The sequence below is a fragment of the Aneurinibacillus sp. REN35 genome, assembly GCF_041379945.2.
In the GTDB taxonomy this organism is placed as follows: domain Bacteria; phylum Bacillota; class Bacilli; order Aneurinibacillales; family Aneurinibacillaceae; genus Aneurinibacillus.
Window position 1 is genome coordinate 57,672 of sequence record NZ_JBFTXJ020000013.1, and the last position, 57,671, is coordinate 115,342.

Below are 57,671 nucleotides of genomic sequence, written 5' to 3' on the forward strand. Positions count from 1 at the left end.
ATCCTCTACGCCGAATACCTTCCGAAAAAACTGCGGATAAAAAGGAGACAGAAGCACCTCCGTAAACATAAACAAAAACACGCAAGTGAATAGGACAGGAAAAACTATGCGTTGATGAGTGCGCATTCCTTCGCTAACCCGAACGTCTGGAAGACGTTACGTTGATGAATCGGATATACCTCTCTCCCCGCCAGAGTGTTGATAATAACAGCATTTCGATACGCCCCCAGTCCAAGGTCGGGTGCGCCCACACCATGGGTATGCAATTCACCGTTTTGTACGAAGATTTCACTTGGTGTATCGATTCGCCTCTTCATTTTGTAATCTCTCGTCACTCTGTACCGCCCCTTCTCATCCCACTCAATCAAGTGGGCAATGTCTGAAAGAAAGCTTGGCACTGTCGGTGTATATCCTGTTCCTAGAATGACAATCTCCGAATCGTGATCAAACATCTCCTCCTTCACCCACTGCGTGCAGCGCAGCGTCCACCCATCAGTACGCCTGTCTATGTCGCCTACCTCTGTCATGGATTGAAGGCGGATCGCAGGTGTTTCGTTTGCGATGGAACGGTGGTACAACAGGTCATAAATCTCGCCAATCGTTTCTGCGCTAATGCCTTTATAGAGCAGATCCTGCTGCGGAAGCAGCGCATCCTTCTTGCTCTGAGATAAGCTGTAGAAGAAATCAATATAATCCGGAGAGAAGTATTCCAGCCCTAGCTTCGAATATTCCATTGGGAAGAAACCCTTCGATCTTGTAAACCAGCTCAATTCAAAATTGTGATCGGCCTGCTCTTTTGCCAAATCATAAAAAATCTCGGCCGCGCTTTGCCCCGATCCGATGACCGTGATGGATTTGGCTTGTAGAGCGCGATTCTTTTGGCTCAAATACTGAGAGGAATGAAAGAGCGTATCCCCTATCTTACTCTGCAAACCCTCCGGGACGGCAGGGCTTGTTCCGATGCCGAGCACCAGATGTCTACTGACGAAGCTTGAGGTTGATTGTGTCCGCATGTCTCGTACATGTACCTCATAAAGCGCCTCGCCACCTGCTTCAATTGGTGTCACCTTTATCACTTCTTTTCCGAAGCGGCAGGAAGCAAGCTGTTCGGCTGTCCATCGACAATAATGATTGTATTCCTGTCTTGGAACTTTGAACTTCTCTAGAAAATAGTAATGATACAGTCTGTTGTGACGCTGCAAATAATGAAGAAAACTGTATTTACTCGTTACATCCGCCATGCTGACAAGGTCAGCCAGAAACGGGACCTGCAGCGTAGTACCCTCGATAAGCATGCCCGGATGCCAATCAAATGCCTCCTTCTTCTCAAAGAACAGAGCATCAATCTCAGGTACTTTATCGAGCAAAGCGGCCAATCCCAAGTTAAACGGACCGATACCAATCCCAATTATATCTACTACTCTATCAGGCTCTCTGCTTGTCACTGACATGCTGCCACTTCCTTTCAAAATTCTCCCGATGACAAAACATAAGCAGTCCGGTTTTGTCGGGAAGCTCTACCGGCTTTACAGGCTCAAATCCGCATGTTTCAAATACATGAATCATTTTTTCGTTACGGATATCAGGTTCTGCGATTACTTTTTTTGTCCGTAACGTCGTGAATTGAAACCGAACCATCGCACGCAGCAGCGGAAGAGCATAGCCCCGTCCTAAAAATTCCGGTTCGCCGATTAATAGATGAATGCCCTGATCATACGGTTCATGCGCATAACACGTCTCTATTACGTCTCCCTTCACCCAATACGACTCCCAATAACTCATCGCAACACCCTCAATGAAGCCTAGATACAGCGTCTGATGCGGATCATTCAACGCTTTGTGCAGGTGCTCACTGAACCGATCAAGCGGCATATTAAGGTTCCAGAACGGAATCACATGCGCCTGCTGCATCCAGCGATGAATAAGAGGTAGGTCCTGTTCATACTGTACTTGCGCAAAAGAAATAGACTGCCCAATTTCTTCATCGAACTGCACGTACCTACTTTTCATGCATAACACCAACCTTCTGCAGCAAAGGATTTTGAACGAACGTATATACAGACTGCGATTCAAGCGAACCTACCAACTCATCCATATCATGAAACCTTGTCAGAAGATTCGCTTTGCACGGCAGCTTCTCCTCATGCAGTAAGCTGTGCAGCAGGGTAGAGGCATCTCCATTTTGCTGGTTATGATGCATAAGCCTTTCTTTTAATGCGTCAAGCAGCTTCTCTTCGTTAATCAATCCCGCTGTGCCAAAACCATTTATCAGTCCAAATAAATGATTAAAGAAGAAATAATAGCGCAGCCGCTCTTCTGCTACGTCATCAGCACAAATGGTACTGCTCTTTTGATTCAATCCCGGCAATAATTCGGCCAGCCTATCCGCTTTCGATTCACAGTAATAATAGCCCTGGTTATCCCGATAATAGAATCTATCCGGATAGCCGTCTTTTAGCGTGATAATGGAATTCTGCTGATGCGCTTCTAGTGCAATCGCATATTCTTCGTACAGCCAGAGGATCGGATCAAGCGTAACGGACAAGTATTTTTCAAACCACGCTAGGCTTACTTCTTCTGTCGTTCGTCCTTCTCTTGCGGCAATATTTTTAACAATGGAGCCTAACCGGGAGTCTCCTCCATAGGCATGATCTTGAACTAACCCTGCAATCAAGCTTGCATTTTCCGTATTTTCATAGAATGGATTCTCCCGTATTACTACTTCGAATCCCGATTCTTCTCCCTCTAGGTCAAGATTGACATAAGCAGGATCTTGAATGATGCGGAAGTTCTTGTGTACCTCCTCCATTCGACTGCCAATTTCAGTTCCGAGGAGACGTGAGACTTCTACACCCCGGTCGAGTTCCTTGCGCTTATTTATCCGCAGGGAGTTGGTAATTTTAATCGGGATGGAGAACTTATACATATATCTCGCATGATTGCCGTATACCGTACGCATGGAAGACGTTGCCGTAAACGGGCTGCCTACCGGACCAAGATATTCAAGCATTCCCTTGGTCAAGAGTTCTTGTACATCCTCTCTCTCAAGTACTATGCTCACTTGAAGAGGATGCACTGGAAGAAGGACGAACGTATCGGGCTGACAATACGATGCTATGAATGCAGGCCCCGTTGCAGGGTCGTTTTGCAACTCTTCCTTTATTATGCGGGCGGCCGTTCTCGCTTCGCTCGAATCCTGCAGCACGATGGATGTATGCGCCCGGAAATAATGCAACTGGAATTCCCCTTGTAACTCCGGAGAGAACATCCCCTCCTCTTCTTCCGTAATCCCCTGCTTGCTTTTCGGTGTGGGGTGCAGCAGATGGCCAAGAAGCAGCGATTGCTCTGCTTCAATGAATGTGAAATCGGGCCTTGCAAGAGCGGCCGCATCTCCCGCTCTGTCTTCCATATAGCGCCGTATATTCCGGCAGCTTAAGATAACACGTAGCATGAATTCATCTTCAGCATCCTGTCGCCCCTGTGCAAGTAAAAGCTCTTTTGCGATAAGTGAGACAAGCGTAACGTAATCAGCCTGCTGTGGAACGGGCATCTCTTTCGTCTGATAATAGATGGGGAATGAAAACAGGTGCCTGCCTGTCATCGACCAATACCGCACGGGCAGGATGACTTCTAATCGCTGTGCAGACAGCGGGCAAACGAGCACCGCTTCGATCGGGTCAATATGATTCTCCATTAGCGCAGCGTCTAATCTTTCGAGCGGATGCTTTGTATACCTGGCTGTCTCGCGTATATAGCAGTTCATAAAACTTTGCATGGTCGCCTTCTCTGCGATTTCCTTCATATGCTTCAATGGTTTACCCCCCATTTACGGTATGTGTGTCACCAAGCCTTTGAATTTCTTGGAGAATGAGCTCGATGTCTTCGATTGTCGTTCTTGGATTCAACAGTGTGAATTTCAAGTATGCAAGCCCATCTATACTTGTTCTTGCGATGATGGCCACGCCGCTTTGAAGCAGAGCTTGATAAATCTGACGGTTTACCTGATTTCCGTCTACGCCACGACCCGAAGCCGGTTCATAGCGGAAGACAACCGCATTCAGTTCAGGATGAGCATGGGGCATATACAAGTTTTTCATCTCTGCTATTTTCTTCGCCGTCTCTTGCGCAAGCTGTATCGTATAGTCGATCATCTCACCAAACCGCTTCACTCCGACCACTCTTAGTGAAACGACAAGCTTTAGCGCATCAAAACGCCGCGTCGTCTGTGTCGATTTATTCACCAAATTTAGCGTACCCGCTTCTTCATCCTCAACCGGATTCAAGTAATTAGCGTGATGGCTGAGAAAACGAAAACTCGTCCTATCCTTGACCAGAAAGGCACCACAACTGATTGGTTGATAGAAAAGCTTATGAAAATCAACCGTCACCGAATCGGCCAACTCAATGCCGGAGAGCTTCTTTCGAAAGCGCTGGCTCAGCACCAACGCTCCTCCGTAGGCGGCATCCACATGCAGCCAGAGATTGTGCCGAGCAGAGATTTGAGCTAACTCCCGCATAGGATCAATACTGCCAAAATCTGTTGTGCCGCATGTAGCTACCATCGCAAACGGTATCAGCTGCTTTTGCTGCATCTGCCTAATCTTCTCCTCAGCGTCTCGAATGCATAGACGGCGGTTCTGATCGGTTTTGATCACGACGACAGCCTTCTCGCCTAACCCGAGCTGGGACGCCGATTTTTTCACTGTAAAATGGGCATCTTCCGAGCATAGAATCCGTAAGCGTCCTGCTTCTTGCGGCAGTCCATTCTGCTGCACATCCCAGTCCCAGTGCCGTTTGCAGAAAGCATCACGCGCGAGAAGCAGACCCGTATAATTCGACTGCGTTCCTCCGCTAGTGAATGTCCCATCCGCCTCTTGCGAAAATCCGAACTGTGCGCAAAGCCAGCGAATCAACTCTGCTTCTATGTAAGTAGCTGCCGCACTCTGGTCCCATGAATCCATGGATTGATTCAATGCACTGATAACCGCTTCAGCAGCAAGCGCGGGAATGAGCGGGGGGCAATGAAGGTGCGCAATACTTCTTGGATGCGTGACATGTATGCTATCGCGAAGAAGAGCGGAAGGAAGTTCACTCACTACAACCCCAAGGTCTTCCCCATCCTCTGAAGCAAGCGCCAGCTTCTTCATGGCGCGTTCAATCTCCTTTGGTGCTTTGCCGCTATAAGGCACTTCGTTATCGCTATAGAACGTGGCAAGCATCTCTTTAACCATATCCATCGCTTGCCTGTATGCTCGCTGTCCCTCTTCTCCTTCATTCAGGAAGAGGGACTCGACTCCATCCGGTTTTGCTATACGGGCTATCGTTTCTATAGAGCTTGGATTCACTGCAATCTCACCTCATGTCGGATTGCTTCTTGAGTAGCCTCTGCAAAAATCGCCACTACTTCATCCATCTGCTCTTCTGTAATAACGAGCGGCGGCAGGAAACGTACAACACTGCCATGTCTTCCGCCCACTTCAAGAATAAGCCCTCGATCGAAGCACTCTCGCTGAATGCGACTTGCAAGGAGCGGATGTGCCGGATGACTGCCGTTTGGAGCTGCTTGCTGCGCCGAATCTACGATCTCAACTCCGACCATTAATCCTCGACCTCTTACATCACCGATCTGAGGTACCTTTTGCTGAAGCTCTTGCAGGGAGTGGGTCAACTTCTCGCCCATACGCGCTGCATGAGCGGCAAGATTTTGTTCCTTGATAAATTTCAATGTCGCCGTCCCTGCCGCCATAGCCATCTGATTTCCACGGAACGTTCCAATATGGGCGCCCGGCGACCATTGATCCAGATCTTTATCGTAAATGACAACCGATAGTGGCAGACTGCCACCGATTGCTTTGGAAAGAACGATCACATCCGGTATGATGCCAGCATGCTCAAAGGCAAATAATTTTCCTGTGCGTCCGATACCGGTCTGCACTTCGTCAATGATGAGAGGAATATTGCGCTCTTTTGTTATCCGCCGCATTTCCCGAATCCATTCCAGCGGTGCAGGAATAGATCCCCCTTCGCCTTGCACCACCTCAAAAATCATCCCAGCCGGTGGAAGCACACCGCTTTCTGGATCATCCAGCAGATTTTCGATGTAGCTGCTGCTAATACGATGACTCGCTTCTCCGCCTACACCAAATGGGCAGCGATATGTATACGGATAAGGCAAGAAGTGAACATCCGGCATAAGTCCTTGTACTTTTTCTTTTGGCCCTAGCGTACCGCTGAGCGACATCGTACCGTGTGTAGCTCCATGATACCCGCCTTGAAAGGAGAGGATGCTGCGCTTTCCTGTCGCTGTCTTTACCAGTTTAATCGCAGCTTCGATTGCATCACCGCCTGTAGGCCCACAAAATTGAATTTTTGCACGCTTGACAAATTCCTCAGGTAAGCTGGCAAATACCTCATTAACAAACTCCTCTTTTATCGGCGTTGTTAAATCGAGTGTATGCAGTGGACGCTTATCCCGAATTACCTGCTCCATGGCTTCGACAACGACCGGATGATTATGCCCCAGAGCCAGTGTCCCCGCTCCGGCGAGACAATCATAATACTGCTTCCCATCAACATCCTGAACGAAAATACCCTCCGCCTTGTCTATGGCGATTGGAATTCTTCTCGGGTAGGAGCGGGCATTCGACTCACGTTGTTCCTGCTGTTCGAGAAGCATTTTATTTCTTGAAACCTGTTGGATTGTCATGGCTAACTCCCTCTCTAACTGAAAATATTTTTCAATTGCATCTGCCCCAAGGTTAAGTGATAAAGATTATCATTGTCAAATATATTTGAGAGTTGTTATCAATTATGCTTCTTTCTTCACACTTTTTAGGTAAAATGATTGAACTTCTATAAATGACATAGCGTGTGATTAAATACGCAATGGGATCTATAAAACGACATATAGGAGGATAAATTCACCACATCAATTCTCCTGCCAAAAAAATAAAAGAGCGGAAGCGAGTTCTTTTATCGAACTCGCTTCCGCTCTTCGTTATATATCTATACCCAGCCAAAATAACGAACCGTTTGCGCGACAATAAAGCATACACCGATTGCGATCGAGAGCGGCAAAAGTACGGAAACAACTGTCCACTTTGCGCTTTTCGTCTCCTTAGCAATCGTATAAATCGTTGTACCGCATGGATAATGGAGAAGCGAAAACAGCATCATATTCAGCGCGGTCAGCCACGTCCAGCCATGCGTCAGAAAGAGCTGCTTCAGTGCATTCATATCATCAAGCTCAATCATCGCACCGGATGCCATATACCCCATAATCAGAATCGGGACAACAATCTCATTTGCCGGAAGCCCCAGCAGAAATGCCATCAGAATATAGCCATCAAGCCCAATCGCATGAGCAAACGGATCAAACCAGCTTGCAACATGGGCAAGCACGCTCTTGTCTCCAACAATAATGTTGGCAAGCACCCAGGTAATTACTCCGGCTGGCGCTGCCGTAATAACCGCACGTTTAAGCACAAACAATGTTTTATCATACACAGATCGAACGATTGTACGGCCAAGCTGCGGCGCACGGTACGGCGGAAGCTCCAGCGTGAAGTGGGAAGGAACGCCGCGCAGCATCGTCTTCGATAGCGTCCATGAGACAAATAGCGTCATCATAATACCGAAGAGAACCATGCCGACAACAATCAATGCCGCAACGGTTACGCTTGCGCCCATTCCTACGGCTCCTGCCATAAACAAAGACGATAAGAGAATAAGCGTCGGCCATCGACCGTTGCATGGAACAAAATTATTCGTCAGAATAGCAATCATGCGTTCACGAGGCGACTCGATAATGCGGCAAGAGATAATGCCTGCTGCATTACAGCCAAATCCCATTGCCATCGTCAACGATTGTTTCCCGTGTCCACCGGCCTTCTTGAACAGCCGATCCAAGTTAAATGCCACACGCGGCAAATAACCAAAGTCCTCCAACAGCGCAAAAAGAGGAAAGAAGATCGCCATTGGCGGCAGCATTACTGAAATGACCCAACCTACGCCCCGAAATAAACCGAGTACAAGTACGCCATGCAGCCATGCCGGAGATCCTGCCCACATGAACAAGGCAGTCAACTTGCCCTCAAGCCAGCCAAATCCGTCTGCCAGAAGGCTTGAGGGAACATTAGCTCCAGCAATAGTAACCCAGAATACCGCACCTAATAAAGCCAGCATAATGGGAAATCCAAGATAGCGAGACGTCAGAATGGAATCGAGCCGCCCCTCCCAATCACTCTTTTTATCCTCAGAACGGCTTGTAACCTCATCGGCAATTGCCTGTGAATGCTGATAAATTTTTTCTACAATCCCATCACGGACTGGTTCCGTCTGCTCTCTTTGCACTTGAGATGCAATCGCCTGGAGACGATAGATATCGTTTTTTTCTATGCTTGCGGCCATGAGGGTGATACCTCCCTGCTTACCGGATGTTCTGGCAATGCAGCATCAGTCATATATCTCTCAATATCTTGCAGGAGGGTCGTATCTCCATCAAGCATTCGAAGCGCTACCCAGCGCGGCTTTAGCAACCCTTTGAGCAGGGGAGCCAGCTTGACTTCTAGCTCACAAATGGCCTGCTCAACCTCCTCACTATAGTGAAGAAGAAGCGGAGAGGGCCGGATGGCTCCTGTCACGACATTGAACAGTTGATCCTTCAGCTCTTGCAGTCCTTGTTTCTGGCGGGCGGCTGTCGCTACAACCGGCACACCTAATTTTTTGGAAAGACCTTCTATATCTACCTGTACGCCTTTCCGTTTCGCTTCATCCATCAAATTCACGCACAGCACAACCTGATCGGTAATCTCCATCACCTGAAGCGCAAGATTTAAATTCCGCTCTAATGCGGTCGCATCAACTACGACAAGCGTCACATCCGGTCGACCGAAACAGATGAAATCTCGGGCCACCTGCTCATCAACCGAATTGGGCAAAAGGGAATACGTACCAGGCAAATCGACGAGAAGAAAGGATTGATTGTTATGGGTAAACGAGCCTTGCGCGTTTCCAACCGTCTTGCCAGGCCAGTTGCCTGTATGTTGGTTAAGCCCTGTCAGTGCGTTGAACACTGTGCTTTTTCCCGTATTCGGATTTCCCGCAAGCGCAATCACTTTCTGATCCGCTTCAGCTGTAATGCCGAATGCTCTGTGCAGAAGTTCCATTCTTTTCTCTACGGACAAGCTATTCATCGATCTCACTCCTTATTTGCCAAGCGTCTCTACCAGAATCTGCTTTGCATCTTCCTTTCGCAGCCCTATTGTTGTACCACGTACCCTGTAGGCCGTCGGATCTCCAATCGGACTGCGCCGCACGACTTCCACTATCGTCTGCGGCACCATTCCCAAATCCAGCAAACGCCGTCGAACTAATCCTTCAGCCTGAAGCGATACTACCCTTGCACGGCTGCCAGGTACAAGCTCTGATAAAGGAATCGCTGCTGTTTTTTTCTCAGCCATCTGCTCACCTCGGAACCCCTATTTATAATTAGCCAAGCGCTACATAATTTACCCAACGCAACTTTCAACGTAAAAAAACATCACTTTCCTTATATAAATTATTTTGCATAGAGGCAAAAAACGCAAGAAGTTTTTTCTTTGGTATATTCTTACTCTATTTTTTCTCCGCGCAATTTGTGCTATCTTGTTAAGTGAAAATCTATATTTTCTTTAGCCAGGAGGCTCCAATGAATGAGAAGCAGACCGAATATAAGCCGCTTCATGAACAAGAAGCCATCCTTGTAACGGATGTCTATACCATCAATGTTGTACACGCTATCGAAAACCTGGAGACGATATGGCGCAAGCGTTTAGAAGACGGATTGGTTCGACTCGATTTTGCAGTCGAAATCGGCAAAAAGCTTCGGGCCAAATTGCAGCTACAGTTGTATGACTTCCTCCGTGACCATCCGGTACCCAAAAAATACGAAGGAAAAACATTGCTCGCCTTTTCTTATGAAATGCCCGAATGGGCTATACTCGAAGTGCTTCGTTTATATAAACAGGCAGACAGCATACGAGATTCTATCGTTAGATATAACGATTTGATGGATGAATATGAAGCGATTTTTTATGAACAATTCGAATACCAATTTCTTGAGAATGAGCTGCCAACCGAAGAGAGTGAACTTGCAGACACGCTATCTGAGTACCGTAACCGCCTGCAAGCATTGTATGAGAAGTCGGCTCGCTTTCGTGACAAACAAGCATACAGCCGGATGTACAGTGAACGTTCGTCATCTTCTCACGTCTCCGCGTCAGACCCCGTCCATGCGCAAGGGCTGCACCAATTGCTTGGAATTGATGAGAGTGCTTCCGGTGACGAAGTAAAGCAGCAGTACCGCCACCTGATGAAGATACTTCATCCGGACCATGGCGGCAGCGCCTATTTATTCAACCTTGTAAAACAAGCGTACGAAGCCGAAAAATAAAAGGGCTACAGCACTCTAGCTTAGCCCCCTTATCTATCACCATTACCTTCGGATAATCAGCCCCTTTACATAACATTCGTCTCGTAAGCATCTCTCTTCCGCAAATCCACATTTTCTGTACAGCCGAATGGCTCCCTTTTTAACTTTCTCGTAATTTATTTTTCTTATAAACACGCTACACTAGAATAGAGTTTACATATGAGGAGGGCTATCGGTGGAAAGCCATTCGGCCAAAATTTTAATTATAGAGGATGAGAGTTCAATCCGCCGCTTTATTACGATCAATCTATTACGTGAGAATTTCTGCGTTATCGAAGCTGAAAATGGTGAAGAAGGGTTACAAAAAGTGATGCAGGAGCGTCCGGACTTAGCTGTGCTTGATGTCATGCTTCCAGGCATAGATGGATATGAAGTATGTCGGAGAATGCGAGAAGACTTTCCGGAAATCGCTGTGATCATGCTGACAGCTCGCGGTCAAGATATGGATAAGTTAATGGGACTTGAGCTAGGTGCGGATGATTATATCATTAAGCCCTTCAATCCGCTCGAATTATCGGCTCGAATCCGTGCCGTTCTAAGACGGATGCATTTTCGTCCAACTGCTGCGAAGAAGGAGCATGAACTGCAATCCGGCCCTTTCCGCTTGGATTCACAAGCACATCGCCTATTCAAAAACAACCGTGAGATTGATCTGACACCGCGCGAATACGATTTATTTATTACTTTTATGCAGAATATTGATAAAGCATTAACAAGGGATGAAATTCTGGACTTAACTTGGGGAGAAGATTTCATTGGCGATCCCAAAACGGTGGACGTTCATATCAGGCGTCTCCGCGAGAAGGTCGAAGAGCACCCTTCTAAGCCCGTGCATATTGAAACCATTTGGGGATATGGATATTGCTTCCGAAGAGGTGCAGACGTTGTACGGAATTAAAAAACGGCTCGTAGGCAGCTATCTTATCATCATCGTAATTACTGTGCTTCTTTTTGAATTGTGCATGCTGATCGCCGTCCAGCAGTATTATATTGGTCATATTCGCGACACGCTGCAGAATAAAGCGGAGGCCTCTGCTTCTTTTTATAACCAGTATTTATCGGAACATAGCTTGCAGGAGCAAGCCAACCATCTCGTTAATAGTTTTGCGGAAACAACAAGTGCACAAGTACAGATTATCGGGGTTACTGGTATCGTGTTAGGTGACTCTACAGGCATGACTTACGGAAAAACCATTACAAAGCCGGATGTGCGAGCCGCGCTCGACGGAACGTTTGGTGAATGGCGGGGAACTATGCCTGACACCGGAGAGCGGGTACTTTCCGTATCCGTGCCATTACAGAATACCGGAAATACAATCGGAGTTCTGCGCTTAACAACCTCACTTGTCGAAACATATGCAATCATCCAAAGGATTACATGGCTACTCGCCTTTACCGGTATTACCATTATTACAATCTCCATTGTGATCAGCCTCTTTCTCTCTGCTTCGATTACAAGACCCATTAAGGAATTGATTAAAGGAGCCGAAGAGATGGCAGCAGGAAAGTTCACCGTGCGCATTCCAAAGCAGCAAGATGATGAATTAGGGAAATTGATTGATACCATGCATTATATGGCCGCAGAAATTACCCGACATGAACAGCTAAAAACCGCATTCATCGCCTCCATATCCCATGAATTGCGTACTCCGCTCACTTCTATTAAGGGATGGGTTATTACGCTCCTATCAGATCCTGAGCAGCGCAATCCATTAGTGCAAGAAGGACTTGAGATTATTGATACAGAAACAGAACGACTGACACTGCTTGTAGAAGACCTATTGGACTTCTCAAGACTGGCAGAAGGAAAAACTACTCTTTATGTTACATCCATTCAAGTAGCTGAATGGGTGCAACAGGTTATCAAGCTACTTGCGCCGAGGGCAGAGCGGCAGAGTGTTACTTTTCTTGTCGACGTCGCCCCCGATCTCCCTATCATCGCCGGCGATGTAAACCGTTTAAAGCAGGTGCTGCTCAATCTAGTAGATAATGCCTTGAAATTTACACCTTCCGGCGGTGAGATCACCATTTGCGCACAGGCAGTGGAGAAGCAGATACAGGTCAGCGTAAAAGATAACGGGACGGGCATTGCAGAAGAAAAACTGCCCCATATCAAAAAGCGATTTTATCAAGCGAGTGAATCTGTGCCTGGAAACGGATTGGGTCTTGCCATCTGTGATGAGATTATGATGCTGCATGGCGGAAAAATCGAGATTCACAGCAGACTTGGAGACGGAACCCAGGTCGATCTCTTCTTCCCGCTTACCCATCCGCCGCGAAAGGAGGAACAAATCATTTGACTAAAGAGATACGCACGCACATCCCTGTACTACTCATCTGTATGTTCGTGCTGGGGGGATGCAGTCTGCTGCCCTCCCCTGCCAGCACCATTACCGCCCCACAACCAGCAGCAGCCCAATCGGTCGGCACAACCAGCACCGCTAATTTTATTCAGACGTTCCTTCCCCCCGGTTCCAAGCTTCTAGCTCCAGACCGGCCAAAGGGCATTCCTGCGATTCAAAAGGTCGATATAAATGGGGATGGTGCAGACGAAGTACTTGTGACATATCGTACCAACGGGAAGGAACAGAATCCTTCCATCATGCTGCTGCAAAAGCAACACGATAGCTGGAAAACCATATGGACCTATAAAGGGCAGGGCTATGATATTGATACCATGCGCCTCACCGATCTGACAGGGGATGGGAAGATTGAATTGCTTGTCGGTTGGAAAATGGGTATCTCTGCCGGAAGCGGCCTTGATATTTTTACGTGGGATGAACAGATGATACGCAAGCTTGATAGTAAAGGCTACCATGAGCTTGAGCTTATACGGTATAATGCCGACATACTGCTTGCAATCTGGCAAAAAGATACGGGGGAAGCATATATGATCGATGTATTACAGTGGAAGGAGGGTAGGCTCAGTTCAGCGCCGGAAGCGTATCCGACTTACTTCACCAAAGTCATGACTTATTATGAGCAAAAAATAAAGGAAAGACCCGATGCCGCATACTATTGGTACTACTTAGCGGATGCACAGCAAAAAGCACAGAAGCCAGAGCAGGCACTGCAATCGGCGGAAAAAGGACTTTCCCTACTACACAAGGACGCATATCCTTCCCCGATGCAATTCAAAGAAATCATTGCAAAAGCCATGAAGGATTTAGGGATGAACACAGCAAATAAACAAAAGACACTGTAATTTTTCGGTAACTATTTTTTTACTCTCTGTTAAATACTTTCTTCTTTGTATCTTTTATACTTCGCTATATAATGAAAATTTCATGGAAAGAGGTCGAATCCCTTTATGAAACGTCCGTTACTCTCCCTAATGGCAACCGCCGTGCTGCTTTCACCTGCTGTCACAATGCTCGATTCCAAAGCAATGGCAGCCGCTAGCAGCAGTACTGTGGCATCCAAGCAGACAGAGAAATCTGTAAAACAGCGACTGCTCCAAGAGCGTATTCAACTGCTAGAGAAAGCCATAGGTTCCTCCATCACCAAGAAAGCAAACGGAATGAGTCCGACAAAACGGCTTGCTTATCTTGAATCGATCTTAGCGCCTGCTGTGCCTGAGAAGGCTGCAGATATCTGGGCAAAGGGGCTCAAACTCAGAAACGGTGCACTGCAATATGCCGTCCTCTCTCCTCAACTTAAGAAAAGCCGTCTGTCTGAATTTGAAAAGCAGAACTGGATTACAGGTGTTTCTAGTCCATGGATTGAGGCCTATCAAATTATCAAAACAAAAAAGGTAAATGCAACGACCTTCACTTATGACATCCGCTTTACACTGGCTACATCCACAGGCACAGCCGGCTCTGAAGACTTCAGGCTTACTGTGCAGCAGTACAAAAAGAATTGGTATGTCTCGCAAATTAGCTTGGTTACAAAAAACACCGTTCCCGCAATAAAACCTCTGGATGTAAAATCAGCGGCGCTGCTTGCAGCCCAGGCAACCATTCAGTACTGGTATGTAGCATCAGGCGGCAGCGGAAACGAAAAACTAAAAACATTTACCGTGAACGGCTTAGAATACCGCTATATGAGCAGCGATTTGGATACGAAAAAAGAATTCATCAATTATCTGCGCAAAACATATACTGCCGAGGCAATCGCTACCTACATGAAACAAGCAAAAATTATCGAGCACAACGGTCGATTGGCACAGCCAAACGCGGATGGTGGCAGCTTGCTGCAATGGGATAAGGCGCAGGCAACTCTTATCCGCTATGCAAATGGTATCGCTGAATACGAACTAAAAGTCCCGTATGGAGAAGAAGGAGCGATTGAGTTTGATATTTGCCGTATTCAATTGAAGTATGAAAAAGACGGCTGGAAGGTCAACACACCGCCCGGGGCTCGCGGATAAAAATGACGGCAGGTTCAAGCACACCCACAGATAACGACTGCAGCTGTCTTGAACCTGCTCGCTTTTCCATGATACCTAAAAAAGTTATACCATATCTCGTCTTTTGAATTCTTGAAGCCCAAGTAAAATAACAACAGAAAAAATGACAAGCGCTCCGCCATACAGTAACGTACCCTTCTTAAACTCTTCCATCGCAGGCCCAAAGTATACCATAACCGGATAAGTCCATGGATCGTACATCCAAAAGCGCTCAGAATTGGCGACAAAAATCGTCGGGGCAGCAAGTCCGGTACCTAACGCGAGCGGAATCCCGACATGCGAGAAACGAAAGCTAAGCACGAACTGTATCGCCACAACTGGCAGCACGGCGATAAAAGCAAGCCCTCCCCTGCTTACAAGCAGCGCATACGGCGGCTCACCTTCCACACCAATCACCATTCCCCCAACTAACGTGCTCATGCTCAGCACAAATAAGTTGATTAACACTACAATACAGGCCATAATCAGCTTCGCGCTGTATACTTGTGTACGCGATACCGGAAGCGCAAGGAGTTGCTTCCATCCATTCTGGTTGTGTTCGATACGTGCCATTAATGCAATAAGTACCGTGATAACTAAGGGCAGCAGAAGAGACGGATACATAATGATACATTGTTCATATAAAATCTCCCACTCCGTCCGGGTGCTCTTGGCAAACATCGTATCCCGATAACGTACAAAGTTAATGATCCCTTGAAACACTAAAAATAGCGGGACAAGCACTGCAATCCAGTAAATTCCCGAACGGCGCAGCTTGCTGTATTCCGCCATAAGCAATCGATTCATCCTTTATCCTCCTTACAGAACATCCCGTCTTTGAAATTCAAACAAACCGATGATGAGCGCGAGCGGCCCAATAATAAGCCCACTCCATACCGGACGATTATTCGCTATATCTTCAAGCGGTGTCGCATATAGAATCGTCGCATGCGGAAAAAAACTAAACACCTCCGATTGAGCAAAAAACATGACACAAACACTGAGTGTTACACCGATCGCAATCGGCAGGATCACATTCTTGCAGCGTGAACTTAGCCAATGCTGAATACTTACGATGCCAAGCGCTCCAAGTGCCTGATACAGCGCGTATTTTCCATATAACTCGATATCAAATGGTGCAGACACCCCGGCAAGCTTACCTACCGCAAACAATCCGACTATAAGAATTGCAATTGCACTATACACAAGCAAGACGATAAGAAGCCACTTGGAGAGATAGACGTTTTGACGTGTTACAGGCAAACTCAATAGGTGCTTCCAGGCATTCTCACTAAACTCTCTATAATGGACAATGCCCGCAATAAGCGTAATACCAATTGGCATAAACAAAGCCCATATGTACATAACTTCATATAGAATCATGTGCCAAGGACCAAGTCCAACACGCTGGTTTTTTGCAAGAAGATAGTCATATCGGAACCATACGTCAAAAAAGATAAGGGCTGCAACAACCATCGGACCGCCAATAACAAGCCATCCCATTATCTCGCCTTTTTGTTTGTATAGCTCTGTGGCGAAGACGGACGTTCCCTTCATACGCTTTGTGCCCCCTTCGTTAACTCTAGGAAGATCTGCTCAAGCGTTTTGCGCTCTTCACTAATATGCGATACATCATATCCACTCATAATGAGCTGCCTATTTATCTCCGCTGCGCGGCTTTTATCGGTGTCAATATACAAAGCCTGCTCTCTCTTCTCAACACGATAGCCTACATTGAACAGCAGTCTGGCCGCTTCATCCACTCTAGATGTCTCAATTCTAAGCTTTGCTTCATGCTGCGCCCACAGCTCTGCCAGCTCCCCTTCGAACAACAATCGACCTTTATGGATAATGCCTACCCGGTCAGCAATCAGTTCAACTTCCCGTAAAATATGACTAGATACGAGCACCGTCATGCCCATTTGCTCAGGAAGGCTGACAATTAAATCCCGAATCTCCTGAATTCCCGCAGGATCAAGGCCGTTTGTCGGCTCATCAAGTATGAGAAGCTCAGGATTGCCAAGCAAGGCCTGGGCGATACCGAGCCGCTGCTTCATACCTAGGGAGTATGTTTTAACCTTTTTATGCTTCCACTCTGTTAAACGCACGATCGAAAGGACTCTATCAACGTGTTGTCGCTCGATACCTAGCAGCTTACGCGTGATCTCTACGTTTTCATATCCTGTCAAATGTCCATAATAAGAAGGGGATTCGACTAAGGAGCCCACTTTTTTAGCAATGTCAATCCGATTTCGTATCAGCTCCTTACCAAATATCCTCACCTCACCATGCGTTGGACGAATCAAGCCCAGCAGCATGCGGATCGTCGTTGTTTTCCCTGCACCATTCGGTCCTAAGAACCCGTATACTTCACCTTTTTTCACTTGTAGTGACAGCGACTCAACGGGCATAAAATCTTTGAATTTCTTGGTTAGCTTTTCAGTTTCAATTACCAATGAAGACATCTTTATTCTCCTATCTATACTGATTTATCTTCAGTGTAGACATTTATCCTTAATCCACGATTGTGTCCTCCTTAATTCCAGCTTAATTCTGCCTGCTTTTACTGCAAGCATTCCGAATGTATAATAGAAGAAGAAAAAAACACATCAGGAAACGAGGGATATGATGATGACGGAAGAGCAAATGAAGATGTTTAAACAAATGTTCGAAAACGCACTGCAACTGCCGGAAAAGGAACAAATGGTACTATTTGAGGCGATGTCTAAAAATGCCGCAGAATTCCTTGCGAACAACAAAGACTTTCATGTTACGCCTGAGATGATGGAGATGTACAGCCGACTCTCACCACAGATGCAGGAGATGGTCAAAGCGTTCATCGCCCCATACATGAATAAGTAAACAACAAAAGAGCCGCCGGGTTTTCATTCTGAAAACCTGGCGGCTCCTTTTATGATTAGCAGTTTCTGCACCGGTATGTACTAACGGTCCGCACCCGGATCAGAAGCACGAAATAACACGCGAATCTGCGTGCCGCACTCCGCTTCGCTCTTCACTTCAATCTCCCCCTGATGCGCTTCAATAATCTGTTTGGCAATCGCCATCCCGAGACCGGACCCCTGATGCTTGGCGCTGGTGTTCGTACCACGGTAATAGCGAGTAAACAGCTGTTCGATCTCTTCTTCAGGGATGCCCTGCCCATTATCTGCAATGAGCATCTCGATCCTCTGGCTGCTTTTCGTTATATGTACCTGCATACGTGTAGATACGGGATTATGAATGACGGCATTATAAATCAGATTGGTAAAAGCGCGGGTAAGGAAAGCCCGGTCGCATGTAAAACCGATCCGCTCGCAGGCGGGCGCAAACTCAATGTCCCGCTGCGCATACTGGGGGTCATTAAGTAAATCGATAATAATCTCCCGAACAATGTCCACTACGTTTTCTTCCCGCTTGTGCAGCGGCAGCAGGTGATTTTTTAGCTGATAGGTTAAGCGCAGGTCATCGACCAGCTTTTCGATATAATGCGTCTTGCCCACAATAATGTCCGCATACTTCCGCTGTTCCTCCGGCGCAATGTCGTACTCGGGATCGGCAAGCACTTCCCCGTACCCCTTGATCGAAGCAAGCGGCGTTTTAATATCATGGGAAAGATTCGTCACCCATTCCTCCCGCATTTTCTCCAGCCGCACGCGCTGCGTCTCCCCCGCCTGCAGTGCATCGGCCAGTTGATTAAGACTGTGGTATACGTCTTTATACAGCCCGCGCGGGTGATGCAGCAGTGTATACTGTCCGCGGGCAAGTGCTTTGATGCCGTTAATAATGGTAACCAGCGGGCGGGTAAGCCTGCGGCCGAATATATATCCCAACGTAAGCACCATCAGGAAATTCAGCCCAAGCACAACCACAATCCCTTCCTTCCAGAAGTTCATAATACGAAACGGACTGAAATAGGTAATGTATTTGGCGATATGCTCCATGGGATAGCCTACAATGTAGGTCCACTTAGTTCCATTATGGCTCAGCCAGCTTGTAAACAGCGTAGAGCCTTCAATCGAATTATCATATTTATAGTAGTGAACCAATTCACCTGGCGTATAGCGTACAGGCGCGGCTTTCGGCTTATACAGAGCATAGACTTCCATACCCGACTCGTCGATGATCTGAAACCATGCTCCCCGCTTTGTAAGCTTGGCCACACCTTCCGACGTAAGCTTCGGCTTTCCGTCCGTAAATGTAATATAGTGCTGGAAATCTCTTGTATAAGTGGAATATGAAAAAAAGGGCGAGCCTACCGTTTTCTCGGATGACTCCCCACCTGTCAGAAAATAAAAAGCGGCCGCTAAATTAATGCATGTGCAGGCAACGGTCATGAGCACAAGCGGAACGAGAAATAAGCTTGTCATCTTCCATTTCATTCTGCATCGCCCCCGACACGCAGCTTATATCCAAGTCCGCGTACCGTCAGCAAATATTTTGGGGAGGACGGGGTATCCTCCAGCTTCTCACGCAGGTGCCTGATATGTACCATAACAGTGTTATCATAGCCGAGATACGCCTCCTGCCACACCGCTTCATACAAACGGCTTTTGCTGAAGATCTGGTTCGGGTGGCGCGTTAAAAACAGCAGCAGTTGATATTCCTTGGCTGTGAGCGTTATTGGACCGCCTGCCTTCCGCACTTCACCGCGCTTTTCATCAACTTCAATATCACCGAATTGATGTACGCTTTCTTCCTCATGCTGCTTGGCATATTGATGATGGCGGCGAAAATACGCCTTCATTCGATACGCTACTTCCTTCGGGCTAAACGGCTTCGTAATATAATCATCACCGCCAAGTCCCAGGCCGAGAATTTTATCCGCATCCTCGTTTTTGGCGGATAAGAATAAAATCGGAACTACCGTAAACGTACGCAGCTGCCTGCAGACCTCAAAGCCATCCATGTCAGGCAGCATAATATCGAGCACGATCAGATCCGGCTGTTCACTGCGACACAGCTCGATTCCCTGTCGGCCGTCTGACGCTTTGTATATATGGATAAATCCTTCTTTTTTCAAGACTGTCTCTAACAAATGGAGAATATCCAATTCATCGTCAATCAGGACAATTTTTTTGCTAGAAATATCGGGCATTGCAAGCAAGTCTGTCACCTCGAGCCGCCATATACGGCGCGTTTTCCGCCATTATATCACAGGCGGAAAGCCCGCTTGCTTAACTCTACCTTAAATCTAGCAGGACGTGCCTTAGCTTAGCGGTTCATCGTATAGAACAACCAGGACAGATACGTAGCAAAGCTGCTCCAAAGCAGGTACGGCACGAAGAGCCAGGCGGCAGCCTTCGAATATTTTGGCGTGAAAATGACTAGCAAGAGAGTGGTCGCGGCTACACCAAGACAGTCAAGAAACGCGGCATACAAGTCTTTTTGCTCGAATTGAAAATAGCTAAATGCCTGATTCAGTACATAATTTAGAATAAATAAGGCAAGCCATCCACCACTTATGCGTTGAAGTCCGATCTTCTGATGGAGGATAGCTACCGCTAAAGAAATCAAGGCATACAGCACGATCCATACCATGCCGATAAAGCTTCCTGACGGTGTAAACGATGGCTTTGCCAGCGCCTCATACCATGTTGGGTCAAGCTGAAACAGAAAGCCGGAGATTGAAAATAGCGCATACGTAAGAACAAACACAAGAATAGTTGATTTCTTCATTGCACTCCCCTTTCTTTAGGCATGATGAACATTTATTCATTGAATAGATACCCCCTTTTTCACTCTTTTATGCAGCATTATCTTCTGCATGTCCAAATTTAATCGCACATATTCTCGCGCTGTCAGCGCTGCCTTCCCGCCCATATGGGATCCATCGCTTCTCTGCTTTTCCAAGCCAAATAAAAAACCGTTCTATTACATAGAACGGCAGCTATCCTGTATAAGACGATTTCTGACAAAAAACTTTTTCAATGAGGTAGGCGACATACGGATGTCGATAATTCTCCTGATGCTCTAGGCGATACAATTGGCTCCAGAGCGAGTTATACGTACTGCGGTACTGATCCGGTACACAATCGCCAAAGCATTGTTGGAGATGGATAAGCCGCCACTTCGCATACGCTCTTTCTTCTTCTACATTTTCCTTATCACCCATATCGATACGAATGATTTGTTGATTTATTTCGTGCAGCAATGTCTCGGTCATGTTATCAAAGCAGGAAAATTGTTCTTTTTCATACCTACATACTTGTGTTAACATTTTCTTTTTCTTCCTTCCAGCATTTTATTACTATTGGCACGTTGGAAATATTAGCAAATGTAAATATCATCCAAAAGAAATTATACAACATTTGTAAACAATTGTGACGATAAAGTTAATTTTTTCTTAAATTTTCGTTCGACAAAAAAACCGCACCTGGTTTGCGCAAAAGCTGATGCGGCAGGTGCGGGAAGCAATTATATTATGCATGCATACTCGTTTGCTTTTGAAGGATTTTTTGATATTTGCGGCTTACAGAGGATTGGCTAATCCCAAGTGCTTTGGCAGCCATGGTCGTTGTTTTGTACCGTTCCATCGCTAGGATAATAAGCTGTTCTTCCACATCATCCAATGCTTCCTGCAGTGGGATCAGATTCGTAATAATCGGCTTAACCTTGGTCGATGCCTTCTTCCATTGGAGGAATCGATTCAGATGACCGGCGTCGATCATTTCATCTTCCGTCGTCACAACCGCGCGTTCAATAATATTCTGCAGCTCACGCACATTACCCGGCCACGAATAAACCTCAAGCAAGTTGAGTGCATCCGGACTTAGCTGAATATCACGATGATACGTATCATTGAGCTTTTGCAGGAAATAGTAAGCAAGCACCGGAATATCCTCCGGACGTTCCCGCAGCGGCGGAATATGAATCGGAATTACATTTAAGCGATAGAACAAATCTTCACGGAAGCTTCCTTCCTCCACGCGCTGCTCTAAATTTTTATTCGTGGCAGCAATAATCTGCACATCCACCTGCATGGTATCAGTACTGCCGACCGGAATGATTTCACGCTCCTGAAGTACACGCAGCAGCTTCACCTGCAAGGAAAGTGGCATCTCACCAATTTCATCGAGGAACAAAACGCCGCTGTCCGCTTTCTGAAAATATCCTTCTTTTCCCCGCGGATCCGCTCCAGTAAATGCCCCCTTCTCATAACCGAACAATTCACTCTCTAGCAGGTTCTCAGGAATGGCACCACAATTAATTTTGAGAAAAGGCTTCGCTGCACGCACGCCCAATTGATGAATCGCCTTAGCAAATACTTCCTTTCCTACCCCCGATTCCCCCGTGAGCAGCACTGTGGATGAGAAGCGTGCAATCTTTTCAATTTCACGCATAATGCGATCAATTTTTGGACTGCAATAGACCACACTTCGGTTCAGTGTATGTCGGCTTTTTAGATTTTCCAGTTCTTCCTTATACTGTTGAGAGAGCTTTTTAACTTCACGCAGCTCGTTTTTTAATTTGCTTGTCTCCGTAATATCACGGGAAGCGATTACAATCCGCTCGATCTTCCCTTCTTCATCGAATACCGGGTTGCCGACAGCGAGCACTTTACAACCGTTATTCAAATCTTGAATGACTGATACTTTTCGCTTCTGCTCCAAAACAAGCCGGGTCACCGCAGGCTTAAACAGTCCTTTATCCTCTAACTCCAGCAAGTTCTTCCCTACAAGCTCCCGTAGGTCACCCTGCCGGAAATTGATTTCATCGTTATCGCTAAAGCGCATCAATTTTCCTTCAGCATCTACAACAAGGATTTCATCATAAATAGTAGAAAGAATCGCTTTCATATCTTTATTTAAATCTTTAACATAATCAAGTTCCATTGCAATTTCCTCAAGCATTGGCAAATCCTGTACTACAATGATGACACCCTTCACCTCATGATCCGGTGTCAGAATTGGGCTATAGTCCGCTAGTATTCCCATCTCAGGCCGTAGATGCAGCTGATTTAAAATCGTCTCACCCGTTGTAAATACGCGTTCAATCTGCTCTGCGCCAAACACTTCATGAGCAGGACGGTTATGGAGCTTCTCTCTCTCCGAACGGATCATGCGCACACCTTCGTCATTGTAGTTAATGATCGCACCCTGCTTATCAACAACGAAAATTCCCATCGGAATGGAGGAAAGAATTGTGCGGAACAAATCAATATTGTGGTCATCTTGACGCAATAGCTCAATAAGAATATCTTCACGGCGCAAATATCCGCATACCTGGTCATGCTTGTCTTTGACAATGACCATCTCTTCTCCCAGCAGCTTAAATATGTCGGGGACAGGGACATCACAGTAAATATGGTACGCGAAATGCAGTGGAATGAGCTGGGATAGCCAGAAGTGTCTTTCCTTCTCTGGCTCCTGCGTCTCCATCTCATCCATAATGTCATGTGCCCGGATATAACCGAGAATCTCATCTTTTTTCTTAACGAAAAGGACCGGCTCCTTCTGTTCAGCTACATAGCTCTCTACTTCGGTGAATGACATATCCGTAGAAACCGAACAAATCCCGCGCACATTGTCTTCGGTAAATACCAACACCTTCCCATCCCCTTTCAATTCAGAAAATTATGCGTAGTGTAATTCTATTGAAATTCTCTGCATAATTCAATATGGTTATGCGCATCTGCATACAAGAATAAGCAGGAAGCTGTGAGATATCCTCTAAGCCTCCTGCTTGTATATCATTTATATACCATCAATTTGCGCTGTCTTCTCCTCAATATAAGCAAGGACCATCCCAGGTATCACCCGGTCTCCATCTCCTACTTCTAGTGAGTGGACATGCCCGCTAATATCAACCACAATTTCTTCTACCATTCCGTCATCTGTACGAATAAGAAACAATGTATCCCATTCGTAAAAACAAGATGAGAAAGGGTGGAGAACTTTCTCCACCACTCCATAATAAGGACTTACCACCGGATACTGAATGGTCATCCTATAACTTCCTATACAAGTACAGCTTTGTTTACGTCTTCTAACACTTTAGCGAACGTTGCGCATACTTTATCGCATTGTTCTTTTTCAATCGTTAATGGCGGCTCAATGCGGATTGTTTTTGCGTTGATTAATGTACCCGCAGTTAGTACACCGTTATCAAAGAAGCCTTTTGCTACCTCATAACCGATCTCGTCATTAACGAACTCGATACCAATCAAGAGACCTTTGCCGCGTACTTCAAGTACTTTGTCGCCATGACTTGCAGCCGCTTCACGCAGTCCCTTCATCATATATTCTCCCATTTCTGCTGCGCGCTCAGGTAATTTGTCTTCAATCAATACATTAATTGTCGCAAGCGCTGCTGCACATGCAAGTGGGTTTCCACCGAATGTCGTCGTATGCAGGAATGGATTATCAAACAGCTTGGAGAATACTTTCTCTGTCGCAACTGTTGCGCTTGCAGGCATAACGCCGCCGCCAAACGCTTTTGCAAGGGTAATAATATCCGGTGCTACATCATAGTGCTCAGCGCAGAACATTTTTCCTGTACGTCCCATACCTGTTTGTACTTCATCAAAGATCAACAGGGCACCGAAGTCGTCACACAGCTGACGTACGTTCGCCAAGTAATCATCTGGAGGAATGATGACACCACCCTCTCCTTGAATCGGCTCTAATAGAACTGCGGCTACGTCTTCGCCGACCATTTGGCAAGCTTGCATCGTTTTACGCATCATATCAATATCGCCGAATGCGACATGACGGAAGCCATTAACGAGCGGCATGAACGGTTTACGGAATACTCCTTTAGCCGTACCGGATAGAGCACCCAGACTCTTACCGTGGAATGCACGCGTAGTTGCAATAAATGTGCTGCGTCCTTCTTCGCTGTGATAGATTTTCGCCATTTTCAATGCAGCTTCCACCGACTCCGTACCGCTGTTGCCAAAGAATGAGTACTTCAAATCTCCTGGTGTAAGCATCGCCAATGTTTTAGCCAGCATTGCGCGAAGCGGATCAAGCAAATCCTGACTGTGCAGCGGTTGACGCGCCATTTGATCCTGTACTGCTTTTACAACTTTCGGGTTGCTATGACCTACATTATAAATACCGAATCCACCGAGACAGTCGATATATTCTTTTCCATTTACATCAACAAAGCAGTTCAGACCGGCATCTTTCCATTCTACAGATGCGAATTGACCGCCTTTGGTTACGGATTTACGATAGTCAAGAAAACCTGCATTTACATTCTCGCGGAAGCCTGTAACCGTTTCATTTGTAATCCATGCAGCTTCCTCTTGGGTTACATCCGTTTTCTCGATCATGCTTAACACTTTTGATGTATATTCTAGTATTTCATTATAGTTTGACATAGAAGTTCCCCTCCGTACTTTCACTTTTTTATTAAACCTCCGGCCCACTGTATATGGGCCGGGCATGACTCTATTCTGTTCTGCATAGTGACGATTTAGTTCTCGAACCAACCCACCGGCTCTACCTGTAGATTGATATTAATTTGTTTTACTTCGGTATATTCCTCGTAGCCGAATGTGCCAAGCTCGCGGCCAATACCACTTTGCTTATAGCCGCCCCAAGGTGCTTCGTTATATGTCGGGTGATAGCTGTTGATCCAGGTAATTCCCGCACGCAGCTTACGGATAACACGCTGTGCTTTTGCTCCATCTTGTGTGAAGACAGCGCCAGCTAATCCATATATCGTGTCGTTCGCTAATTTGACAGCATCCGCTTCATCCTTAAACTTCTGTACAACAAGCACCGGTCCAAAGATCTCTTCCTGTACGATGCGCATATCAGGTGTTGTATCAATAAAGATTGTCGGTTCTACGAAAAAGCCTTTGCCGTATTCACCTTCTGTAATACGGTTTCCGCCGCATGCAAGTACAGCGCCTTCTTCTTGGCCGATTTTAATATAATTCAAGACTTTTTCCATATGAGCTTCAGAGATCAGCGGACCCATTTCTGTGCTTTCTGCATTTCCTGCACCTACACGGATATTCTTTGTGCGCTCTACTAAGCGTTCGATGAATTTATCATAGATGCTTTCTTCGAGAAGCAGACGAGAACCTGCTGAGCATACCTGTCCCTGGTTGCAGAAGATACCGAACAGCGCATAATCTACTGCCGTTTCAAAATCTGCATCCGCAAATACGATATTCGGTGACTTACCGCCAAGCTCAAGCGAAATCTTCTTTAGATTGCCTGTAGCCGCTTGCATAATATGACGTCCGGTTGCAGTACCACCGGTAAATGCGACCTTATCGACATCATGATTGACTGCGATTTCATGACCAACAACCGGGCCTGCGCCTAGTACAAGGTTTACTACGCCTGCCGGGAAACCGACTTCTTCTAGAATTTCAAACAATTTAATCGCATTAATCGGTGTTACTTCCGAAGGTTTGAACACGACAGTATTTCCTGCGGCAAGCGCCGGAGCCAGTTTCCATGCTGCCATTAACAGCGGGAAGTTCCATGGAATGATCTGTCCGCATACACCAATTGGCTCACGTACAACCATCGCCTGCATCGGATCGGATACTTCGTATGTTTGACCATGCGGCTTCGTTGCAATTCCTGCATAGTAACGGAAGCAAGCAACAGCATCCGCCACATCAAATCCAGTCTCACGCAACGGTTTTCCATTATCCAATGTTTCACGCTGTGCAAATTCTTCTGCACGCTGCTCCAATTTATCTGCAATAGCAAGCAACAGACGAGCGCGCTCGCTTGCCGGTGTATCCATCCAGCCATCTTCATAGAAAGCACGCTTTGCGGCAGCTACTGCTCTTTGTACGTCTTCTTCTGTTCCTTCTGTTGTTACCGCAATCACTTCACCGTTTGCAGGATTAATGACATTTCTTGTTTCACCGCTTGCTGTCTCGACCCATTGCCCATCGATAAACATCTTTAATGTTTCTGTCGGATTCACTCCAGGTACGGTTGCACGTGCTGCTTTTACTTCTGCCATTTATATTCCTCCTCACGTTTTATAGAAAGGTTTTATTTGATTTGTCTTTATATAACTGCAATGTTGATGCCAACTTTCATATCTGCATAGAAATTAGCCACTATGCCTTGATGTTACGCAGCTTTATACGGTTTTTTATCTTTTTCATTCATTTCAATTATTCCGATATTTCTATGCGTTTGTTAATAATTCTATTCATATATGCATAGATTCTAGTCATATTGTGAAACAGCAGGTGGAAATGCAGGGAGCGCCGCTGCAAAGAACTCTTTAATTTTGTCTACATCTTCCTCTGCAACAGCCAATTTCTTTACCCAATACTTCTCATCATGGAGATCATCATGAGAAAGCAGAAGCGATTGTCCGCTTTGAAGGCATGTAATAAAGCTCTTGCCCTGGAACAAACTGCTGTATACAAATGAAAAGTCATAACGAGCTTCATCCGTTGCCAAGCAGACATAACGGGTCATTGACTGTTCTGATTCATCAAAAAGGTATTCCATTCTGCATTCCTCCCGTTGTTTATTCAACCCAGCCACGCAGGCGGCATGCCTCCGCAAGACGGCGAACCGCTACCATATAGGCTGCTGTCCGCATATCCACTTGGTGGGCTTCAGCCGTTTGATATACTTTTTGGAAGCTGGTTTCCATCTTATCTTTTAAGCGAGCATCTACAAGATCAGCATCCCAATAATAGCCTTGATTATTTTGCACCCATTCAAAGTAAGAGACAATCACACCACCCGAGTTAGCCAGTACATCCGGCACGACAGTAACTCCACGTTCGCTTAAAATTTTCCCCGCCTCAGTTGTAGTCGGTCCGTTTGCGGCTTCGACGATAATTTTGCATTGGAGACGCGGGGCATTTTCTGCTGTAATCTGTCCACCCAAAGCGGCCGGAATCAATACGTCACATTCTTGTTCTAGAAGTTCGTCATTAGACATTGTGGAGTTGAATAGATGAGTTACGGCACCGAATGAATCCCGCTTCTCCATTAAATAAGGAATATCTAAGCCATTCTCATCATAAATGCCGCCCATAACATCGGCGATACCAACTACTTTTGCTCCGCATTCATGCAGAAACTCCGCCAAGTAGCTGCCTACATTCCCAAAGCCTTGAATGATAATGCGCATATCTTGCAACTTCATTTGTTTTTTCTCGGCAATAAACTGCAAGATGTAGAATAAGCCGCGAGAAGTCGCTGTCTCACGACCTTTTGATCCACCTAAAGCCAATGGTTTTCCCGTAATAAATCCTGGAGAATCGAATTCCCGAATGTGATCATATTCATCTAGCATCCATGCCATTACCTGTGAATTGGTGTACATATCCGGTGCCGGAATATCCTTAGAAGGGCCAACAATCTGACTCACTGCACGAACATAGGCACGGCTTAACCGCTCTAGCTCACGCATGCTCATGGTACGTGGATCACAGATTACGCCGCCTTTTCCACCGCCGTATGGCAGGTCGGTAATCCCACACTTCAAGCTCATCCATCCCGCGAGAGCGCTTACTTCATCCGCATCAACTTCCGGGTGGAAACGGATGCCTCCCTTGGTCGGACCCATTGCATCATTATGCTGCGCACGATACCCTTTGAAGATCTGCGTCGTACCATCATCCATCTTCACAGGAATATTAACTTCAAGCACCCGCATAGGCTCCTTTAAAAATGTGTAGACGGTTTCAGAGTAATGCAGGCGTTCTATAGCTTCCCGTAATACTGATTGAAACGCTTCAAGTTCGCTCGTCTTCTTTTTTACCTGCTCTTGCTTGGTTATCGTTTTATTCATGGCTATATCCACCTCATTATTTACAATTTGCTGTTTAATAAATTTAAAGTAGCAATAAGCATGCCAAGTGAAAAACAACGGGAAACGTGCAAAATCGAACCGATTGACCTAGTATCCTTACGCAAAATTGCATAATCTATCGACAGGAGAATAATATTCATGCATAACATTTTAGATATATGCTAAATCGCATATAAAAAAGAGCAGCCTCTTCTTTCGGCTGCTCCTTCATCCTATATCGTTTCTTAAGTTTTATGAAAGTCTTTTTACTTTCTCGTCCTGATTTGTCGAAAGTGTGGATGCTTTTTTATCTTCTTCCTCATCACTTGTAAGATGTTTGGCCGAGTTTTTAAATTCAGTGAGTGTACGTCCAAAAGCTCGTCCGATTTCTGGAAGCTTATTTGGACCAAATACGATCAGCGCAATGACAAGAATAAGAATTAAGCCAGGAACCCCAATGTTTGAAAGCATAGTATGATCTCCCTTCCTTTATGCAGATTAATTAAAATCCTGTAATGGCAACAACGCTTGGCAGAGCAATTGCATTGCCGCCTTTTGGCCAATGACTCGTCGGTTCTGCATATGATGCTAAGTTCTCACCCGGATGCTGTACGGCTAAGAATAGCGTCTTCTCATCCGGTGTAAACCACGGGCCTGTCATCTCAGCACCGATTGGGGCTGAAGCAAACTGCGCAGCCGCTCCTTTATCTGCGCCGGATGTTGGAATGAAGAACAATCCATTATTACCGAATGATTTATAAATTCCGCTATTCATCGATGAAGATGAAATATCAGTTACAACCCACAAGTTTCCGGCACTATCGAACGCAAGATTATCTGGTGCTGCAAATCCACTCTGCGGGCCGCCTGTAGCAAAAATTTCAAATGTAAACTCCTGAGCCGCATGGTTATGATCCTTCTCAAGTAACCGCACAATCTGTCCATAGAAATTCCCATGCTTCGAATTGTTCGTAAGGGCGATGAATACACTGCCATCAAGCGGATGTACCTCAACATCTTCCGGACGGTCCATCGGAGTAGCTCCTACTGCTTTGGCTGCATCCCGGCAATTTACCAGCACATCTGCTTGTGACGTGAACAACGCCTTTCCTGAAGCATCCTTTGCTGTTTGCAATGCTTCATTTCGTATGTAATCGAGCGCGATCCATTTCCCTTTGCTAAAATTCGCTACATACAATGTCCCCTCTTCAAGCAGCTTGGTGTTTGCTTTGCCTGCTTTCTTGCTGTATGCATTTTTGGATACATATTTATATACATACTGATCATTGGCATCATCCCCCATATACACTACAAGCTGACCGGTTGACGCTATCGTCATGGCTGTATTCTCATGAGAAAACCGACCTAATGCTGTATGTTTTTTGGGTACAGAATTCGGATCGAATGGATCTACCTCTACCACCCAGCCATAATGTGTTGCATCCTTTAGCTTGGTATCTGCGACTACACTATCAAAATTCTCTTCGCACGAAAGAATGGTGTTCCATAGTGTTGCACCACCCGAGCAGTTAGCGAATGTACCAATCACTTCGTGAGCGCCGCCTACTGCCGAGTGGCCTGCTGCTGCACCTGTCAACTTATGCTTGGTTAACCCGCTTACTCTGCGTCCGTATTTTGAATCTGGGATCAGACGCCACGTTCCTTTCTCCTTCTTTACTTCAATAACAGAGCCGCCAAGCGAGTAGAGATACTTTTCGATTTGGGCTTTTGTACGCATATTGTTTTTCGGGTCCGCATTTAATGCGTCATAACCTGTTACATAATATTCTAATTCCCCTACATACTCATGATTTACCCATAGCAGTCCATGCTCATGATTTCCATCGATGGGCAAAAAACAGGTAAAATCATTGTTGAATCCAAATGTGTCACCTTTTTCGTTGATTTTGTCACCATACGATGCAATAACATCATATTTGTATCCCTGCGGCAGCACCAGTTCATCTCTATTCGTTGCTTGAATCGGCTTGAATTTTACTTTGATCGGCTTACGCTTGTCCTCTTCCATGCCGAAGAGATGATCCGCTGTCTTACCGGAAAGCGTGCGCTCAGCCGCAAATGCCGGAATGCCTGTCGCAAGCGATGCCAGGGCAGCCGTACCTGTGCCAAGATAAGTTAGAAATTGTCTTCGATTCATTTCCATACATGTATCACTCCCCGTTTTTCCTCTACTGTGTCTCTGCCTGCTGGCACATGATTTCATTGTACAAGCATATTCTTATGCTACTTTTAATCTTGTTTTAAAATCGTGTAAATTTTCATTAAAAACATAAAGCATAACTATGGAGTGAGTTTTTCGCCCTTTTGTTGGAAATGTTTTCTTGGGCAAAGACACATCAGAACGGACAAGCTAAGCTTGAAGGATTTACTTTGCAACCAAAGGAGCTTTTTCATGGAACAGACAGGAAAACTTGATGGACAGGCCCGCCTTCTGCTGCTGATGAATACACTGTATCTCAGCTCAATCGGCCTCTCCAACACTTTCGTCAACGTCTACCTGTGGAAAGTGAAAAGCGACTATGCCGTGATCGGGCTGTACAACATGTTTGCTTTCCTTGCTATTCCGCTCGCATTTTGGGTAGGGGGTCATCTAATCAAGCGATGGGACCGAGTCATAAGCATTCGGCTTGGTGTTTTAATCATGGCTGCATTTTATCTCACTGTATTGTCATTAGGAAAATCCGCTGCCGTCTACGTGATTCCACTTGGGCTTTTGCTCGGCACCGGCGCAGGATTTTATTGGCTGGGTTATTATGTAATGTATTTCGAAATTACCGGCCCGGACAACCGGGATACCTTCAACGGAGCAAACGGGCTTATGATATCACTGGCTGCCGGGGGGGCTCCCTTTCTTGCGGGATGGCTCGTTACGCACCAGACGCAAGGATACCGACTTATTTTTTCGCTTTCACTCCTGATCTTCGTGCTCGCAGTTGCCGTTAGCTTCTTCATTCAAGGAAGAAAATGCGAAGGGGAGCTTGATTTGAGGCGCGTGTGGGCGGATACATGTGCCATATCAAAATGGCACTATGTTGTATTCTCGTATTTTTTCTGGGGAATAAGGGAAGGTGTCATGATTTTTCTTGTTGGTCTTCTCGTCTTTGTGATCTCAGCCAACGAGTTTACCGTAGGGGTCTATGCACTTCTTACATCGATCCTCTCTCTACTATCCTATTATGTCGTTGGTAAATGGATTCGTCCGGTAAGGCGCGAGCGGTTTCTGTTTATCGGTGCCATTATGCTGGCCGTATCAGTACTGCCGCTTCTCATCCAGTTTCGCTTTGGCACACTGCTTGCTCTAGGCATTGGAACCGCGTTATTCTATCCCTTTTTCTCCATCCCGCTTGTATCAACCAGCTTCGATGTTATCGGAGAAAGTATGGAGAAGGCACAGCTGCGCGTCGAATATATTATCATTCGGGAATTTGCTTTTAGTCTGGGCCGCCTACTCAGTACGTTTTCATTTGTACTGCTTGTCGGGATTACCACAAGTTCTCTAGCGCTCATCTTCTATTTACTTGTATTAAACCTGCTGCTGCTCTGTTGTTGGGCGTTCATGCGCCACGTTTTCCCTGCTCATGTATAAACCGTACCATACAGCTAACACTAAGAACATAAGCTTTCATTCTACGAAAGGGAAGCGACAAACTATGGACGAAAAATACATTCTTGCCTATTTCAATACGCCTGAACAAGCCAAAAACATTCAACAGCAATTGGCGGCACAGGAAGGCATTATCGCCACCCAAATTGACCGTATTGGTTTGTATCCCGGTCCTGAGCCGGATCATACGATTCAATCCATTACCGGAAATTTTGCCAGCCTGGCTTCACTAACCACAGATGCCACCCCCACACAGCCTGATGCGAATGTAATGATGAGTGCTCATCCAAGCGCAAGCGGTCTCAGTGATGGAGGAGAGGATATCATTCGCGGAAGAGACATTCTGCTTACTGTAGTGGTGCGTCCTGACCGCCACAAAGAAACAATGCAGCTTATCCGTGCTGCCGGAGGACTTGTATAAATGTCAAAAGGCGCTTTTCCCGCAGAAGGAAAGGCGCCTTTCTTTTTTTGCTTTATTAGCTTGAACGTTGTCCAGTCACTACGCTATCTTCTTCATCAATATACGAAGATTCATCTGCCTCTTCAAAATGAATATCCATTGGCTGTACTCTGAACATCTTGGTAACAAAAGCAAGATACACAACACCTAACGTAAACCAGATCATCCCCATCATAAACGAGCTCGACTCAAGATTGTACCAAAGCACAGCAACGAAAGCGGCTCCAATCAAGGGAATAATTACGTTAGACAGCAAATTCCCGAACGTCTTATACTGTTTATTCTTCACTGCATAATGTGCAACTACTGATAAGTTTACAAATGTGAACGCTATCAAGGCACCGAAGCTAATGAAGGAGGAAGCGATTTCAAGCGTAAAAAACACCGCTGTTAACGAGATCAGCCCCACCAAAATTACATTGTATATCGGCGTATGTGTACGCGGGTGGACATAACCGAATAATCTTTTTGGTAGAATATTGTCACGGCCCATTACGTACAGCAGACGCGACACGCTGGCATGGGAAGCCATTCCGGAAGCAATCGTTCCCGCAAGAGCGCCGGCCAAGAAAAACCACTGAAAGAACTTTCCCCCGACATACAATGCGATTTCCGGTGAAGTAGCATCGGGATTTTTAAATCGTGAAATGTCCGGAAATACAGCCTGTGTAAAATAAGAAGCAACAATAAAAATTAAGCCACCGATCAATGCCGTAAGAAAAATAGCACGCGGAATCGTTTTCACTGGATTTGGCGTTTCCTCCGCATATGTCGTAACAGCATCAAATCCAAGGAAAGAAAAACAGAGCACGGTCGCACCCACAATCAATGCCGATATCTGCATGTCCGGTGTATAAAAGGGTTCTGTTGGGAAAGCGGTTCCATAACCTGCTCCGCCAAGCAATTCACGAATCGCCAAGACAACAAAGATAGCGACTACAAGAATCTGGTACACAACAAGAAATGTGTTCAAATTGGACATCGATGTTACACCGACTACGTTCATGAATGTTACGACTGCTACAAACCCCACTACCCAGACCCATGCCGGGACGGTTGGAAACAACGCTGAGAGATAAATCTGCGTCAACAGTACATTAACCATGGGAAGCAACAAATAATCTAGTAGGGAAGACCAACCTACCACAAATCCTAGATGGGGGTTAATCGACTTTTGGGTATACGTGTATGCAGACCCGGCGCTTGGGAAAGCCCGAACCATTCTCCCGTAACTAAATGCGGTAAATAGCATGGCAGCCAAAGCGATAACATAAGCAAGCGGGACATGTCCATTCGCTTCATCAGAAGCAATGCCAAACGTATCGAATACTACCATAGGTGTCATATAACCGACCCCTAGCATAACGATTGGCCATAGTCCTAAAGAACGCTTTAGGCTTGCAGATTTTTGCATTGATCACTCCTCCTCACAATAAGAACAACAAAAAATTCTTGTACAGTTTCTAAAAAGCAAATAGTGTGCCATATATAAAAATTAGAAATATTTTAAATGAAGAAAGGAGAATTGCTCTTTATTGTGAGGAAAATTAGGCAGAAAAACAATTAGGGAATATTTTGGAAGCTTATCGAAGCTTTAAAATAGTATGAAAATGCGCATACATTATGCACAAAAGAATAAGGCACCCTTCCTTCGGAAAAGTACCTTATTTCTACTATATTATGCGTTTTTCTTTAATGTCTGATATTGAGCTTGTACCTGAACTGCTTTTTCTTGACGCAAATACACAAACCAATAGACCGCTCCGACAAAAATTGCGCCGCCTACAGCATTTCCTAAGAATACCGGTACGAAGTTGCCCAGATACTCCATCCATGTAACCTTACCGGCAAAGATCGCTGCCGGAATGACGAACATGTTTGCTACAACGTGCTGAAATCCAATCGTAACAAACGCCATGATCGGAAACCAAATACCTAGGATCTTGCCTGCAATATCGTCTGATGCAAAGGCAAGCCATACACCAAGACATACAAGCCAGTTACATCCTATCGCCGATATAAAGGCCTGAAAAAAGCTATCATTAAGCTTTGCTTCTGCAATAGCAACCGTCTTCGCAAGAAATGGACCCGCTTCTGTCAATCCAACCACATGACCGAAGAAATATGCCACAAAGACTGCGCCCACAAAGTTAGCAATCGTAATCCAGAACCAATTGCGTGCGATTTGGACCATTGTCACCCGACGCGACATCATTGCGATCGGAAGTGTCATCATATTGCCAGTCAATAGCTCACCACCGGCCATAATTACAAGCATAAGTCCAATCGGGAAGACCGCTCCGCCAAGAAATGATGCGAAGCTGCCCCACTCTTTTGGCAAATTGCCAATCGTACGAATATCCAATAAAAATCCTAATGCAATAAATGCGCCGGCAAGAAAACCGAGGACAAGCATGTCCGGTACAGACATCCCCGCTTTTTTTGCTCCAATTTCCACTGCATTCTTTGCCACTTGCTGTGGTGAATGAAATGCCATCTTCTCTCCCCTATTCCCTTAAACGCTCTCTATAATGTTATAGCTTCTGTCCCATCCCTTTAAGAAAACCGAGCATAACAGTCATGGCCCGATTGATATCTGGGTCCTTGTAAGCTTTCATTAAATCCATCATTCCGGTTTTCTTTCCTGCACGTACTTCTTCAGCAGAATGCTGCATCCCATTCACGATGCCTTCGAATACCTTCTTGACTGTATCCGGCTCTAGTTCACCTAGCATGCCAACAGCGCCCATGACGTTATTTACACCGCGTGTCATCGTTGGCTTGGATAGCTGGGAAACCCCTATTTCCATTACTTTTTCACGTGATTCGATCAATCCGCCAATGACTTCAAGCGCCCCGCTCTCGTGCAGCAGTTGAATGATTCTCAACGTCTCCTGCAGCGCTTCTCCGTTCTTTGCGACAAAGCCGATCAGCTCTCCTAGCGATTGAGCCTGCTTTTCAGCCTCGGTTGGTTCATTTCTATTTACGACCGTTGTGGGTTTGGCCATCTATTTCTCCCCCTGTCCGGCAGTTTCAAGCGTGAGGTAATCCGCACGCTTCCATTTGCGTTCAACTTCCACACCACGCTGCGGATTTCGTGTGCCAAAACGGGAATTAAACCGTGGAAGCGGATTTTCCCCTTCTACTTCTAGCACCTGCATTTTGACCTTTGTTTCCTTATATGCTGGTGTATGCGTAGTCAGGTCAAAGAAGCTGTTCGTTAACAGGTTCACCGCTGAGTCTTCACTGGTAGAATTCATTGGCACATAAATTTCTTTTCCCTGTACACGATCTGTAACGACAACACGCATACGAACCGCACCATATTCAGATTCTAGGCGAACAAGCGAACCGTCCTTCACTCCACGCTCTTTGGCAAGTTCTGGTGAAATCTCCACAAATGTATCCGGCGCTTTATACATCAATCCTGATGACTTGTTCGTCATGTTTCCTTCATGGAAATGCTCAAGCAGACGACCATTGTTTAAGAACAGATCGTATTCGGCTGGAACCTCAACCGGCGGGATCCAATCTGTCGGCGTCAGGCGTGCTTTACCATCTGGGAACGGGAATCGCTCTTCATACAGAAGTGGCGTATCCGTACCATCAGCTTGTACCGGCCATAGTAAGCTGCTATAGCCTTCAAGACGCTCGTATGCTACTCCGGCAAACAGCGGTGCAAGGCTTGCGGCCTCCGCCATAACCTCACCAGGGTTAGCATACTTCCAATCCGCCCCAAAACGGTTAGCCAGATTAACAAGAATCTGCCAGTCTGGACGCGACTCACCCAGCGGTTCCAACGCTTTATACATACGCTGAATCCGACGTTCAGTATTTGTAAATGTACCTTCTTTTTCAAGGCTTGGACTTGCCGGCAATACTACATCGGCAAACTGTGCTGTTTTGGTCAAGAATACGTCCTGTACGACGAAGAACTCAAGCTTCTCAAGAGCCGCATGAATATAGTTGGCGTTTGCATCCACCCATGCCATATCTTCACCCATCAAGAACATCGCCTTCATATCGCCATTGTGTATGGCTTCAATCATGCCATGGTTATCCAGCCCTTTTTCTGCTGGAAGCTTCACGTTCCATGCCTTCTCATAACGCTCCCGTACTGCATCATCCGTTACGAGTTCATATCCCGGATAGAAGTTCGGCAGTGTGCCGAAGTCACAGGCTCCCTGTACGTTGTTATGTCCGCGCAGCGGGAATGCTCCCGCATTCGGACGCCCGAAGTTACCTGTCACCAGCAGAAGGTTACTGATTGCCGTACTCGTTTCACTCGCGCCGCAGTGCTGCGTAACACCCATTGCCCAGAAGATTGCTGTCCCATCGGCCTCATGAATCATTTTTGCTGTCTGAATCATTTGTTCTTTCGGGATACGCGTCGTTTTTTCTGCATAGTCAAGCGTATAGGTTTCAAGCGATTTTTTGTATTCTTCAAATCCGTTCACACGTTGGTGAATGAATGCAATATCATGCCATCCTTGATCAATGATGTACTTTGTCACTGCGGAAAGCCATACATGGTCTGTTCCCGGTGCCGGGCGCAGGAAGAGGTCAGAACGCTCAGCCATCTCATTTTTGCGCAGATCGGCAACGATAAGCTTGCGTCCATTCACTTTGCGCGCACGCTTCAGACGCGTTGCGATAACCGGATGCGCCTCTGCCGGATTGGCTCCGACAATAATACCAAGACCTGCGCCTGCCATATCATAAATCGTACCCGCGTCGCCGCCGTAGCCTACTGTGCGGAATAGACCGGTTGTTGCCGGTGATTGACAGTAGCGCGAACAGTTGTCGATGTTGTTCGTTCCGATGATCGAACGCGCTAATTTTTGAAGCAAAAAGTTCTCTTCATTCGTACATTTAGAAGAAGAAATAAAGGCGAAGGTGTCCGCGCCTTCACGCGCTTTGATCTCTTGGAATTTGCTTACAATCAGATCAAACGCTTCCTCCCATGTCGCTTCATGGAACTCATCGTCTCTGCGAATAAGCGGCTTTGTCAAACGGTCCTCACTATTGACAAAATCCCAGCCGAACTTTCCTTTTACACAAGTTGAAATACCGTTTACCGGTGCGTCTGGCGTCGGCTCGATTTTTAGAATCTTACGGCCTTTTGTCCATACATCGAACGTACAGCCTACACCACAGAACGTGCACACGGTCTTCGTCTTCTTGGTCCGAGTTGCGCGAAGGGTCGCTTCCAGCTCGGAAACGGCAAAGATACCACTGTAACCAGGCTCTACTTCTTTCACCAGTTCAATCATCGGACTCATTACTTCCGGCTTCATGCCCGTCATGATGCCCGCTTCACCCAGCATAGATTTCTCCATAAGCGCATTACATGGACATACGTTCACGCAATGACCGCAGGATACACATGACGATTCATTGATCGCTACATCGTTATCCCAAATTACACGCGGACGCTCACGTTCCCAATCAATAGAGAGCGTCTCGTTGACCTGTACATTCTGACAGGCTTCTACGCATTGACCGCACAAAATACACTGGTCGGCATCATAACGGTAGAACGGATGAGACATATCTACTTCATATGGCTTTTCTTTGTACGGATACTTTTGATGCTCAATCTCCATCATTTCTACTGTATTATGAATGCGGCAATTTCCGTTGTTGTTATCACAAACCGTACAGTACAGCTGATGATTTTCAAGGATACGATCCATCGCTTCTACCTGTGCTGCCTTAACTGCTGTCGATTTGGTCTCGATATTCATGCCTTCCGCTACCTTTGTTGCACAGGAGCGCATCAATTGACCGTCAATCTCCACCATACATGTATCACAGGTCTGAATCGTTCCCAGATTCGGATGATAGCAAATATGCGGAATATCAATGCTTTGTTCTTTAATGACATCGACTACATTCTGTCCTGGACTTGCCTGATACTGTTGGCCATTAATACGGACGGACAGCTTTGTTGTATTCATCTTTCTCCCCCTTATTTTTTCATAAATCAGCAGGCCGGTTCTTTGTTTGATCTATACGAAACAAAAAAATTCCACCATAAAACGGGCATTTTAGAGATTTCGGATGCACTCCGAACTTTATCTCTACAACAACCGTTTCATGATGGAATAATCTTCGACACGCAAGTACCGGTAACCAGTCCGCCATATACAAAAAAGCAGTACGATTAAGAAGAGGCGAAGAATGCGTTTTCAGCAATCGACCCTACGACTTAACCAAATATATGCTTTACCTTATGTATATTATATCTTAACATACATGTAACATTATAGACACAATCTTACTCACTGTCTAGATCTAATGAACGATCAAAAACAAAAACTGTCATCGCTGTATCCATCTCAAACCGAAAGTCCACGAATAATGTCACAAGCTTGGCGTGCACCAGTTCTTCCAGCGGTTTTCCTACAGAAGGATCTTCGTAGATTTTTTTTATGAATTCTGTGCGTGTCGCATGAATCATCCGCTGCCCTTCCTGTGACCGGCTCATAAATTTCTCCACGCTGCTCAAATTTCCTTTCATCTCACAGATCGCCCACGGTCCAACAAAGCGCGTAATAATATGTGTGGGTCCCTTTCCGACATGCGTCTTTCTGATTTCCCGCACGACATTGCTGAATTCATGAGCGATACGCGCCCGATTCGATTTTTCCATACGTATCCTTCCTCCCTTGTTGTAGCATTGCATGTTTTATATGCGAATGCAAGAGAGCGCATTTATTTTTATTTTGACATTGGAAGCAAAAAGCATAGAATAGAAACTGGCACGAAAAATCATTGATTACTAAACGGAAGTGAGAAATTATGAGTCAGCCTATCGTCCATAAACGAGCTGTTATGCGTTATGAAGATAACGAAATGCGCCCCTACGAAGATTCAATCGTGACCGAATTCCCTGTGACTATTTTCCTTAACGAAGAGGAGTTCGCAACCGTTGTATGCACTCCTGAATATATAGAAGATCTTGTTGTCGGCTTCCTTGCTTCCGAGGGCGTTATTCGATCTTATCCAGATATTAAAAGCTTGCTCGTACAGGAAGAAGAGGGCTTCGCCTATGTAGAATTGCATAAAGCCCATAAGCTTAGCCAACAATTCTATTCCAAACGCTATATTACATCTTGCTGTGGAAAAAGCAGGCAAAATTTTTACTTTTACAATGATGCACGTACAGCTAAAAAGATGACCGAGAAAAACGTTTCTCTCTCCGTAGAGGATTGTTTCCGGCTTGTACGGGACATGCAGGATGGATCTGAGTTATTTCAGAATACAGGCGGTGTTCATAATGCCGCATTGTGTGACCGAGGTGGCGTCCTTCTCTCCCGCATGGATATCGGACGTCATAATGCATTAGACAAGATTTACGGATATTGTCTGAAGCATAATATTTCTTTAGAAGATAAAATCATTGCTTTCAGCGGACGTATTTCTTCAGAAGTGCTATTGAAAGTAGCCAAAATTGGCTGTGAAGTTATCCTGTCTAAGTCTGCGCCGACAGGACTGGCATTAGAACTGGCGGAAGAGCTAGGCATTACTGCTGTTGGTTTTATTCGGGGCCGTTCTCTTAATGTCTATACTCATCCTGAACGCATCAACTCGTAAACGTTTATGTTATAAGAAAAAATAACATAGCCCTGTGTTCTTTGCTTAGTTCAAATCACAGGGCCATGTCATTATATTCTTGTTTTACTATTGAATTAAATGCCAATAGATACGAATTTTGTTTCTAAAAATTCTTCTACTGCATAACGGCCGCCTTCTCGTCCGATTCCACTCTCTTTAAATCCTCCAAATGGTGCCTGAGTTTGAGTAGGAGCCCCATCATTAATGCCTATAATTCCGTATTCAAGCACTTCTGACATTCTAAAGCAGCGGCTATTATTCTGTGTATAAACATAAGCTGCTAATCCATATTGCGTATCATTTGCCAGCTCTATAACTTCTGCTTCCTCTTTAAATGTGATGATCGGAACAACGGGTCCGAAAGTTTCTTCCGTGTAAATCTTCATCTCAGGTGTTGCCTCAGCAATAACAGTGGGTTCACAATAAAATCCCTGACTGTACTCGCCATCTGTTAAGCGTTTTCCACCATATATGATTTTTCCGCCCTTTTCCTCGGCATCCTGAATGTGCTCCAATACTTTGTTCAATCCATTTTCATTCACTAGCGGACCGATTTCCGTATCCTTATTTCTTCCATCCCCAATTTTCACTTTCTTCAATCTTTCAACCAGCTTGTCAGTAAATTCATTTGCAACAGACTCATGAACGTACAATCTATTGGTACAAATACACATCTGGCCGGAATTGCGGAATTTGCTTTCAAATAAACCCACTACTGCATCATCAAGATTTGCATCCTCGAAAACAATGAATGGAGCATGTCCGCCTAATTCAAGACTAACTCGTTTCACTGTCTTTGCCGCGCCTTCCATTAATAGCTTCCCTACGCGGGTAGAACCGGTAAAGGCAATCTTGCGCACTTTTTTATTATCTATAAACTCTTTACCAATGGACTCAGGATTTCCGATTACAAGATTTACCGTTCCTTTTGGAAAACCTGCCTGCTCAATTAGTTCAAACAAGCGAATTGCGCTAAGCGGCGTACTCTCTGCCGGTTTCAATACAATCGTACATCCGGCTGCAAGCGCGGGGGCAATCTTACGCACCACCATATTTACAGGGAAATTCCAAGGAGTAATAGCAGCAACAACTCCCACAGGATGTTTTGTTACCATAATTCGCTTATTAGGAAGAGAGGACGGTACAGTCTCTCCATAAATTCTTTTTGCTTCTTCCGCATACCACATAAAGTTATCTACAGCGCCTAGCACTTCACCCTTTGCCTCGCGCAAGGGCTTACCCATCTCAGCAGAAATAATACCAGCCAATTCATCGCGATGATTACGAACAAGTTCAGCGAGATTACTCAAATATTTAGATCGTTCTCTCGCTGTTAGTTGAGACCAGCCTTTAAATGCTGCATCTGCCGCGGCAATTGCCTTCTTGGCATCACGTCCATCCCCAAAGCTGGCAGTGCCGATTAATTCACCTGTTGCAGGATTCATAACTTCGTAGGTCTCTTCACTTTCTGCCTCTACCCACTCACCGTTGATATACATTTTTTTGCTATCTGTCATATTGTATAATTCTCCTCCAAGTAATACTGAAAATTCTTTTTTTCTAGTTATACTGTTCTATACTGGCTTAATCGCTTCAAATGGATTTTTGCATTTATTACAATAAAAGATGCTGCGGCACGCTGTCGGTCCGAATATATTATCAATTACTACGCGGGGCGAATTACAATACGGACACTCAACTTCCCAGGTGCCTTCCTGCTTCGATTCAAGTGGCGGAGGGGCGATGCCGAGTTCTTTTAACTTTTCTCTTCCTTCTGCCGTAATCCGGTCAGAAGTCCAAATCGGATTTTTTATGAGAATGACCTTCACTTCGTGAATCTCACTAATTGTAGATACAGATGTAATAATATCGTTTTCTATCATATTGAGCGCAGGACAGCCTACATATGTCGGCAGCAACTTGACAGCAACGCTGCCATCTTGCACCTGAACATCTTCAATCATTCCCATCTCAATCAAACTAACAGAAGTCATTTCAGGGTCTGTGACCTCCTGCAGTTTATTCCATACCTTTTGTTCAAGAGATGTACAAACGTCTTGCATCTTGCTCCCCCTTTTACCACCTAGCCTGTGGCGCAAGCTTATAAACCTCACTTAACTCGTTAAGAGCATCTACGAACGCAGTAGTATGCTGTCCATCCCTTCCGGTTTCGGCCATCGAAAGGGGTTCACCTGGCCAGAATAGATCATAACTTTCCAGTTTTTCTTTCATTACGCTCATAAATGTTTCCCGCAGAACTTCTTCGGATGATAGCAAACCAAATTGAACAAACTCTTTAGCTTTCGGCCCTAAATCAAGCAAGGAGCCTATATCTTCCCATGTTTTTTTAATTGCTGCATCCAAACGCATTTGTGCTTCATCGGTGCTATGTGACAACTGATCAATCCAGATTTCCCAATGATACAAATGATAGAACTGTTCTCTTTTTATTTTTTTGGCGATATCTGCAAGCGGAACATACGAACACTGTTCAAGAGCATCAAGTCGAATTTTCTTGAATACTTCATACGCATAATTACGGATAATCGCATAGCCCCAATCGTAATCTGGATTCTCCTTATAATCTCCTTGACCATTCACACGCTCAACAAAAATTGCGTTCTTATATTCTTCCGGATTTCTTAAATGAGCAAGATCATCTGCTTTCCCAACGCCTAGTTCTTCTAACATTTGATAATACATAGCTGAATGCCCCATTGTATCCTGTGTAATAGAAGAGAATGCTACGTCTTCTTCAATATGTGGACATAAACCAAGCCATTCAGAACCACGATGGCTGATCAGCAAATCATCATCAGCCAATTGATAAATCAGCTCTACGAGTGCTTGGTGAAATTGCTGATCTTGCTTTGCTTCTTCTGGTGTATTGTATTTTTTTCCCACTGTCTAGCTCCTCCTTCTCCATTATAAAGATGTATTCTTTTGTTCGAGTTCTCTCCAGCGCGACGGAATGTATCCGTAATGAGATGGCTGACGATACTCTTTATTGTCAATCCGTTGAAGAGTATGGCGTTTTTCCGGTGATATTGTATGAATGTTTTCTCTCTTTACAACAAAGATGTTAGATGGCACTTCTTCTCTGCGCATGAAGTTTTCCTGTGCCATACTTAAAGCGATTTCAGGAGTTGGCGCTAAAAGGCTAAATTGGCTCTCAAATTTTGAGACCAAATCTTTTTGGCTAAACACTTCATATACATCATAGTCCTTGGTGTTATGCTGGTTCATCAATTACACCCACTTTCATTAGCCGCTTTTTGTTTGTGAAGCAAGGCCTCTCTAACCCATACATTATTTTCAAAACCGATTCTCCGCAAATTCAGACGGTTTTGTGAGCGCGGGCCTTGATTTTTTCCAATCACGTCTTTTAGATAGTTGTAGTCTGGATGGGTATATACCCATCGCTGCTTCTCCTCATCGTAATAAATATTATCGTCCGGAACCTTAAGTCCAAGCGCACGGATTTGCGGAACATATTTTCCGATAAATTCTTGTCTTAACTCTTCATTTGTCTTGCTTCTAATTCTATAGCGGATGTTTACTGTTTGATTGCTCTTAATTTTTTCGGTTTCTGGCGGGCCAAAGAACATCATCAACGCAGGCCACCAACGGTTAAGCGCATCCTGTATCATTTCACGCTGCTGTTCAGTTCCATCCCCCAGGGCAATAACCATATCTTCTCCATGATAAGCATGAAAGCGTTCTTCTAAAATAATCCTCTTAAGTGCACGCGCATATGGAGCATAGGAGGTTTGTGCCAGCATTTTTTGCGTAACAATAGCAGCCCCATCCACAAGCCAGCCAATGAGTGCAGCATCAGCCCAGCTAAGTGCTGGCATATGAAACACATTATGAAACTTTAAACGCCCAGCATACAAGTCCTGTAATATATCTTCTCTTGTCTTTCCAATCGGTTTCATCAAGTCTTCAGCAACACGAAGAAGGAGCTGTCCATGTCCAACTTCATCCTGCACCTTAGCCATTAATGAAAGCTTTCTTTTTAACGTCGGCGTTTTCGGAACCCATTCTTTTTCTGGAAATGCCCCCATGATTTCACTTATACCATGCATAGCGATAAGTTTAATTAATTGTTCCCGATAATCTTCAGGCATCCAGTCATCTGCTTCAATTTTTTCTCCACGCTCAATAAGAGCCGTGAATTCCTCTAATTTTTCGACCTCACTTTTTTCATAAAGAGCTAATTGGTCCGGCATCCTAATCCTCCTCAAAATTATATTACGCTTTTATAACGTTATATTAACATATCGTCATATATATAACAATCTAAAAAAAGAATTTTCTGTCATTATTCAAAAATAAAAAGGGGAGAAACTCCCCTTTTCAGGCTTATGGAACCAACTGAAATTTTCCGTCTTTCACTTGTAGGATAACCATACTCGTTTCACTTAGGCCGTTATGATCTTTTTCACTAAAGACAAATTCACCAGTAACTCCAACATGCTTAAGCGAGCGTAAAGCGTCGTTAAGTTTAGAGGCATCTCCATTGGTCGCCTTTAAACCTTCCGCTAAAATATTAAGGCCGTCATACGCATATCCTGCAAAACCATCCGGTATACTGTTATATTCTTTTTTATATGCTTCGACAAATTCCTTAATCACTTTCGTCTGCGGATCTTCTGCTTTCAATTGATCCGGCACAAGCAGTTTACCAGCCAGCATATATACTCCTTCTGCCGCTTCACCAGCCAATTCAATAAACTTATTATTAGCACTGCCATGACTGCTAATGATCGGAATCGTTAATCCTAGCTGTTTAGCTTCTTTTACAATGGTAGAAGGACCTGGGTTTGTACCTGCAATAATCAGAGCGGATGCACCGCTACCCTTAATCTTCGTCAGCTGTGTACTCATGGAATTGTCTTTCGTACCATATTTCTCTTCTGCGACAATGGTAATTCCATATTCTGATGCAAATGCTTTTAACTGTTTTGCCCATCCGCTGCCATAAGGATTGCTATCATAAAGTACAGCAATGCTTGTCATGTTCTTCTCTTTTAGGAAAGTGTAAATACGCTTTGTACCATGAATATCCGTATGTGGCGTTTTAAAAATACCCGCACGCACAGGATTTGTGATTTCATCAGCTGCTGCCATCGAAATCATCGGCAGTTTTTCATCTTCTGCAAACTTTGCCATACCAAGAGATGGACCGCTGCCTGAGGAACCCAGCACAGCCAATACCCCATCCGTTTTCGCCAGCTTCTTAACTGCCTTTACGGCTTCTGTATTATCTGACTTATCATCTTCAATTTTCATTTCAATTTTTTTGCCGTTTACCCCGCCATTTTCATTAATTTTTTTTGCCAGCAATTCAACTGCCTGCTTTTCTGGCATGCCAAGCGGGCTATTCGGTCCTGTAAGCGAAAAGACAGCCCCTACTTTTATTGTCTCTGCCGAATTCTCCGGTGCACCTGATTTTGCCTCTCCCTGTGCTTGCTTACTCTCCTGCCCACAGGCACTGAGAAGAAGCAGCGCCGCCATACAGATTAGAGACAGAACCCTCGTCATTCCTTTACTCATTTCCCTTCCCCCTTTGTATCTATTCATACAATTTAGTAGTAAGCCTGCGGGTACATGCCCGCTGGATAACCCTCTTATTACGCATGTTTCTGTCCTAGGTATGCGGATTGGACACGTGGGTCGCTCACCACTTCCGCCGCTGTTCCTTCTAACATCACTTCACCTGTATGCAGAACATACGCTCGATCAGATACAGCTAATGCTGCAACAGCGTTCTGCTCTACAAGCAGAATAGTTGTCCCCCACTCGTTACGAATCTCTTGAACGATTTGTAAAATCTCTTTTGCAATAAGCGGGGCAAGACCCAATGACGGTTCATCTAATAAGAGCAGCTTAGGACGTGATAGAAGAGCACGCCCGATGGCAAGCATCTGTTGCTGTCCACCCGAAAGTGTTCCTCCCATCTGCCACTTTCTCTCCCCGAGAATGGGAAATCTCCTATATACATCTTCAATCTCTTTTTTAATTTCTTTTTTCCCAACATGATGAACCCGGTATGAGGCACCAAGCCAAAGATTGTCTTCTACAGTTAACGTAGAGAAAATCTGTCGTCTTTCGGGTACATGTGCCATTCCTTTGCTTATCATCTTCTCTGCCGGAACAGAAGACACATCTTGTCCAAATAGTTTTACTACTCCCTGCTTTCTCTGGTGTAAGCCACAGATACAGTTGAGTAGTGTCGTTTTCCCCGCCCCGTTTGATCCAAGCAAGGATACAATTTCCGCTTCATTAACACGCATGTTAATATCATGAAGCACTTGAATGGGACCATATTTTGCTATCATGTTTTCTACTTCAAGAACGACTGGCACAGTCATGCCTCTCCCCCTTTTATTTATGCAGTTACCGCTTCTTCCCCCAAGTATGCTGCGATGACCCTTGGGTCTTTCTGAATATCTTCTGGTAGACCTTCTGTAATTTTTTCACCCTGATCAAGTACAACAATTCGATCAGCCACGTTCATAATCATGTCCATGTCATGCTCAACAAGTAAAAGGGAAATGCCGTCTTCACGAAAACGTGTAAAAATGCTGCTCATTTCCGCTGTTTCAGTATGATTTAGTCCGGCTGCCGGCTCATCCAAAAGCAATAGCTGCGGACTCGTCCCTATAGCACGAGCAATCTCCATTAGCCGAAGCTTACCGTACGACAAGCTTCCAGCCATGGTATCGGCTAATGAAGCAATTCCTACCTGTTCAAGCAACTCCAACGCTTTTTCTCTCATCATCTTCTCTTCTCGTCTAGCACCAGGAAGCCTAAAACCGCAGGAGAAAATCCCCGCCCTGGCACGTGTATGCAATCCAACCATTACATTCTCAAGCACTGTCATATCATCAAACGTCTGTAAATTTTGGAATGTGCGCGCGATACCCATTTCAGCATAAAGATGCCCTGGAACATCCTGAAGGGGACGATTTTGAAACAAAATAGAACCTTCAGACGGTGGAATAACACCGGAGATGACATTTAGTGCTGTACTTTTACCTGCCCCATTGGGTCCAATTAATGCCACAATTTCACCAGGAAAAATATCAAACGAAACATGGCTAACCGCACGTACACCACCAAAGCTACGCGAAACATTATCTACCTGAAGCAATCGTTGTTTCATGCGCCCATTTCCTTTCGTACTTGCTGCTCTTTTATTTCTTCTGCTCCACCTGGTTTTTGCAGGTTGTTTTTTCTACCGGCAATAAACTTTTCTAGCAGAAGCTGAATACGTGGTACTAACCCTTCAGGCATAAAAATAATGCAAAGAATAAGAATCGCCCCAAATACAATCGTATCTACATCACCTTGCAAACCGGAGATGTGCTCCCCTAGAACAATTAGCACTTCGCTAATTGCTACAATAATCACCGTTCCCACCAGGGCACCCCAGATGCTTGCCATACCACCTATTACTACCATTGTTAAAAATTTAATGGATTCATGCAGTCCAAATGGCTGCGGGTCAAGAATGCCTACATAGTGTCCATATAAACCTCCGGAGATGCCTGCAAATAACCCACTTATAATAAAAGCACTCAATTTATAACTGCGTACATGTACCCCCATCGAAGTAGCGGCAACTTCACTTTTATGAATGGCGCGATAAGCCCTACCAATTCGTGAGTGTAAAATATTAAGTGAGAAAACAAGAACAATGGTAACTATTCCCCATACGAAGTAATACATAGAAAGCTCATTCTCACCAAATAGCGGAATCGAAGGAATACCAATAATTCCACTGGCACCTCCCGTTACAGGTTCCCACTCAACAATAAGGATTTGTACAATATAACCAACTGCTAGCGTAGCCATTGCTAGATAGTAGCCTTGCAAGCCGGCAATGGCTCTCGCCATCAAAAAAGCAACGGCCGCTGGAACAAGCGCAGCACAAAACAATGACAAGCCAACTGGCAATCCGTATTTTCCAGAAAGAATAGCTGATGTATAAGCGCCAATACCCCAGAATGCTGCTTGACCAAGAGATATTTGCCCGGAGAGTCCCATAACAAGACACAGACCTATGGTAACGATGGCATACAAGCCAACGATAGTTCCAACTGAATGATAATACTCACTGGACAAGAGGAAAGGATACATACAAACAAACCCTGCATACAATAGAAAAGGGAGTTTTAACTTTTTTAGTATCATGTATGCTACAATCCTCCTTTTCCAACATTTCGTTCACTAAATAACCCATGCGGCTTTATAATAAGAACAACAATGATCACTAAAAAAGCAATAGCGTCTTTCAAACCGGAACTGATATAGCCCGCTCCAAGTGATTCAAGCATACCAATAAGAAAACCGGCTATTGTCACTCCTAAGGGGTTTTGTAATCCTCCCAGAATTGCTGCTGAGAATCCTTTAATTCCAAGAAGCACACCAATATCGTAAGAGGTAACACTAAGCGGTGCGATCATGATTCCTGCAATAGCCCCCGTTCCTGCACTAATCGAAAATGCAATAAGTGCCATTTTTTCAGGGCTTATGCCCATAAGCCGTGCAGCGAGTATATTAATGGAACAAGCATTAATCTTCTTACCGATCATTGTCCGATTCATCATATACCACAAGCAAAAGAGTATGACCACAACTGAGAGAATAATCCAAATACTCTGCTCGGCAATCGAAAGTCCTTTTATAGAAATGGCTTCACTTCCAGTGATAGGCGGAAGTGCAAAGGCATCTTTACCCCATATCATACTGGCAATACCTCGAATTAATGTTGACACTCCTATCGTTAAAATAATCAGGCTAATGGGGCTGGCATTTCGAGCAAATCTAACAACATAACGTTGTAACACCATACCAATTATGACAACAATACCTACAGCAATAAGAAAAGCCAATCCATATGGAACATGCAGGCCCAGTAAGGCAACCGTAAGCATGCCCCCCAACATAAGAAACTCTCCTTGCGCCATATTAATAACTTTACTTACGTTATAGATTGTTACAAAACCAATTGCCACAATCGCATAAATGCCTCCCCCAACGATTCCATTTGTAATATATTGCATTAACTCAGCCATTATGGTCTCCTTCTCTCTTTACTATGACTCATTAACTTTTCTTTTCTCGGATTCGTTCAATAATGGTGGCAATTCCCTGACCAACCCCAATACACATAGAGGCTAGCCCATAACGTACATCGCGTCGTTCCATCTCGTATAACAGCGTGGTCAAAATTCGTGCTCCACTTGCACCTAGCGGATGCCCCAGCGCAATGGCACCTCCGTTTACATTCACACGTTCCGGATTGACACCAAGCTCTCGTACACTTGCTACTGCTTGAGCTGCAAATGCTTCATTGAATTCGAATAAGTCAATATCTTCTATAGTAAGCCCCACCTGCTGTAACGCCTTGCGAGTAGCAGGTACAGGTCCGATACCCATCATAGAAGGATCGACGCCAGCAACAGCCGATGCAATAATACGCGCCCGAGGTATAAAACCTAGTGCTTTCGCTTTTTCTTCTTCCATTACTAATAAAGCCGCAGCCCCATCATTAATCCCGGAAGAATTACCGGCCGTTACAGTACCGTTCTTTTTAAATAGAGTAGGGAGACCTTTCAATTGTTCCCTCGTTGTCTCAGGCCTTGGATGTTCATCTGTATCTATCAAGGTAATTTTACCTTTCCGATCCCGGACCTCTACAGGAACAATTTCATCTGCAAATTTTCCTTGTGCAAGTGCGTGAGCATACTTCTGCTGACTTTCATAAGCAAAGTTATCTTGCTCCTCACGAGTTATGTTATATTCACTGGCAACATTCTCTGCCGTTTCCCCCAAACTAATGGGTGGATAAACTGCCGCCATTTTATCATTTACCATACGCCAGCCAAGCATTGTATCGTACATCTGCTGATTGCCACGCTGAAATGCAGCCTCTGGCTTTAGCATTACAAGCGGTGAGCGGGTCATGCTCTCTGTTCCACCTGCGATATACACATCCCCTCGTCCAGCAATAATGGCGTTTGCACTTTGGTTGACTGCCTCTAGTCCTGAGCCGCACAGACGGTTCACTGTCACCCCCGGTACACTGACGGGTATACCTGCCAGTAGCAGCGACATCCGGGCTACATTTCGATTATCCTCTCCAGCTTGATTTGCACATCCAAAATATACATCGTCAATTATTGCTGGGTCGAGGTTGCTGCGCTGTACAATATGCTGTATAACATTAGCACCCAAATCATCAGGACGGACACTTTTTAATGCACCGCCGTGTCGGCCAATAGGTGTACGTATGGCATCTACAATGACCGGTATTCTCTTCATCTCCATCTCCTCCTGTCTACTCCCACGCTTCCACCAGCGTTGCTAGTCCTTGTCCGCCCCCGATGCAGAGTGAAACAATTCCCAACTTTTTCTTGCGGCGGCGCAATTCATATAGGATGGTACTCAATAATCGCGCCCCGCTCGCACCCAATGGATGACCCAGTGCTATAGCACCTCCATTTACATTGATACGCTCCTTTGGAATTCCAAGTTCTTTTATACACGCAAGCGCCTGTGAGGCGAATGCTTCATTCACTTCAAACAGATCAATATCCTCGATCTTCAATCCCGTCTCCGCACACAATTGGCGAATCGCCGCTACTGGACCCATTCCCATAATACGAGGATCGACTCCCACACTTGTAAAGTGAACGATCTTTCCAAGTGGCGTAACACCATATCGTTCGATTGCTTCTTTACTCATCACGACTACTGCTGCTGCTCCATCATTAATACCTGATGAGTTACCTGCCGTTACGCTTCCATTTTGACGAAAAGCGGGCTTAAGTCGGGCAAGCGATTCAAGTGTGACATCACGTCTTGGATGCTCATCAGTTTGTACTATATGCGGCTCCCCTTTTTTCTGCGGAACGACAACCGGAACAATTTCCTCTGTGAAAAAACCTTTATCTATAGCACGCACGGCACGCAGTTGGCTTTCATAAGCAAACGCATCCTGCTCCTCCCGGCTAATATTGAATACTTCTGCTACATTCTCTGCCGTCTCTCCCATGGTTAAATCACCATACAGATTGACCGGTGCAGAGCGAGGCCCACCAAAAGATTCTATGAGTGTTTGTCCACCACGTTGAAACGGTTGTGTAAACTTTTCAAGAATATATGGAGAGCGGGTCAAATTTTCCACACCACCTGCAACAATTACTTGCCCGTGTCCTCCCATAATCGATTGAGCGGCTAGGTTGATGGCCTCTAACCCCGATGCACAGACACGGTTAACAGTCAGCCCGGGTACTTTCTCCGGAAGTTTGGCTTTCAATAAACCTACGCGCGCAATATTGATAAAAGGTCCTGCGGAAATGACGTTGCCCATAATAACGCTATCTATATCTTCACCTGAGATTTCAGCACGCCTTATCACTTCCGTTATAACCGTAGCGCATAAATCATCATTAGGTATATCTTTCAAACCGCCCCCTAATTTTCCAATCGGTGTGCGGACAGCTGCTGCTATATATGCTTCTTTTCTGACGTATTTCATCGGTTCACTACCCCTGCTTGTTCATACTGGTAGAAGCCTCGTCCGGTACGTATTCCGGTACGTCCTGCTAATACAAGCTTACGCAGAAGAGATGCCGGACGATAACGCTCCTCTCGCGTCTCGCGATGCAGACCATAGATTACAGCCAATACATCATCAAGTCCAATACGATCTGCCCATTCTAGAGGTCCATAAGGATAATTCGTTCCCTTTTTCATGGCGATATCAATATCCTGTAAGGAAGCGGTTTTTTCCATCGCTGTAAAAGCAGCTTCATTAATAATAAGAGAGAGGATACGAGGGAACACAAGCCCTGCTTCATCTTCTACTATTTCAACTTCTTTGTTCAACTTACCAAAAAATTCAGATACTTTTTGCACAAAAATATCATCTGTTTGAAGTGCTGAGACGACTTCAACTAACAACCGCTCAGACAGCGGCGCTAATGTACCGAAACCAACAACACGTTCTGGATTTTTGGTCCAGGAAGCGGCCTCCGTTGCTGTGATAGCTAACGTCGAACTTAGGATCGGCACTCGGCTGTCTAGCATATGATCAAGCTCTTGCACTGCCTTCTTCTTTTTATTCAAATCTAGATTAAAAATCTCCAGTGCCATTCCTACTTCGCCGGTAGTGGAGAACATATTTTCAGGTTGATAGATTTCATATCCTGCCTGTTCAAGCGTTTCCCGAAAATCTATATAAAGAGATCCTTCACCAACGAGAATTACCTTATTCGTCATAAGAATAGAACCCCTCTCTAGTTTTTCGCCCTAATGCTCCCGCTTGTACCATCTGTCTTTGAATCCGAGATGGCTTGAATCGGCTCTCATGGAAAAAGTTCGTATATAAGGATTCTGTTGTTGCATAGTTTATATCGATGCCAATCATATCCTGAAGTTCAAACGGCCCCATCTTGAATCCTCCGGCTTGCGTCATAATACGGTCGATTTGTTCAACCTTAGCGATTCTATCACCATAAATACGAAGCGCTTCATTATAGTAAGGGCGGGCGACTCGATTGACGATAAAGCCAGGGGAATCAGTCACAAGAACAGGGACTTTGCCCAACTGCTCTGCAAACAAACAGGTCCTATTCACTTCTCTATCCCCCGAATATTTTCCGCGGATTACTTCTATGAGCGGCATTACCGGAGCTGGATTAAAGAAATGGAAGCCTATAATTCGTTCCGGGTGCGAAAGGCCTGCTGCAATTTCAGTAATCGAATAGGACGACGTGTTAGTTAGCAGTAATGTATCAGGACGACAATGATTCACTAATGATGCAAAAATTGACTTTTTTAATTCCAGCCTTTCTGATACAGCCTCAATAACAATGTCACAGGCGCAAAGCTCTGACATGTCTGATACAAATGAAGCAGCCTCAAGCAACTTCTGCTTTTTTTCTTCTGTTATCTTCTGCTTACTTACATCCTTAGCAAGCATTTTCTCTATATATTCTTTTGCTTTCTCTAACGCAGGCTTACTAGTGTCAGCCAAATAGACTGTGTGACCAGCGCGAAGACAGACAAGCGCAATGCCAGCTCCCATTGTACCTGCCCCGACTACACCAGTATGGTAGTATGTCATGAACTCATTCTCTCCTCTTATTTAGTAACAAGCGACTCATTTCGGTTGTCCACAACTCGAAGTGCCTTACCTTCCGTGCGGGTGATGCTATTCGGTTCGAGAATGCGAAGTACGACTGAAACACCCAATGCATTCTTCATTTCATGACTAATATGACGAACGAGCAAAGCAACTTGCTCATGATCCTCTATCTGACCAATCTGCCGCATAAATTCACGAGTAACTTCGGCGTGTACTTCAAACCGATCAAGAGGCCCATCCTTTTTGATGACTACTTGATAATGTGGAGCTAGCTCGGGAAATTTAAGTAATACCGACTCGATTTCCATAGGGAATACATTTACACCGCGAATAATCAACATATCATCGACACGTCCTTTAATACGCGACATGCGCATCGTGGTACGTCCGCATTTGCATTTCTCTGGATTCAAGGAAGATAAATCGCCCGTACGGTAACGAATAACCGGAAATGCCTCCTTCGTCAGTGAAGTAAATACCAATTCTCCTTCCTGTCCGTATGGTAAGACTTCCCCTGTTTCCGGATCGATAATCTCTGCAATAAAATGATCTTCTACGATATGAAGTCCATCTTGGGCCTCATAACATTCAATAGAAATCCCCGGTCCCATAACTTCGCTTAATCCATAAATGTCAATAGCTTTGATATTTAGTCTCTCTTCTAGCTGCGCCCTCATTTCTTCCGACCAGGCTTCAGCTCCAAAAATACCATATTCCACTGAGGTTTCTCGAGGGTTAAGGCCTATCCTCTCCATCTCTTCCACAATATTCAGAATATAAGAAGGAGTTCCTGAGATTCCCCGTGGCTTAAAGTCTTCAATTAGTGTAATCTGTCTTGGTGTATTTCCTCCAGAAACAGGAACGGCAACAGCTCCCATCCGTTCAATTCCATAGTGCAATCCAATTCCTCCAGTAAACAAACCATAGCCATATGCATTATGAAAAATATCCCCAGGGTTTCCTCCGGCCGCACAAATAGCGCGAGCTACCATTTCAGCCCAGTTCTCAATATCATTTTTGGTATACCCAACAATTGTCGGCTTCCCTTTGGTGCCAGAAGATCCGTGGATACGCACTATTTCTTTCATATCAACAGCAAACAGCTTAAAGGGATAATTCTCCCGCAGATCGGTTTTTTTCATAAACGGTAACCTTGATAAATCATCAAGAGATTGAATATCTTCAGGTTTGACGCCCATCCGATCAAGTGATTGTTTATGAAAGGGGACTTTTTCATAAGCGTTTTTAACAGTTTGTTGTAACCTCTTTAATTGAATAGTATGTAATTCATCCCTTGAAATCGTTTCCATTTCTATATTAAAAATCATTCATTTATCCCCCTTTTTATTCTCCCGTAAATATTGGTTTGCGCTTTTCTTCAAAAGCAGCAAGCGCTTCTAAGCGGTCTTTTGTTGGAATAATTACTTCGTATGCCTTCGTCTCTATATCGATTCCTGTCTGTATATCTGTATTGGCTCCTTTACTAATCGCATATTTTGCCTCAAAGACGGCTCGCGGCGCATTGTTGGCAATTTCTTCAGCAAGCGCAAATGATTTCTCCATTAGCTCTTTTTGGTCGGTTGCTACGCCATTCAAAATACGATAGTCCCACGCTTGCTGCGCCGAAATCCGGCGTGCCGTGAGGATTAATTCCTTAGAAATGGAAGGGCCAACCAGCCTTGTTAGCCGCTGTGTTCCCCCAGCTCCAGGGATAATCCCCTGACTAACCTCCGTAAGCCCCATTACGGCATCGTGTACAGCAAAACGAAAATCACAGGCAAGCGCAAGTTCAAATCCTCCACCAAATGCATATCCGTTTATCGCCGCAATCGTCGGCTGTGGCAGCCGCTCTATCGCAGTAAACACATCTCTGATTTTAGCGACATTGCGTCGTACCTGTTGTTCATTTAATGTTTTTCGTTCCTTTAAGTCGGCTCCCGCGGAAAAGGCTCGTCCTTCTCCCGTTATTACAACTGTCCGGATTTCTTTTGGATTTTGCTGAATTTTTTCAACCACCTTATCAAGACTACAAAGCGTGTTATAATTTAATACATTTAAGCGTTCAGGACATTGTAAGGTGATAAGGCCTATATGACCTTTTGCTTCAAACAACATTGACTCCCCTGTCTCCATAATCCTCCCCCTTTTCATTACAATAAAATATATAACGTTATTTTAACGTAATTATTAAATTCATTATATTATCATCCTGAAAATATAGTCAATGTTTTTAAACTATTTAGAAAAATATTTTTTGTTATATATGGTAGATATAGTCCATTCCACAAAAAAGACTTGTAAATGTTCTACGCTCACAATAAAAAAAGTATACTTTCCTTTATGTTGACAAAGGGAAGTATACTTTCCAGTTATAATTATCTTCAATTTTCTATTTAGTCAACAGGGGCCACTTCAAAATTCGCATGAAAAAATCGGATGGCTCCTTCGTTTAATAGTTGGTAATAATTACGGAACAATCTATCGGCTTCTTTACCTACCCAAAAATCAGGAAGAAGTACTTCAGGAAGATTAGGATCGATAAAAAGAAACTTGCGGTATTCATGAACAAGAATTGTTTTTTCCACAAAACAATAACTATCCTGAATCTTATCCGCATTTTCTATTCTTTGTTTAAGTTCATTAAACCGCGGACTATATTCTTTAACAAACTCTTGATATTTATCATTAATTTCATTTAAATCCCAGCATCTTTTAACCAATTGTTCTGGTGTACTCCATCCAAAATGATCGCAATCAAAAAACTCTATGTGCTCATTAATATCATATAATTCACTAATATCTTTAACACGATTTATCAAGTTATGAGGACTAATCCATGTACTATTAGCCAGCATGCCAAATCCCATCCAAGATAATTCTTTACGAAGCTTGTCGCGAAGCCCTCTTTTTTCTTCAGGAATGTTATAGCATACGATACGCCATTTCCCATCCCATTCATCACTTACTTCTTTATAAATTCGTTTTGCAGCTTCATCCAACCTTTTTTTTCCTCGAGTTGACATTTTATAATAGCTACGATTGCCAATTTTCCTCGATTCCAGCCATCCCTGCTTCATCATTCGGGAAATAGCGGCTCGTATAGCCTGTTCTGTGAGACCAAATTCACTCATTAAACGTGTTAAACTACCAACCCAAATTTCATTGCCATAATGCCGAATATATTCTCCATAAATTGTGAAAAGCATGGATTGTGATTTCACCGTTGATTTCCACTCCATTCTACAAATAAGAAATTTCTGATACTCAATCCCTTATTCATTATAGCCGAAGTATATTATCTATTGTTACAATAACCAAAAGGCCGGATTAATTTCCGGCCCTTTCTCTTTCTTTACGAATCATTTTGCTTTATTTTCTCTTCCAGTAACTGAATTCGTTCCTCCATTGTACGTCGAGGAAAAATTGCCTGTACAAACGTTCCTTTACCGATGATCCCCTGCTCTGTCTCTGCACATACCTGACAGACAACACGATTACGTGTTATTTCTATACAACTAGCGGTGAACGAAACCCTCTGACCGACAACGGCAGGCGCAAGGTGTTTAACATGAATCTCATATCCAGCCCCTTCTTCATCTTCCTCCAAATAAGGAAGAATTACATGGCGACCCGCTTTTTCCATATAATAAATCATGGTGACTGTTGACATGACATTATGGATAACGATCTCATCAAATGCCGGTTTCATTTCACTAGTAACAATGATCTCCACTGTCTCTGATATCCCTAATCGCAATCCTTCTTTCATTTCTCTTCAAACCCTCTTTATCTTCCTGTAAATACAGGCTTTCTCTTTTCTAGGAATGCCTGTACTCCTTCTTTATGATCAGCAGTACTTCCGGCAATATCCTGGCCATATGCTTCATATTCAAGTGTTTCTTCCAAGGTAGCATACAAGCTTCGATACATCACCCTTTTAATTAAACCGATTCCTTTAGTCGGAAGAGAAGCCAGACGCTGAGCATACTCCATAACCTGTTCTTCAAATGAATCAGCTTGATATACATGACTGACCAGACCTATTCGCAATGCTTCTTCCGCGCTTACCTTCTCTCCAGTAAGGGCTAATTCCAAAGCCTTTCCAATCCCTACAATACGCGGGAGGAAATAGCAACCTCCAGAATCGGGGATAAGTCCAATATGTACAAATGCATCAATAAAACTAGCTTTCTCGGAAGC

General features: G+C 44.8%; 57 protein-coding genes (2 of these 57 cut by a window edge). 9 read left to right on the forward strand and 48 right to left on the reverse strand.

The window, feature by feature from the left end:
• The 9 genes from AB3351_RS19150 to AB3351_RS19190 all read right to left on the reverse strand — a co-directional run.
• Positions 1-126: the 5' portion of an MFS transporter gene (locus tag AB3351_RS19150; protein WP_371148764.1), read on the reverse strand. It extends 1,044 nt beyond the left edge of the window; only the first 126 of its 1,170 coding nucleotides appear in the window; the start codon lies at positions 124-126; its stop codon lies beyond the left edge, outside the window.
• Entirely contained in the window at positions 105-1,451 is a 1,347-nt protein-coding gene (locus tag AB3351_RS19155; RefSeq protein ID WP_371148765.1) for a lysine N(6)-hydroxylase/L-ornithine N(5)-oxygenase family protein, read from the reverse strand. Before AB3351_RS19155 ends, AB3351_RS19150 begins: the two co-directional genes overlap by 22 nt.
• Positions 1,426-2,010 carry a GNAT family N-acetyltransferase gene (locus AB3351_RS19160; protein ID WP_371148766.1) on the reverse strand — a complete coding sequence of 195 codons (585 nt, stop codon included), beginning with the start codon at positions 2,008-2,010 and terminating at the stop codon, positions 1,426-1,428. Before AB3351_RS19160 ends, AB3351_RS19155 begins: the two co-directional genes overlap by 26 nt.
• Positions 2,000-3,811, reverse strand: coding sequence for an IucA/IucC family protein (locus AB3351_RS19165; RefSeq protein WP_371148767.1), 1,812 nt, complete (start codon positions 3,809-3,811; stop codon positions 2,000-2,002). Before AB3351_RS19165 ends, AB3351_RS19160 begins: the two co-directional genes overlap by 11 nt.
• Before the next feature lie 4 nt (positions 3,812-3,815).
• Positions 3,816-5,345, reverse strand: a complete 1,530-nt coding sequence (locus AB3351_RS19170) for a pyridoxal phosphate-dependent decarboxylase family protein (RefSeq protein WP_371148768.1) — start codon at positions 5,343-5,345, stop codon at positions 3,816-3,818.
• Entirely contained in the window at positions 5,342-6,706 is a 1,365-nt protein-coding gene (locus tag AB3351_RS19175; protein WP_371148769.1) for an aspartate aminotransferase family protein, read from the reverse strand. The genes AB3351_RS19170 and AB3351_RS19175 overlap by 4 nt, the downstream gene beginning before the upstream one ends.
• A 299-nt stretch (positions 6,707-7,005) precedes the next feature.
• Entirely contained in the window at positions 7,006-8,409 is a 1,404-nt protein-coding gene (locus AB3351_RS19180) for a nucleoside recognition domain-containing protein (protein WP_371148770.1), read from the reverse strand.
• Positions 8,394-9,194, reverse strand: coding sequence for a FeoB small GTPase domain-containing protein (locus tag AB3351_RS19185; RefSeq protein ID WP_371148771.1), 801 nt, complete (start codon positions 9,192-9,194; stop codon positions 8,394-8,396). Before AB3351_RS19185 ends, AB3351_RS19180 begins: the two co-directional genes overlap by 16 nt.
• 12 nt (positions 9,195-9,206) lie before the next feature.
• Positions 9,207-9,461 carry a FeoA family protein gene (locus AB3351_RS19190; protein WP_371148772.1) on the reverse strand — a complete coding sequence of 85 codons (255 nt, stop codon included), beginning with the start codon at positions 9,459-9,461 and terminating at the stop codon, positions 9,207-9,209.
• A gap of 227 nt (positions 9,462-9,688) precedes the next feature.
• Here AB3351_RS19190 and AB3351_RS19195 point away from each other — a divergent pair, with 227 nt between their 5' ends.
• The 5 genes from AB3351_RS19195 to AB3351_RS19215 all read left to right on the forward strand — a co-directional run bounded on the left by AB3351_RS19195 (position 9,689) and on the right by AB3351_RS19215 (position 14,843).
• Positions 9,689-10,432 carry a DnaJ domain-containing protein gene (locus AB3351_RS19195; protein WP_371148773.1) on the forward strand — a complete coding sequence of 248 codons (744 nt, stop codon included), beginning with the start codon at positions 9,689-9,691 and terminating at the stop codon, positions 10,430-10,432.
• A gap of 214 nt (positions 10,433-10,646) precedes the next feature.
• Complete coding sequence (locus AB3351_RS19200; RefSeq protein WP_371148774.1) at positions 10,647-11,369, forward strand: response regulator transcription factor; 723 nt, start codon at positions 10,647-10,649, stop codon at positions 11,367-11,369.
• A complete protein-coding gene (locus AB3351_RS19205; RefSeq protein WP_371148775.1) occupies positions 11,356-12,771 on the forward strand; it encodes a sensor histidine kinase in 1,416 nt (471 codons plus the stop codon). The genes AB3351_RS19200 and AB3351_RS19205 overlap by 14 nt, the downstream gene beginning before the upstream one ends.
• On the forward strand, positions 12,768-13,676 hold the full coding sequence (locus AB3351_RS19210; protein WP_371148776.1) for a hypothetical protein: 909 nt from the start codon (positions 12,768-12,770) through the stop codon (positions 13,674-13,676). Before AB3351_RS19205 ends, AB3351_RS19210 begins: the two co-directional genes overlap by 4 nt.
• Before the next feature lie 105 nt (positions 13,677-13,781).
• Positions 13,782-14,843 (forward strand): DL-endopeptidase inhibitor IseA family protein, encoded by a 1,062-nt coding sequence (locus AB3351_RS19215; RefSeq protein WP_371148777.1) that lies wholly within the window; start codon positions 13,782-13,784, stop codon positions 14,841-14,843.
• 84 nt (positions 14,844-14,927) lie between these two features.
• On the opposite strand, the gene AB3351_RS19220 is transcribed toward AB3351_RS19215, so the two are convergent.
• From AB3351_RS19220 to AB3351_RS19230, 3 genes are read right to left on the reverse strand one after another with little or no spacing between them, the layout of a single operon-like run.
• Positions 14,928-15,668: an ABC transporter permease gene (locus tag AB3351_RS19220; RefSeq protein ID WP_371148778.1), complete on the reverse strand. Its 741-nt coding sequence runs from the start codon at positions 15,666-15,668 to the stop codon at positions 14,928-14,930.
• Positions 15,669-15,680: 12 nt separating this feature from the next.
• Positions 15,681-16,418, reverse strand: coding sequence for an ABC transporter permease (locus tag AB3351_RS19225; RefSeq protein WP_371148779.1), 738 nt, complete (start codon positions 16,416-16,418; stop codon positions 15,681-15,683).
• Entirely contained in the window at positions 16,415-17,326 is a 912-nt protein-coding gene (locus AB3351_RS19230; RefSeq protein ID WP_371148780.1) for an ABC transporter ATP-binding protein, read from the reverse strand. Before AB3351_RS19230 ends, AB3351_RS19225 begins: the two co-directional genes overlap by 4 nt.
• Positions 17,327-17,486: 160 nt before the next feature.
• Here AB3351_RS19230 and AB3351_RS19235 point away from each other — a divergent pair, with 160 nt between their 5' ends.
• Positions 17,487-17,723: a hypothetical protein gene (locus AB3351_RS19235; protein ID WP_371148781.1), complete on the forward strand. Its 237-nt coding sequence runs from the start codon at positions 17,487-17,489 to the stop codon at positions 17,721-17,723.
• A gap of 80 nt (positions 17,724-17,803) precedes the next feature.
• Here AB3351_RS19235 and AB3351_RS19240 read toward each other — a convergent pair whose 3' ends face one another.
• The 12 genes from AB3351_RS19240 to AB3351_RS19295 all read right to left on the reverse strand — a co-directional run bounded on the left by AB3351_RS19240 (position 17,804) and on the right by AB3351_RS19295 (position 30,765).
• The gene (locus AB3351_RS19240; RefSeq protein WP_371148782.1) at positions 17,804-19,240 is read right to left on the reverse strand and encodes a sensor histidine kinase; all 1,437 of its coding nucleotides are present in this window, start codon (positions 19,238-19,240) and stop codon (positions 17,804-17,806) included.
• The gene (locus AB3351_RS19245) at positions 19,237-19,956 is read right to left on the reverse strand and encodes a response regulator transcription factor (protein ID WP_371148836.1); all 720 of its coding nucleotides are present in this window, start codon (positions 19,954-19,956) and stop codon (positions 19,237-19,239) included. Before AB3351_RS19245 ends, AB3351_RS19240 begins: the two co-directional genes overlap by 4 nt.
• 116 nt (positions 19,957-20,072) lie before the next feature.
• Positions 20,073-20,537: a TspO/MBR family protein gene (locus AB3351_RS19250; RefSeq protein WP_371148783.1), complete on the reverse strand. Its 465-nt coding sequence runs from the start codon at positions 20,535-20,537 to the stop codon at positions 20,073-20,075.
• 211 nt (positions 20,538-20,748) lie between these two features.
• On the reverse strand, positions 20,749-21,078 hold the full coding sequence (locus tag AB3351_RS19255) for a hypothetical protein (protein ID WP_371148784.1): 330 nt from the start codon (positions 21,076-21,078) through the stop codon (positions 20,749-20,751).
• A 202-nt stretch (positions 21,079-21,280) separates the two neighbouring features.
• Positions 21,281-23,407, reverse strand: a complete 2,127-nt coding sequence (locus AB3351_RS19260; RefSeq protein ID WP_371148785.1) for a sigma 54-interacting transcriptional regulator — start codon at positions 23,405-23,407, stop codon at positions 21,281-21,283.
• 147 nt (positions 23,408-23,554) lie between these two features.
• On the reverse strand, positions 23,555-23,800 hold the full coding sequence (locus tag AB3351_RS19265) for a hypothetical protein (protein ID WP_371148837.1): 246 nt from the start codon (positions 23,798-23,800) through the stop codon (positions 23,555-23,557).
• A 17-nt stretch (positions 23,801-23,817) separates the two neighbouring features.
• Positions 23,818-25,185 (reverse strand): putrescine aminotransferase, encoded by a 1,368-nt coding sequence (locus AB3351_RS19270; RefSeq protein ID WP_371148786.1) that lies wholly within the window; start codon positions 25,183-25,185, stop codon positions 23,818-23,820.
• Between the two features lie 95 nt (positions 25,186-25,280).
• A complete protein-coding gene (locus AB3351_RS19275) occupies positions 25,281-26,801 on the reverse strand; it encodes an aldehyde dehydrogenase family protein (protein ID WP_371148787.1) in 1,521 nt (506 codons plus the stop codon).
• A 212-nt stretch (positions 26,802-27,013) separates the two neighbouring features.
• A complete protein-coding gene (locus tag AB3351_RS19280) occupies positions 27,014-27,304 on the reverse strand; it encodes an SAV0927 family protein (protein WP_371148788.1) in 291 nt (96 codons plus the stop codon).
• A gap of 19 nt (positions 27,305-27,323) precedes the next feature.
• The gene (locus AB3351_RS19285; RefSeq protein ID WP_371148789.1) at positions 27,324-28,601 is read right to left on the reverse strand and encodes a Glu/Leu/Phe/Val family dehydrogenase; all 1,278 of its coding nucleotides are present in this window, start codon (positions 28,599-28,601) and stop codon (positions 27,324-27,326) included.
• Between the two features lie 252 nt (positions 28,602-28,853).
• Positions 28,854-29,072: a twin-arginine translocase TatA/TatE family subunit gene (locus AB3351_RS19290; RefSeq protein WP_371148790.1), complete on the reverse strand. Its 219-nt coding sequence runs from the start codon at positions 29,070-29,072 to the stop codon at positions 28,854-28,856.
• 31 nt (positions 29,073-29,103) lie between these two features.
• Entirely contained in the window at positions 29,104-30,765 is a 1,662-nt protein-coding gene (locus AB3351_RS19295; protein WP_371148791.1) for a PhoX family protein, read from the reverse strand.
• A gap of 249 nt (positions 30,766-31,014) precedes the next feature.
• On the opposite strand from AB3351_RS19295, the gene AB3351_RS19300 reads away from it, so the two are divergent.
• Together AB3351_RS19300 and AB3351_RS19305 are read left to right on the forward strand one after the other, a co-directional pair.
• Positions 31,015-32,208 carry an MFS transporter gene (locus AB3351_RS19300; protein ID WP_371148792.1) on the forward strand — a complete coding sequence of 398 codons (1,194 nt, stop codon included), beginning with the start codon at positions 31,015-31,017 and terminating at the stop codon, positions 32,206-32,208.
• A 64-nt stretch (positions 32,209-32,272) separates the two neighbouring features.
• Positions 32,273-32,647: a hypothetical protein gene (locus tag AB3351_RS19305; protein WP_371148793.1), complete on the forward strand. Its 375-nt coding sequence runs from the start codon at positions 32,273-32,275 to the stop codon at positions 32,645-32,647.
• Between the two features lie 55 nt (positions 32,648-32,702).
• On the opposite strand, the gene AB3351_RS19310 is transcribed toward AB3351_RS19305, so the two are convergent.
• The 5 genes from AB3351_RS19310 to AB3351_RS19330 all read right to left on the reverse strand — a co-directional run bounded on the left by AB3351_RS19310 (position 32,703) and on the right by AB3351_RS19330 (position 39,341).
• A complete protein-coding gene (locus tag AB3351_RS19310) occupies positions 32,703-34,100 on the reverse strand; it encodes an APC family permease (protein WP_371148794.1) in 1,398 nt (465 codons plus the stop codon).
• Between the two features lie 264 nt (positions 34,101-34,364).
• Positions 34,365-35,183: a formate/nitrite transporter family protein gene (locus AB3351_RS19315; RefSeq protein WP_371148795.1), complete on the reverse strand. Its 819-nt coding sequence runs from the start codon at positions 35,181-35,183 to the stop codon at positions 34,365-34,367.
• Between the two features lie 37 nt (positions 35,184-35,220).
• Positions 35,221-35,694, reverse strand: a complete 474-nt coding sequence (locus AB3351_RS19320) for a helical membrane plugin domain-containing protein (protein ID WP_371148796.1) — start codon at positions 35,692-35,694, stop codon at positions 35,221-35,223.
• A complete protein-coding gene (fdhF, locus tag AB3351_RS19325; RefSeq protein WP_371148797.1) occupies positions 35,695-38,646 on the reverse strand; it encodes a formate dehydrogenase subunit alpha in 2,952 nt (983 codons plus the stop codon).
• Positions 38,647-38,966: 320 nt separating this feature from the next.
• Positions 38,967-39,341 (reverse strand): Na-translocating system protein MpsC family protein, encoded by a 375-nt coding sequence (locus AB3351_RS19330; protein WP_371148798.1) that lies wholly within the window; start codon positions 39,339-39,341, stop codon positions 38,967-38,969.
• Positions 39,342-39,490: 149 nt separating this feature from the next.
• On the opposite strand from AB3351_RS19330, the gene fdhD reads away from it, so the two are divergent.
• Positions 39,491-40,285 carry a formate dehydrogenase accessory sulfurtransferase FdhD gene (gene fdhD, locus AB3351_RS19335; protein ID WP_371148799.1) on the forward strand — a complete coding sequence of 265 codons (795 nt, stop codon included), beginning with the start codon at positions 39,491-39,493 and terminating at the stop codon, positions 40,283-40,285.
• A gap of 95 nt (positions 40,286-40,380) precedes the next feature.
• Here fdhD and AB3351_RS19340 read toward each other — a convergent pair whose 3' ends face one another.
• The 19 genes from AB3351_RS19340 to AB3351_RS19430 all read right to left on the reverse strand — a co-directional run.
• Complete coding sequence (locus AB3351_RS19340) at positions 40,381-41,823, reverse strand: NAD-dependent succinate-semialdehyde dehydrogenase (protein WP_371148800.1); 1,443 nt, start codon at positions 41,821-41,823, stop codon at positions 40,381-40,383.
• Between the two features lie 57 nt (positions 41,824-41,880).
• Entirely contained in the window at positions 41,881-42,369 is a 489-nt protein-coding gene (paaD, locus tag AB3351_RS19345; RefSeq protein WP_371148801.1) for a 1,2-phenylacetyl-CoA epoxidase subunit PaaD, read from the reverse strand.
• Positions 42,370-42,382: 13 nt separating this feature from the next.
• Complete coding sequence (paaC, locus tag AB3351_RS19350; RefSeq protein ID WP_371148802.1) at positions 42,383-43,210, reverse strand: 1,2-phenylacetyl-CoA epoxidase subunit PaaC; 828 nt, start codon at positions 43,208-43,210, stop codon at positions 42,383-42,385.
• Between the two features lie 21 nt (positions 43,211-43,231).
• Positions 43,232-43,552 carry a 1,2-phenylacetyl-CoA epoxidase subunit B gene (locus AB3351_RS19355; RefSeq protein ID WP_371148803.1) on the reverse strand — a complete coding sequence of 107 codons (321 nt, stop codon included), beginning with the start codon at positions 43,550-43,552 and terminating at the stop codon, positions 43,232-43,234.
• Positions 43,552-44,538, reverse strand: a complete 987-nt coding sequence (paaA, locus tag AB3351_RS19360; RefSeq protein WP_371148804.1) for a 1,2-phenylacetyl-CoA epoxidase subunit PaaA — start codon at positions 44,536-44,538, stop codon at positions 43,552-43,554. The genes AB3351_RS19355 and paaA overlap by 1 nt, the downstream gene beginning before the upstream one ends.
• A 133-nt stretch (positions 44,539-44,671) precedes the next feature.
• Positions 44,672-45,865, reverse strand: coding sequence for an ABC transporter substrate-binding protein (locus AB3351_RS19365; protein WP_371148805.1), 1,194 nt, complete (start codon positions 45,863-45,865; stop codon positions 44,672-44,674).
• 77 nt (positions 45,866-45,942) lie between these two features.
• Entirely contained in the window at positions 45,943-46,683 is a 741-nt protein-coding gene (locus AB3351_RS19370; protein WP_371148806.1) for an ABC transporter ATP-binding protein, read from the reverse strand.
• A 17-nt stretch (positions 46,684-46,700) separates the two neighbouring features.
• Positions 46,701-47,477: an ABC transporter ATP-binding protein gene (locus tag AB3351_RS19375; RefSeq protein WP_371148807.1), complete on the reverse strand. Its 777-nt coding sequence runs from the start codon at positions 47,475-47,477 to the stop codon at positions 46,701-46,703.
• A complete protein-coding gene (locus tag AB3351_RS19380) occupies positions 47,474-48,508 on the reverse strand; it encodes a branched-chain amino acid ABC transporter permease (protein WP_371148808.1) in 1,035 nt (344 codons plus the stop codon). Before AB3351_RS19380 ends, AB3351_RS19375 begins: the two co-directional genes overlap by 4 nt.
• 5 nt (positions 48,509-48,513) lie before the next feature.
• On the reverse strand, positions 48,514-49,392 hold the full coding sequence (locus AB3351_RS19385) for a branched-chain amino acid ABC transporter permease (protein WP_371148809.1): 879 nt from the start codon (positions 49,390-49,392) through the stop codon (positions 48,514-48,516).
• Positions 49,393-49,423: 31 nt separating this feature from the next.
• Positions 49,424-50,641 carry a thiolase family protein gene (locus tag AB3351_RS19390; protein ID WP_371148810.1) on the reverse strand — a complete coding sequence of 406 codons (1,218 nt, stop codon included), beginning with the start codon at positions 50,639-50,641 and terminating at the stop codon, positions 49,424-49,426.
• A 16-nt stretch (positions 50,642-50,657) separates the two neighbouring features.
• Complete coding sequence (locus AB3351_RS19395) at positions 50,658-51,860, reverse strand: thiolase family protein (protein ID WP_371148811.1); 1,203 nt, start codon at positions 51,858-51,860, stop codon at positions 50,658-50,660.
• Entirely contained in the window at positions 51,857-52,603 is a 747-nt protein-coding gene (locus tag AB3351_RS19400) for a 3-hydroxyacyl-CoA dehydrogenase family protein (protein WP_371148812.1), read from the reverse strand. Before AB3351_RS19400 ends, AB3351_RS19395 begins: the two co-directional genes overlap by 4 nt.
• The gene (locus tag AB3351_RS19405) at positions 52,593-53,450 is read right to left on the reverse strand and encodes a 3-hydroxyacyl-CoA dehydrogenase family protein (RefSeq protein WP_371148813.1); all 858 of its coding nucleotides are present in this window, start codon (positions 53,448-53,450) and stop codon (positions 52,593-52,595) included. The genes AB3351_RS19400 and AB3351_RS19405 overlap by 11 nt, the downstream gene beginning before the upstream one ends.
• Before the next feature lie 17 nt (positions 53,451-53,467).
• Positions 53,468-54,799 carry a phenylacetate--CoA ligase family protein gene (locus tag AB3351_RS19410; protein ID WP_371148814.1) on the reverse strand — a complete coding sequence of 444 codons (1,332 nt, stop codon included), beginning with the start codon at positions 54,797-54,799 and terminating at the stop codon, positions 53,468-53,470.
• Positions 54,800-54,815: 16 nt separating this feature from the next.
• Positions 54,816-55,604, reverse strand: a complete 789-nt coding sequence (locus tag AB3351_RS19415) for an enoyl-CoA hydratase-related protein (RefSeq protein WP_371148815.1) — start codon at positions 55,602-55,604, stop codon at positions 54,816-54,818.
• Between the two features lie 260 nt (positions 55,605-55,864).
• Entirely contained in the window at positions 55,865-56,692 is an 828-nt protein-coding gene (gene paaX / locus AB3351_RS19420) for a phenylacetic acid degradation operon negative regulatory protein PaaX (RefSeq protein ID WP_371148816.1), read from the reverse strand.
• 131 nt (positions 56,693-56,823) lie between these two features.
• Positions 56,824-57,240 carry a thioesterase family protein gene (locus AB3351_RS19425; protein WP_371148817.1) on the reverse strand — a complete coding sequence of 139 codons (417 nt, stop codon included), beginning with the start codon at positions 57,238-57,240 and terminating at the stop codon, positions 56,824-56,826.
• A gap of 17 nt (positions 57,241-57,257) precedes the next feature.
• Positions 57,258-57,671, reverse strand: partial view of an enoyl-CoA hydratase-related protein gene (locus AB3351_RS19430; protein WP_371148818.1) — the 3' portion only. Its footprint extends 363 nt past the window's final position; the window shows 414 of its 777 coding nt (coding positions 364-777); the start codon falls outside the window, past its right edge — the gene reads right to left on this strand; it ends in the stop codon at positions 57,258-57,260.

Bases quoted from the DNA above. Each gene is read 5' to 3' on its own strand.
- AB3351_RS19155 (WP_371148765.1), bottom strand. From the start codon at position 1,451: ATGTCAGTGACAAGCAGAGAGCCTGATAGAGTAGTAGATATAATTGGG.
- AB3351_RS19160 (WP_371148766.1), bottom strand. From the start codon at position 2,010: ATGAAAAGTAGGTACGTGCAGTTCGATGAAGAAATTGGGCAGTCTATT.
- AB3351_RS19175 (WP_371148769.1), bottom strand. From the start codon at position 6,706: ATGACAATCCAACAGGTTTCAAGAAATAAAATGCTTCTCGAACAGCAG.
- AB3351_RS19180 (WP_371148770.1), bottom strand. From the start codon at position 8,409: ATGGCCGCAAGCATAGAAAAAAACGATATCTATCGTCTCCAGGCGATT.
- AB3351_RS19185 (WP_371148771.1), bottom strand. From the start codon at position 9,194: ATGAATAGCTTGTCCGTAGAGAAAAGAATGGAACTTCTGCACAGAGCA.
- AB3351_RS19190 (WP_371148772.1), bottom strand. From the start codon at position 9,461: ATGGCTGAGAAAAAAACAGCAGCGATTCCTTTATCAGAGCTTGTACCT.
- AB3351_RS19195 (WP_371148773.1), top strand. From the start codon at position 9,689: ATGAATGAGAAGCAGACCGAATATAAGCCGCTTCATGAACAAGAAGCC.
- AB3351_RS19215 (WP_371148777.1), top strand. From the start codon at position 13,782: ATGAAACGTCCGTTACTCTCCCTAATGGCAACCGCCGTGCTGCTTTCA.
- AB3351_RS19220 (WP_371148778.1), bottom strand. From the start codon at position 15,668: ATGAATCGATTGCTTATGGCGGAATACAGCAAGCTGCGCCGTTCGGGA.
- AB3351_RS19225 (WP_371148779.1), bottom strand. From the start codon at position 16,418: ATGAAGGGAACGTCCGTCTTCGCCACAGAGCTATACAAACAAAAAGGC.
- AB3351_RS19230 (WP_371148780.1), bottom strand. From the start codon at position 17,326: ATGTCTTCATTGGTAATTGAAACTGAAAAGCTAACCAAGAAATTCAAA.
- AB3351_RS19235 (WP_371148781.1), top strand. From the start codon at position 17,487: ATGATGATGACGGAAGAGCAAATGAAGATGTTTAAACAAATGTTCGAA.
- AB3351_RS19240 (WP_371148782.1), bottom strand. From the start codon at position 19,240: ATGAAATGGAAGATGACAAGCTTATTTCTCGTTCCGCTTGTGCTCATG.
- AB3351_RS19245 (WP_371148836.1), bottom strand. From the start codon at position 19,956: ATGCCCGATATTTCTAGCAAAAAAATTGTCCTGATTGACGATGAATTG.
- AB3351_RS19250 (WP_371148783.1), bottom strand. From the start codon at position 20,537: ATGAAGAAATCAACTATTCTTGTGTTTGTTCTTACGTATGCGCTATTT.
- AB3351_RS19255 (WP_371148784.1), bottom strand. From the start codon at position 21,078: ATGTTAACACAAGTATGTAGGTATGAAAAAGAACAATTTTCCTGCTTT.
- AB3351_RS19270 (WP_371148786.1), bottom strand. From the start codon at position 25,185: ATGTCAAACTATAATGAAATACTAGAATATACATCAAAAGTGTTAAGC.
- AB3351_RS19275 (WP_371148787.1), bottom strand. From the start codon at position 26,801: ATGGCAGAAGTAAAAGCAGCACGTGCAACCGTACCTGGAGTGAATCCG.
- AB3351_RS19280 (WP_371148788.1), bottom strand. From the start codon at position 27,304: ATGGAATACCTTTTTGATGAATCAGAACAGTCAATGACCCGTTATGTC.
- AB3351_RS19285 (WP_371148789.1), bottom strand. From the start codon at position 28,601: ATGAATAAAACGATAACCAAGCAAGAGCAGGTAAAAAAGAAGACGAGC.
- AB3351_RS19290 (WP_371148790.1), bottom strand. From the start codon at position 29,072: ATGCTTTCAAACATTGGGGTTCCTGGCTTAATTCTTATTCTTGTCATT.
- AB3351_RS19295 (WP_371148791.1), bottom strand. From the start codon at position 30,765: ATGGAAATGAATCGAAGACAATTTCTAACTTATCTTGGCACAGGTACG.
- AB3351_RS19300 (WP_371148792.1), top strand. From the start codon at position 31,015: ATGGAACAGACAGGAAAACTTGATGGACAGGCCCGCCTTCTGCTGCTG.
- AB3351_RS19305 (WP_371148793.1), top strand. From the start codon at position 32,273: ATGGACGAAAAATACATTCTTGCCTATTTCAATACGCCTGAACAAGCC.
- AB3351_RS19310 (WP_371148794.1), bottom strand. From the start codon at position 34,100: ATGCAAAAATCTGCAAGCCTAAAGCGTTCTTTAGGACTATGGCCAATC.
- AB3351_RS19315 (WP_371148795.1), bottom strand. From the start codon at position 35,183: ATGGCATTTCATTCACCACAGCAAGTGGCAAAGAATGCAGTGGAAATT.
- AB3351_RS19320 (WP_371148796.1), bottom strand. From the start codon at position 35,694: ATGGCCAAACCCACAACGGTCGTAAATAGAAATGAACCAACCGAGGCT.
- fdhF (WP_371148797.1), bottom strand. From the start codon at position 38,646: ATGAATACAACAAAGCTGTCCGTCCGTATTAATGGCCAACAGTATCAG.
- AB3351_RS19330 (WP_371148798.1), bottom strand. From the start codon at position 39,341: ATGGAAAAATCGAATCGGGCGCGTATCGCTCATGAATTCAGCAATGTC.
- fdhD (WP_371148799.1), top strand. From the start codon at position 39,491: ATGAGTCAGCCTATCGTCCATAAACGAGCTGTTATGCGTTATGAAGAT.
- AB3351_RS19340 (WP_371148800.1), bottom strand. From the start codon at position 41,823: ATGACAGATAGCAAAAAAATGTATATCAACGGTGAGTGGGTAGAGGCA.
- paaD (WP_371148801.1), bottom strand. From the start codon at position 42,369: ATGCAAGACGTTTGTACATCTCTTGAACAAAAGGTATGGAATAAACTG.
- AB3351_RS19355 (WP_371148803.1), bottom strand. From the start codon at position 43,552: ATGAACCAGCATAACACCAAGGACTATGATGTATATGAAGTGTTTAGC.
- paaA (WP_371148804.1), bottom strand. From the start codon at position 44,538: ATGCCGGACCAATTAGCTCTTTATGAAAAAAGTGAGGTCGAAAAATTA.
- AB3351_RS19365 (WP_371148805.1), bottom strand. From the start codon at position 45,865: ATGAGTAAAGGAATGACGAGGGTTCTGTCTCTAATCTGTATGGCGGCG.
- AB3351_RS19370 (WP_371148806.1), bottom strand. From the start codon at position 46,683: ATGACTGTGCCAGTCGTTCTTGAAGTAGAAAACATGATAGCAAAATAT.
- AB3351_RS19375 (WP_371148807.1), bottom strand. From the start codon at position 47,477: ATGAAACAACGATTGCTTCAGGTAGATAATGTTTCGCGTAGCTTTGGT.
- AB3351_RS19380 (WP_371148808.1), bottom strand. From the start codon at position 48,508: ATGATACTAAAAAAGTTAAAACTCCCTTTTCTATTGTATGCAGGGTTT.
- AB3351_RS19385 (WP_371148809.1), bottom strand. From the start codon at position 49,392: ATGGCTGAGTTAATGCAATATATTACAAATGGAATCGTTGGGGGAGGC.
- AB3351_RS19390 (WP_371148810.1), bottom strand. From the start codon at position 50,641: ATGAAGAGAATACCGGTCATTGTAGATGCCATACGTACACCTATTGGC.
- AB3351_RS19395 (WP_371148811.1), bottom strand. From the start codon at position 51,860: ATGAAATACGTCAGAAAAGAAGCATATATAGCAGCAGCTGTCCGCACA.
- AB3351_RS19400 (WP_371148812.1), bottom strand. From the start codon at position 52,603: ATGACGAATAAGGTAATTCTCGTTGGTGAAGGATCTCTTTATATAGAT.
- AB3351_RS19405 (WP_371148813.1), bottom strand. From the start codon at position 53,450: ATGACATACTACCATACTGGTGTAGTCGGGGCAGGTACAATGGGAGCT.
- AB3351_RS19410 (WP_371148814.1), bottom strand. From the start codon at position 54,799: ATGATTTTTAATATAGAAATGGAAACGATTTCAAGGGATGAATTACAT.
- AB3351_RS19415 (WP_371148815.1), bottom strand. From the start codon at position 55,604: ATGGAGACAGGGGAGTCAATGTTGTTTGAAGCAAAAGGTCATATAGGC.
- AB3351_RS19425 (WP_371148817.1), bottom strand. From the start codon at position 57,240: ATGAAAGAAGGATTGCGATTAGGGATATCAGAGACAGTGGAGATCATT.